The 56501-nt window shown below is 68.9% G+C and carries 50 protein-coding genes, 1 pseudogene and 1 riboswitch (1 of these 52 running past the window's edge); of the genes and pseudogenes, 28 read left to right on the top strand and 23 right to left on the bottom strand.

Translation table 11 applies throughout. The features are described from left to right. The 8 genes from queC to AC3WOH_RS00220 form a co-directional block, all read right to left on the bottom strand. A protein-coding gene (queC, locus tag AC3WOH_RS00255; RefSeq protein WP_492227413.1) for a 7-cyano-7-deazaguanine synthase QueC crosses the window boundary here: on the bottom strand, nt 1-287 show its 5' portion. The gene continues 421 nt to the left of window position 1, outside the view; the window shows 287 of its 708 coding nt (coding positions 1-287); the start codon lies at nt 285-287; the stop codon falls past the left edge of the window. Between the two features lie 97 nt (nt 288-384). Further along, entirely contained in the window at nt 385-531 is a 147-nt protein-coding gene (locus AC3WOH_RS00250) for a hypothetical protein (protein ID WP_184855058.1), read from the bottom strand. 66 nt (nt 532-597) lie between these two features. Continuing rightward, the gene (locus tag AC3WOH_RS00245; protein ID WP_492227412.1) at nt 598-1797 is read right to left on the bottom strand and encodes a threonine ammonia-lyase; all 1200 of its coding nucleotides are present in this window, start codon (nt 1795-1797) and stop codon (nt 598-600) included. An 81-nt stretch (nt 1798-1878) separates the two neighbouring features. Then, nucleotides 1879-3159, bottom strand: a complete 1281-nt coding sequence (locus tag AC3WOH_RS00240) for a TRAP transporter large permease (RefSeq protein ID WP_492227411.1) — start codon at nt 3157-3159, stop codon at nt 1879-1881. A gap of 4 nt (nt 3160-3163) precedes the next feature. Then, on the bottom strand, nt 3164-3670 hold the full coding sequence (locus AC3WOH_RS00235; protein WP_492227410.1) for a TRAP transporter small permease: 507 nt from the start codon (nt 3668-3670) through the stop codon (nt 3164-3166). Between the two features lie 31 nt (nt 3671-3701). Continuing rightward, nucleotides 3702-5090, bottom strand: coding sequence for an FAD-binding oxidoreductase (locus tag AC3WOH_RS00230; RefSeq protein ID WP_492227968.1), 1389 nt, complete (start codon nt 5088-5090; stop codon nt 3702-3704). Nucleotides 5091-5104: 14 nt separating this feature from the next. Next, on the bottom strand, nt 5105-6133 hold the full coding sequence (locus AC3WOH_RS00225; RefSeq protein ID WP_492227409.1) for a TRAP transporter substrate-binding protein: 1029 nt from the start codon (nt 6131-6133) through the stop codon (nt 5105-5107). A 22-nt stretch (nt 6134-6155) separates the two neighbouring features. After that, entirely contained in the window at nt 6156-7055 is a 900-nt protein-coding gene (locus tag AC3WOH_RS00220) for a fumarylacetoacetate hydrolase family protein (RefSeq protein WP_492227408.1), read from the bottom strand. A 113-nt stretch (nt 7056-7168) separates the two neighbouring features. Between AC3WOH_RS00220 and AC3WOH_RS00215 the strand changes: the two genes are divergently transcribed. The 3 genes from AC3WOH_RS00215 to AC3WOH_RS00205 all read left to right on the top strand — a co-directional run bounded on the left by AC3WOH_RS00215 (nt 7169) and on the right by AC3WOH_RS00205 (nt 10078). After that, nucleotides 7169-7849: a GntR family transcriptional regulator gene (locus AC3WOH_RS00215; protein ID WP_492227407.1), complete on the top strand. Its 681-nt coding sequence runs from the start codon at nt 7169-7171 to the stop codon at nt 7847-7849. 83 nt (nt 7850-7932) lie between these two features. Continuing rightward, nucleotides 7933-9072 carry a serine hydrolase gene (locus AC3WOH_RS00210; RefSeq protein ID WP_492227406.1) on the top strand — a complete coding sequence of 380 codons (1140 nt, stop codon included), beginning with the start codon at nt 7933-7935 and terminating at the stop codon, nt 9070-9072. After that, the gene (locus AC3WOH_RS00205) at nt 9011-10078 is read left to right on the top strand and encodes a serine hydrolase (RefSeq protein WP_492227405.1); all 1068 of its coding nucleotides are present in this window, start codon (nt 9011-9013) and stop codon (nt 10076-10078) included. The genes AC3WOH_RS00210 and AC3WOH_RS00205 overlap by 62 nt, the downstream gene beginning before the upstream one ends. Before the next feature lie 10 nt (nt 10079-10088). Here the strand turns inward: AC3WOH_RS00205 and recQ are convergent, their stop codons facing one another. Beyond that, nucleotides 10089-11945 (bottom strand): DNA helicase RecQ, encoded by a 1857-nt coding sequence (gene recQ, locus AC3WOH_RS00200; protein WP_492227967.1) that lies wholly within the window; start codon nt 11943-11945, stop codon nt 10089-10091. A 286-nt stretch (nt 11946-12231) separates the two neighbouring features. On the opposite strand from recQ, the gene AC3WOH_RS00195 reads away from it, so the two are divergent. The 9 genes from AC3WOH_RS00195 to AC3WOH_RS00155 all read left to right on the top strand — a co-directional run bounded on the left by AC3WOH_RS00195 (nt 12232) and on the right by AC3WOH_RS00155 (nt 22074). After that, a complete protein-coding gene (locus tag AC3WOH_RS00195; RefSeq protein ID WP_492227404.1) occupies nt 12232-13212 on the top strand; it encodes a Bug family tripartite tricarboxylate transporter substrate binding protein in 981 nt (326 codons plus the stop codon). A gap of 23 nt (nt 13213-13235) precedes the next feature. Next, entirely contained in the window at nt 13236-14477 is a 1242-nt protein-coding gene (locus tag AC3WOH_RS00190) for a CaiB/BaiF CoA transferase family protein (RefSeq protein ID WP_492227403.1), read from the top strand. Next, nucleotides 14474-14902 (top strand): cupin domain-containing protein, encoded by a 429-nt coding sequence (locus AC3WOH_RS00185; protein ID WP_492227402.1) that lies wholly within the window; start codon nt 14474-14476, stop codon nt 14900-14902. The genes AC3WOH_RS00190 and AC3WOH_RS00185 overlap by 4 nt, the downstream gene beginning before the upstream one ends. Next, nucleotides 14899-16062 carry an acyl-CoA dehydrogenase family protein gene (locus AC3WOH_RS00180; RefSeq protein WP_492227401.1) on the top strand — a complete coding sequence of 388 codons (1164 nt, stop codon included), beginning with the start codon at nt 14899-14901 and terminating at the stop codon, nt 16060-16062. Before AC3WOH_RS00185 ends, AC3WOH_RS00180 begins: the two co-directional genes overlap by 4 nt. A 166-nt stretch (nt 16063-16228) precedes the next feature. Continuing rightward, nucleotides 16229-17113, top strand: coding sequence for a LysR family transcriptional regulator (locus AC3WOH_RS00175; RefSeq protein WP_492227966.1), 885 nt, complete (start codon nt 16229-16231; stop codon nt 17111-17113). A 47-nt stretch (nt 17114-17160) separates the two neighbouring features. Beyond that, nucleotides 17161-18225 carry a homocysteine S-methyltransferase family protein gene (locus AC3WOH_RS00170; RefSeq protein ID WP_492227400.1) on the top strand — a complete coding sequence of 355 codons (1065 nt, stop codon included), beginning with the start codon at nt 17161-17163 and terminating at the stop codon, nt 18223-18225. A gap of 131 nt (nt 18226-18356) precedes the next feature. Beyond that, nucleotides 18357-19274, top strand: coding sequence for a tRNA 2-thiocytidine(32) synthetase TtcA (ttcA, locus tag AC3WOH_RS00165; RefSeq protein ID WP_492227399.1), 918 nt, complete (start codon nt 18357-18359; stop codon nt 19272-19274). 29 nt (nt 19275-19303) lie between these two features. Further along, a complete protein-coding gene (trhP, locus tag AC3WOH_RS00160) occupies nt 19304-20728 on the top strand; it encodes a prephenate-dependent tRNA uridine(34) hydroxylase TrhP (protein WP_492227398.1) in 1425 nt (474 codons plus the stop codon). Next, a complete protein-coding gene (locus tag AC3WOH_RS00155) occupies nt 20728-22074 on the top strand; it encodes an SH3 domain-containing protein (RefSeq protein WP_492227397.1) in 1347 nt (448 codons plus the stop codon). Before trhP ends, AC3WOH_RS00155 begins: the two co-directional genes overlap by 1 nt. A gap of 1 nt (nt 22075) precedes the next feature. On the opposite strand, the gene AC3WOH_RS00150 is transcribed toward AC3WOH_RS00155, so the two are convergent. Then, nucleotides 22076-22666 (bottom strand): hypothetical protein, encoded by a 591-nt coding sequence (locus AC3WOH_RS00150; protein ID WP_492227396.1) that lies wholly within the window; start codon nt 22664-22666, stop codon nt 22076-22078. A gap of 109 nt (nt 22667-22775) precedes the next feature. On the opposite strand from AC3WOH_RS00150, the gene AC3WOH_RS00145 reads away from it, so the two are divergent. Continuing rightward, nucleotides 22776-23873, top strand: a complete 1098-nt coding sequence (locus AC3WOH_RS00145; protein ID WP_492227395.1) for a hypothetical protein — start codon at nt 22776-22778, stop codon at nt 23871-23873. A gap of 3 nt (nt 23874-23876) precedes the next feature. On the opposite strand, the gene AC3WOH_RS00140 is transcribed toward AC3WOH_RS00145, so the two are convergent. The 5 genes from AC3WOH_RS00140 to AC3WOH_RS00120 all read right to left on the bottom strand — a co-directional run bounded on the left by AC3WOH_RS00140 (nt 23877) and on the right by AC3WOH_RS00120 (nt 30677). After that, nucleotides 23877-25277, bottom strand: a complete 1401-nt coding sequence (locus AC3WOH_RS00140; RefSeq protein ID WP_492227394.1) for an MFS transporter — start codon at nt 25275-25277, stop codon at nt 23877-23879. Then, nucleotides 25274-26893, bottom strand: coding sequence for a class I adenylate-forming enzyme family protein (locus tag AC3WOH_RS00135; RefSeq protein WP_492227393.1), 1620 nt, complete (start codon nt 26891-26893; stop codon nt 25274-25276). The genes AC3WOH_RS00140 and AC3WOH_RS00135 overlap by 4 nt, the downstream gene beginning before the upstream one ends. 416 nt (nt 26894-27309) lie before the next feature. After that, entirely contained in the window at nt 27310-28632 is a 1323-nt protein-coding gene (locus AC3WOH_RS00130) for a Glu/Leu/Phe/Val family dehydrogenase (protein WP_492227392.1), read from the bottom strand. A 167-nt stretch (nt 28633-28799) separates the two neighbouring features. Beyond that, on the bottom strand, nt 28800-29666 hold the full coding sequence (locus tag AC3WOH_RS00125) for a PPK2 family polyphosphate kinase (RefSeq protein WP_492227391.1): 867 nt from the start codon (nt 29664-29666) through the stop codon (nt 28800-28802). A gap of 30 nt (nt 29667-29696) precedes the next feature. Beyond that, nucleotides 29697-30677, bottom strand: coding sequence for a GlxA family transcriptional regulator (locus tag AC3WOH_RS00120; RefSeq protein ID WP_492227390.1), 981 nt, complete (start codon nt 30675-30677; stop codon nt 29697-29699). Between the two features lie 82 nt (nt 30678-30759). On the opposite strand from AC3WOH_RS00120, the gene AC3WOH_RS00115 reads away from it, so the two are divergent. Beyond that, a complete protein-coding gene (locus tag AC3WOH_RS00115; protein ID WP_492227389.1) occupies nt 30760-31545 on the top strand; it encodes an MBL fold metallo-hydrolase in 786 nt (261 codons plus the stop codon). Here AC3WOH_RS00115 and AC3WOH_RS00110 read toward each other — a convergent pair. Further along, the gene (locus tag AC3WOH_RS00110; RefSeq protein WP_492227388.1) at nt 31531-32508 is read right to left on the bottom strand and encodes a LysR family transcriptional regulator; all 978 of its coding nucleotides are present in this window, start codon (nt 32506-32508) and stop codon (nt 31531-31533) included. The two genes, AC3WOH_RS00115 and AC3WOH_RS00110, sit on opposite strands and share 15 nt — an antisense overlap. A gap of 109 nt (nt 32509-32617) precedes the next feature. Here AC3WOH_RS00110 and AC3WOH_RS00105 point away from each other — a divergent pair, with 109 nt between their 5' ends. Then, nucleotides 32618-33106 carry a PACE efflux transporter gene (locus tag AC3WOH_RS00105; protein WP_492227387.1) on the top strand — a complete coding sequence of 163 codons (489 nt, stop codon included), beginning with the start codon at nt 32618-32620 and terminating at the stop codon, nt 33104-33106. 21 nt (nt 33107-33127) lie between these two features. Here the strand turns inward: AC3WOH_RS00105 and AC3WOH_RS00100 are convergent, their stop codons facing one another. Continuing rightward, nucleotides 33128-34066 (bottom strand): response regulator, encoded by a 939-nt coding sequence (locus AC3WOH_RS00100; RefSeq protein ID WP_492227386.1) that lies wholly within the window; start codon nt 34064-34066, stop codon nt 33128-33130. Continuing rightward, a complete protein-coding gene (locus AC3WOH_RS00095) occupies nt 34050-37493 on the bottom strand; it encodes a hybrid sensor histidine kinase/response regulator (protein ID WP_492227385.1) in 3444 nt (1147 codons plus the stop codon). Before AC3WOH_RS00095 ends, AC3WOH_RS00100 begins: the two co-directional genes overlap by 17 nt. 174 nt (nt 37494-37667) lie before the next feature. On the opposite strand from AC3WOH_RS00095, the gene urtA reads away from it, so the two are divergent. The 10 genes from urtA (at nt 37668) to metH (ending at nt 49068) form a co-directional block, all read left to right on the top strand. After that, nucleotides 37668-38936, top strand: coding sequence for an urea ABC transporter substrate-binding protein (urtA, locus tag AC3WOH_RS00090; protein WP_492227384.1), 1269 nt, complete (start codon nt 37668-37670; stop codon nt 38934-38936). Between the two features lie 84 nt (nt 38937-39020). Further along, nucleotides 39021-39935, top strand: coding sequence for an urea ABC transporter permease subunit UrtB (urtB, locus tag AC3WOH_RS00085; protein ID WP_492227383.1), 915 nt, complete (start codon nt 39021-39023; stop codon nt 39933-39935). Between the two features lie 40 nt (nt 39936-39975). Next, nucleotides 39976-41172: an urea ABC transporter permease subunit UrtC gene (gene urtC, locus AC3WOH_RS00080; protein WP_492227382.1), complete on the top strand. Its 1197-nt coding sequence runs from the start codon at nt 39976-39978 to the stop codon at nt 41170-41172. A 30-nt stretch (nt 41173-41202) separates the two neighbouring features. Continuing rightward, nucleotides 41203-41946: an urea ABC transporter ATP-binding protein UrtD gene (gene urtD, locus AC3WOH_RS00075; RefSeq protein ID WP_492227381.1), complete on the top strand. Its 744-nt coding sequence runs from the start codon at nt 41203-41205 to the stop codon at nt 41944-41946. A gap of 30 nt (nt 41947-41976) precedes the next feature. Beyond that, nucleotides 41977-42666, top strand: a complete 690-nt coding sequence (urtE, locus tag AC3WOH_RS00070; RefSeq protein ID WP_492227380.1) for an urea ABC transporter ATP-binding subunit UrtE — start codon at nt 41977-41979, stop codon at nt 42664-42666. A 56-nt stretch (nt 42667-42722) separates the two neighbouring features. Continuing rightward, entirely contained in the window at nt 42723-43952 is a 1230-nt protein-coding gene (fmdA, locus tag AC3WOH_RS00065) for a formamidase (protein ID WP_492227379.1), read from the top strand. 15 nt (nt 43953-43967) lie between these two features. Continuing rightward, nucleotides 43968-44330, top strand: coding sequence for a zinc ribbon domain-containing protein (locus AC3WOH_RS00060; protein WP_492227378.1), 363 nt, complete (start codon nt 43968-43970; stop codon nt 44328-44330). 39 nt (nt 44331-44369) lie between these two features. Then, nucleotides 44370-45395, top strand: a complete 1026-nt coding sequence (locus tag AC3WOH_RS00055) for an aliphatic amidase (protein WP_492227377.1) — start codon at nt 44370-44372, stop codon at nt 45393-45395. Nucleotides 45396-45443: 48 nt separating this feature from the next. Further along, on the top strand, nt 45444-46190 hold the full coding sequence (locus tag AC3WOH_RS00050) for a hypothetical protein (RefSeq protein WP_492227376.1): 747 nt from the start codon (nt 45444-45446) through the stop codon (nt 46188-46190). A gap of 8 nt (nt 46191-46198) precedes the next feature. Beyond that, nucleotides 46199-46297: riboswitch (S-adenosyl-L-homocysteine riboswitch) on the top strand. Between the two features lie 26 nt (nt 46298-46323). Further along, nucleotides 46324-49068 (top strand): methionine synthase, encoded by a 2745-nt coding sequence (metH, locus tag AC3WOH_RS00045; protein WP_492227375.1) that lies wholly within the window; start codon nt 46324-46326, stop codon nt 49066-49068. A 39-nt stretch (nt 49069-49107) separates the two neighbouring features. Here metH and fahA read toward each other — a convergent pair whose 3' ends face one another. Together fahA and AC3WOH_RS00035 are read right to left on the bottom strand one after the other, a co-directional pair. Next, complete coding sequence (gene fahA, locus AC3WOH_RS00040) at nt 49108-50379, bottom strand: fumarylacetoacetase (protein ID WP_492227374.1); 1272 nt, start codon at nt 50377-50379, stop codon at nt 49108-49110. Nucleotides 50380-50418: 39 nt separating this feature from the next. Next, entirely contained in the window at nt 50419-51411 is a 993-nt protein-coding gene (locus AC3WOH_RS00035; protein WP_492227373.1) for a Bug family tripartite tricarboxylate transporter substrate binding protein, read from the bottom strand. A gap of 92 nt (nt 51412-51503) precedes the next feature. Between AC3WOH_RS00035 and AC3WOH_RS00030 the strand changes: the two genes are divergently transcribed. Further along, entirely contained in the window at nt 51504-52283 is a 780-nt protein-coding gene (locus AC3WOH_RS00030; RefSeq protein ID WP_492227372.1) for an IclR family transcriptional regulator, read from the top strand. 10 nt (nt 52284-52293) lie between these two features. Here AC3WOH_RS00030 and AC3WOH_RS00025 read toward each other — a convergent pair whose 3' ends face one another. Further along, nucleotides 52294-52833 carry a shikimate kinase gene (locus AC3WOH_RS00025; protein ID WP_492227371.1) on the bottom strand — a complete coding sequence of 180 codons (540 nt, stop codon included), beginning with the start codon at nt 52831-52833 and terminating at the stop codon, nt 52294-52296. Nucleotides 52834-52895: 62 nt separating this feature from the next. Then, nucleotides 52896-54013, bottom strand: a pseudogene (locus AC3WOH_RS00020) (serine hydrolase domain-containing protein). A 136-nt stretch (nt 54014-54149) separates the two neighbouring features. Here AC3WOH_RS00020 and AC3WOH_RS00015 point away from each other — a divergent pair. Further along, the gene (locus AC3WOH_RS00015) at nt 54150-55109 is read left to right on the top strand and encodes a YihY/virulence factor BrkB family protein (RefSeq protein ID WP_492227370.1); all 960 of its coding nucleotides are present in this window, start codon (nt 54150-54152) and stop codon (nt 55107-55109) included. A 234-nt stretch (nt 55110-55343) separates the two neighbouring features. Beyond that, a complete protein-coding gene (locus AC3WOH_RS00010) occupies nt 55344-56120 on the top strand; it encodes an outer membrane lipoprotein (protein ID WP_492227369.1) in 777 nt (258 codons plus the stop codon). Between the two features lie 15 nt (nt 56121-56135). Here AC3WOH_RS00010 and AC3WOH_RS00005 read toward each other — a convergent pair. Next, a partial coding sequence (locus AC3WOH_RS00005; RefSeq protein WP_492227368.1) for an electron transfer flavoprotein subunit alpha/FixB family protein occupies nt 56136-56501 on the bottom strand: 366 nt, incomplete at its 5' end.

Below are 56501 nucleotides of genomic sequence, written 5' to 3'. Positions count from 1 at the left end.
GCCGCGGTCATCTGGATCTCGGTGGCGCTGGTGAGGGCCGTGTCGCTGATGCGGCCCAGCACGGCCAGGTCGAGCATGTGGTCCTCGCCCAGGCGGGCGGCCCACTCGGGAAAGCGCTCGCGCAGGGCCGAGAGCACGGTCTGGCGGGCGGCCAGCTCGATGTGGTGGCGCTGGCCATAGTCGAAGCCCACGGTCTCGACATGGGCGAAATGCCTGAGCGCCCAGGCCAGGCAGGTGGTGGAATCTTGTCCACCGGAGAAAAGAACCAATGCGCTTCCGGGTCTCATGGCGAACTCCTGGCGGTTGAGGGTGATGAAAAAACAGGCAAAAAAAAGCCCCGCTGCGCGGGGCTTGCCAGGGGGCGTGTGGGGCGCTCCGCGGCGATCAGGCCATGTTCACGGCGATGAACGCCAGCAGGAACATCATGATGCCGCCCACGACGGGCAGCACGATGGGCATCAATGGCACCACGTTTTCCACGGCGTCGGCCGAATGTTCTTCAGGGGCGTGCGAGGTGTTGTGGTCGGACATGGCGAGGCTCCAGGTGCTTAAAACTTGGCCAATTCTAGCCGGTGTACGGGGCAGGGCCCAGTGCCGTCAGATCAACACGGCCTCCATGCCGCCTTCGCGCAGGTGCGTGAGCACCTCTTCGATGTGCTCCTTGCCGCGCGTCTGCAGCACCAGTTCGATCTCCACATTCTGTGCGGCCAGCATGGTGAAGGCGCGCTGGTGGTGCACCTCCTCGATGTTGGCGCCCGTGTCGGCCACCATGGCCGTGATGCGGGCGAGCACGCCGGGCACGTCGCGCGCGCTGACCTTGACGCGCGCCAGCCGGCCCGAGCGCACCATGCCGCGCTCGATGATGGCCGCCAGCAGCAGCGGGTCGATGTTGCCGCCGGACAGCACCAGCCCGACCTTCTTGCCCGCGAAGCGCTCGGGGTGGCGCACCAGCGCCGCCAGGCCGGCGGCACCTGCGCCTTCGACCAGGGTCTTCTCGATCTCCAGCAGCATGAGCACGGCCTGCTCGATGTCGCCCTCGTCCACCAGCAGCAGGTCATCGACCAGGCGCTCGATGATCTCCTGCGTGATCTTGCCCGGCGTGCCCACGGCGATGCCCTCGGCGATGGTCGAGGTGCCCTGCGGGTGCTGCGTGCCCTGGATGGCGTTGACCATGGCCGGGAAGCGCCGGGTCTGCACGCCCACGACCTCGATGCCCGGGCGGATCGCCTTGGCCGCCGTGGCCACGCCCGCGATCATGCCCCCGCCGCCCACGGCGATCACCAGGGTCTCCAGGTCGGGCACGGCGGCCAGCATCTCCAGCGCCAGCGTGCCCTGGCCCGCAGCCACGGCCTCGTCGTCATAGGGGTGCACGAAGGTCAGGCTGCGCTCGCCGGCCAGCTGGTAGGCATGGGCGCGCGCTTCCTCCAAGGTGTCGCCGTGCAGCACCACCTCGGCGCCGAAGCCGCGCGTGCGCTGCACCTTCACCCCGGGGGTGAAGCGCGGCATCACGATCACCGCGCGCAGGCCCAGGCGCTGCGCGTGGTAGGCCACGCCCTGGGCATGGTTGCCGGCGCTCATGGCGATCACGCCGCGCGCCTGCTCCTCGGGGCTCAGTTGCACCAGCTTGTTGCAGGCCCCGCGCTCCTTGAAGGAGGCGGTGAACTGCAGGTTCTCGAACTTGAGGAAGACCTGCGCGCCCACGATCTGCGAGAGTGTCTTGGACTCGACGCAGGGCGTGTCGAGCACATGGCCCTGGACGCGGGCGGCGGCGGCATGGATGTCTTGGAGGGTCAGCATGGATGCCATTGTGGCGCCGCCAGGCCCGCTTGTGCGACGGCTGGCGGGCCTTTTCTTGGCCTGTCCGTCCGCGGCGCTCTCTTACCGGGTGAAGAAGCGCAACGGCCCCATCACCAGTTGCGGGAACAGCGTGAGCAGCAGCAGCACCGCCGTCTGCGCCAGCAGGTAGGGCATGACGGCGCGGATCACCGGCTCCATGCGCTCGCGCGCCACGCCGCAGACGACGTTGAGCACCGTGCCCACGGGCGGGGTGATGAGGCCGATGGCGTTGTTCATGATGAACAGCACGCCAAAGTACACCGGGTCGATGCCCGCCATGCGCACCACGGGCATCAGCACGGGCACCAGGATCAGGATGGTGGGCGCGAAGTCCAGCGCCGTGCCCACCGCGAAGACCAGCGCCATGATCACCAGCATCAGCAGCACCGGGGTGCCCACCAGCGGCTGCAGCATGTCGGCCACCACCATGGGGATGTTGGCCGCGGCGATGAGCCAGGCCGAGACCTGGGCCGCCGCCACCAGGAACATCACCACGGCCGAGGTCTTGGCGCTGGCCAGCAGCAGGCCGTAGAGCTGCGACCAGCGCAGCTCGCGGTACACCACGAAACCGATGAAGAGCGCGTAGAACACGGCCACCACGGCCGCTTCGGTGGGCGTGAAGTAGCCCGCCTTGAGCCCGCCCACGATGAGCACCGGCAGCAGCAGGGCCCAGAAGCCGGCGAGGGTGGCCGACAGGCGCCGGCGCAGCGGCATGCGCTCGCCGCGCGGCATGGCGTCGCGGTGGGACTGGTAGATCCAGGTGAACACCAGGGCCAGCGCCATCAGCAGGCCCGGCACGATGCCGGCGATGAACAGCTGGGTGATGGAGATGTTGCCCACCACGCCCAGCATCACGAAGCCGATGGACGGCGGGATCACGGGCGCGATGATGCCGCCCGAGGCGATCAGGCCCGAGGCGCGCGGGATGTCGTAGCCGGCCTTGCGCATCATGGGGATCAGCAGCGCCGCGACGGCGGCCGTGTCGGCGATGGCCGAGCCCGAGAGCGAGGCCATGACCACGCAGGCGAAGATGGCCACGTAGCCCAGGCCGCCCTTGAAGTGCCCGACCCAGGCGCTGGCCACGTCCACGATGCGGCGCGAGATGCCGCCCGCGTTCATGAGCTCGCCCGCGAGCACGAAGAAGGGGATGGCCATGAGCGGGAAGCTGTCGGCCCCGGACAGCATGTTCTGCGCGATGATCTGCGCGTCGAACAGGTCCATGTAGAACATCATGGCCATGCCGCAGGCGATGAGCGAGAAGGCGATGGGCACGCCCAGCGCCATGGCGGCCAGTAGCGAGAGCACGAAGACGGCGACGACCATGGTGTCAGGCCCCTTCTTCGCTCACCGCGACCAGGGCGGCCGGGCTGACGCGGCCGCTGAGCAGCCGCGCGATGTTGGCCACGGTCATGGTCCCGATGGACGCAGCGCACAGGTAGGCCACCGAGTACACCACCCCCAGCGAGATGCCGGTCACCAGGCCGGAGTTGGCCATGTTGAGCGCATGCTGGCGCAGCAGCCCCCACAGCAGCACGCCGCAGCAGGCCAGCGTGATGCACTGTGCCAGCAGCACGGCCACGAACAGGGCCTTGCCCGAGAGGCGGTGCACCAGCATGTCCATGCCCAGGTGGCCGCCTTCGCGCATCGCGAGGATGGCGCCCAGGAAGATCAGCCAGATGAAGAGGAAGCGCGACAGCTCCTCGGAGACGTTGATGCCCGAGTCGAAGAAATGGCGCAAGACGACGTTGCCGAACACCATGACGCACATGGCGGCCAGGCACAGCACGACGACCGCCTCCAGCGCCTTGAAATACCAGTGGATGAGTTGCTTCATGGAAAGTGGGAGAAAGGGCGGGGCGGCCGCGTCAGAACGCGAAGACCTTGCCGGGGTTCATGAGGTTGTGCGGGTCCATGGCGTGCTTGATCTGGCGCATCAGCGCCACCGAGCTGGCGCCCAGCTCGTCGAGCAGAAAGCCCTGCTTGTGCAGGCCCACGCCGTGCTCGCCGGTGCAGGTGCCCTCCATGGCCAGCGCGCGCCGCACCAGGCGGGCGTTGAGTGCCTCGGCCTGCTCCACCTCGTGCGCATCGGCGGCGTCCACCAGCATCTGCACGTGGAAGTTGCCGTCACCGACATGGCCCACGATGGGGGCCAGCATGCCCGACTGCTGCAGGTCCTGCGCGGTCTGGCCCACGCATTCGGCCAGGCGCGAGATCGGCACGCAGACATCGGTGACCACCGAGCGGCAGCCCGGGCGCAACTGCAGCGCGGCGAAGTAGACGTTGTGCCGCGCCTCCCACAGGCGCGTGCGCTCTTCGGGGCTGCTGGCCCACTGGAACTGGGCGCCGCCGCCATCCTGCGCCAGGGCTTGCACGATGGCAACCTGCTCTTTCACGCCAGCCTCGCTGCCGTGGAACTCGAAGAACAGGTGGGGCTGCTCGGGCAGGCCCGTGCGGCTGTAGCCGTTGAGCGCACGGATGGCCGTGGCATCGACGAACTCGCAGCGTGCGATCGGCACGCCGAGCTGGATGGTCTGAACCACCACCTGCACGGCGGCGTCGATGTCGGGGAAGGCGCAGACGGCCGCCATCACGCTCTCGGGCAGGGGGTACAGGCGCACCGTGGCCTCCACCACCACGCCGAGGGTGCCCTCGGAGCCCACGAACAGCCGTGTGAGGTCGTAGCCCGCGGCCGACTTGCGTGCGCGCTGGCCGGTCTTCACCACCTCGCCATCGGCCGTCACCACGGTGAGGTTGAGCACGTTCTCGCGCATGGTGCCGTAGCGCACGGCATTGGTGCCGCTGGCGCGCGTGGCGCACATGCCGCCGATGGTGGCGTCGGCCCCGGGGTCGATGGGAAAGAACAGGCCGCTGTCGCGCAATTCCGCGTTGAGCGCCTTGCGCGTCACGCCGGGCTGCACGGTGGCGGTCTGGTCCTCGGGGTGGATGGCGACCACCCGGTCCATCTGCTGCAGGTTCAGCGTCAGCCCGCCCTGGGTGGCCAGCGTGTGGCCTTCGAGCGACGAGCCCGCGCCATAGGGCACCAGGGGCACGCCATGGTCGCGGCACAGGCGCACGATGGCGACCACCTCGTCTTGCGTGCGTGCATGGGCCACGGCGTCAGGCGGCATGGCCGCAAAGATCGACTCGTCGCGCCCATGGTGCGCACGCACCGCCGGGCTGGTGGACAGGCGCGGGCCGAGCAGCGTCTCCAGCGCTGCGAGGAAGGCGGGTGGCAGGGGCGGGCGCTGGGGCATGTCGTTCACTGCGCTCACTGCGGCTTGCCGGCGGCGCGCGCCTTGGCGATCTCGCCACGCACCAGGGCCATGAACTCGGGGCCGATCTTCTCCAGGTGCGGTGCGATGGCCGGCGGCACCTTGTCGCGGATGGCCTGCAGGTCGGCATCGGAGAACTGCGTGACCTGCATGCCCTTGTCCTTCATGCCCTGCAGCGCGGCACCGGCCTCGGCGGCCGTGGTCTTGCGCTGGTAGGTCGTGGCGCTCTTCGCGGCGGTGGTCATCATCTGCTTCTCGTCGGCCGAGAGGCTGTCCCAGTACTTCTTGGACACGGCAAAGATCAGCGGCGAGTAGACGTGGCCCGAGAGCGTCATGTACTTCTGCACCTCGTAAAAGCGCTGGGTGTACATGAGCACGATGGGGTTTTCCTGCCCGTCGAAGGCCTTGGTCTCCAGCGCCACGAAGAGCTCCGACCAGGGCAGCGGCGAGGCGTTGGCACCGATGGCCTTGAACGCATCGAGCGTGAGGGGGTTGGGCTGGGTGCGCAGCTTCAGTCCCTTGAGGTCGTCGATCTTGTTCACCGGGCGGCGCGAGTTGGTGATGTGGCGAAAGCCGTTCTCCCACCAGCCCAGCACGTGGATGCCCACACCGGCGAGCTTGGTGTTGAGGTACTGCCCCACGGGCCCGTCGAAGACGGCATGGGCTTCGGCCTCGGTGTTGAACAAAAAGGGCACGTCCTGGAAACCCAGTTCCTTGACCTGGCCGAGCAGCGCCAGCGCGCTGCCGGTGTAGAACTCCTGTACGCCGCCCTGCAGGGCGCCCAGCATCTGCGGATCGGGGCCCAGGGCCTGGTTGGCGATCACCGTGATCTTCATCTTGCCGCCGGTGGCCTTGTCCATGTCTGCGGCGAACTGCTTGGCCGCCAGTCCGGCGGGGTGGTTGTCGGCCAGGCCATGGCCGAAGCGCGCGGTGCGCGCCTTGACGTCCTGGGCCTGGACGCCGAGGGCGGCCAGGGCGGTGAGCGTGCCGACGAGGGTGGCGCGCAGCAATCGGTTCAATGGCATGGCAGTCTCCTTGGGGTGTGCGTTATGCGGTGGCGGGCTCGAGGGGGCGGGGCGCCGTGGTGGCTGCGGCCTGCACGGGGTTGCGCAGCAGGCCGATGCGCTCGATCTCCACCTCGCAGGTGTCGCCGGGCTTCATGTACAGGCGCGGCTCGCGCGCATGGCCGATGCCGGCCGGGGTGCCGGCCACGATCAGGTCGCCGGCTTCGAGCGTGATGGCCTCGCTGATGGTCACGATCAGCGATTCGATGTCGAACACCATGTCGTCGGTGTTGGCCGACTGCACGGTCTGGCCGTTCAGCCGGGTTTCCAGCTGCAGGCCGCGCGCTCCCGGGGGCAACTCGTCGGCCGTCACCAGGCAGGGGCCGAAGGCGCCGGTGCCGTCGAAGTTCTTGCCCATGGTCCATTGCGGTGTCTTGAACTGGTATTCGCGCACGCTGGCGTCGTTGAAGACCGAATAGCCCAGCACGTGGGAGAGCGCCTTGTCGCGCGTGATGCGGCTGCCGCCGGTGCCGATCACCGCGACCAGCTCGCCCTCGAAGTCCAGCGAATCCGACAGCGGCGAGTGCAGCAGCGGCGCGCCGTGCGCGATCACGCTGGAGTTGAAGCGCGCGAACAACGTGGGGTAGGCGGGCTGCACGAAGCCGCTCTCGGCCGTGTGGTCGCGGTAGTTCAGGCCCACGCAGATGATCTTGGCCGGCCGGGCCACGGGCGCCAGCAGCTGCACGGTGGCCAGATCCACCACGGGCTGGCGGGCCATGGCGGCGGCCGCAGCGTCCAGGGCGGCGCGGCCCTGGCGCAGCAGGTCGTCCACGTCGCCGGGGTAGCCGGCCGCGCCTTGGGTGGTGCCATGCCATGCGCCGGTGGCGGCGTTGCACACGGCCCAGCCGTTGCGGCCAGACGATTGGAAGCGAAGCAATTTCATCAGTTCTCCTGGTGGCCGGCCGCGGGACCACTGCCCCGACCGCATGGATATATATTTGATCGAATAATCTATTATTCGCGTGTTGGTAGATTCCCGAATACAATGGTCGCGCCATGCTGACCACCCTTCCCAAGCGCACCCAGGCCGAGACGGCGTGCGACCTGATCCGCGCCGAGATCCTCGACGGGCGCCTGCCGCCGGGCACCAAGCTCAACATCAAGGCCATCGAGGAGCGGCTGGAACTGAGCCTGGGCGCCGTGCGCGAGGCGCTGTCGCGCCTGGGGGCCGAGGGCATGGTGATGGGCGAGTCGCACCGCGGCTACCGCGTGAGCCCGGTGAGCCGGGAGGAGCTGCTGGACCTGACCCGCGCGCGGGTGGAGCTGGAATCCCTGTGCCTGGGCCAGGCCATGGACCATGGCGATGTGGAGTGGGAGACGCGCATCGTTGCGGCCGCCCACCGCATGGAGCGCCTGCAGTCCCTGCCCTCGGAGACCGAGGCGCGCTCCACCGCGGCCTGGAACGAGGCGCATGGGGAGTTCCACGAGGCCCTGGTCGGCGCCTGCCCCAACCAGTGGCTGCTGCGCATGCGCGACATGCTGTACCGCCAGAGCGAGCGCTACAGGCGCCTGTCGGTGCCCCTGGGCACGGACCAGCGTGACGTGCGGGGCGAGCACCGCCAGATCATGGAGGCCGCTTTGGCCCGCGACAAGGCGCGCGCCTTTGCCGCCATCGACGCCCACCTGTTCGCCACGGCGCAGCTCATCCTGCGCTCGCCCCTGCTGCAGGAGCCCTGAGCCCGCGCGTGCGGTAACCCTCGGGATCACACAGTGTTACCGGCCGCGCCGGGGCCGGGGTGTACGGTTGCAGGTTTACGGAGGTGTCCGCCATCGCCCGTTCTGTACCGGTCCTTTTTCTTGCGTTGGCCCTGGCCGCGGGCTCTGCGCGCGCCCAGGGCGCCCCGTCGCCGCCTCCGGCCTGGCCCGAGCTGCTGCAGGCCGAACTGGTCCAGGTGGCGGCGCAGAATACCGCCGGCATCGGCGTCTACGTGCGCGACCTGGAGACCGGGATTGCCGTCTCGCACCGCGGCATGGAGCGCTGGTACCTGGCCTCCACCGTCAAGGTGCCGGTGGCGCTGGCGGTACTGCAGGCCGTGGAGCGCGGTGACCTCACGCTCGCCACGCCGCTGCGCGTGCGCGCCTCGGACTATGTGGACGGCGCGGGCCAGACCAATTCGAAGGCTGTGGGCACGGCGTTGAGCGTGCGCTACCTGCTGGAGCAGATGCTCATCTACAGCGACAACACGGCCAGCGACATGCTGATCGGCCTGGTCGGCATCCGCGCGGTGAACGCCCTGGTGGAGCAACAGGTGCCGCGCGGCTTCGAGCGCATCACCAGCCTGGCCGACGTGCGCCGCCATGCCTACGGCCAGCTCACGCCGCAGGCCTCGCACCTCTCGGGCCACGACTTCCTGGTGATCAAGCAGCAGCGCAGCGATGCAGAGCGCCTGCAGGTGCTGTCGCGCCTGCTGCAGGTGCCTGTCGCCTCCTTTCGGCTGCCCAGCGTGGGCGAGGCCTTCGAGGCCTACTACGCGGGCGGCCTGAATTCGGGCCGGCTCGATGCCTATGCCGACCTGCTGGAGCTGCTGGTGGGCGGCAAGATCGTCAACGCCGAACACACGCGCTACCTGCTGGCGGTGATGGAGCGGGTGCAGACGGGGGCCCACCGCGTGCAGGCCGGCCTGCCCAAGGCGGCACGCTTTGCGCACAAAACGGGCACGCAAAGGGCGCGCACCTGCGACTCCGGATTGGTCACTGTCCCACGTCTGGGCCGGGACCGGCGCGTTATCGTGGTCGCCTGCACGCGTGGAGAGCTGTCCAGCGCGCGTTCAGACCGTGCCCTGCGTGATGTGGGGGCGGCCCTGTGCAAGTCTGGCCTGCTGACCGACGGACGAACCCATGACCCAGAGTGTCCCCCCGTGGCGCGCGTGGTGCACCGCGCTGATCCTGGCGAGCGCTAGTCTGGCTGCGCAGGGCGCCGCCTGGAGCGACGCGCTGCGCCAGCAGATCGAACGCATCGACGCGGCCACGCCCGGCCAGCTCGGCGTCTACGTCAAGCGGCTGGACAACGGCGAGGTGCTGTCCTACCAGGCCGACCGGCCGTGGTACCTGGGCTCCTCGGCCAAGCTGCCGGTGGCCATCGCGGTGCTGCAGGAGGTCGAGCAGGGCCGGCACAGCCTGGCCGAGCAGGCCACGCTGCTGGACACGGACAAGGTGGACGGCTCGGGCAACGTGGTCTGGAACAAGACCGGCACGCGCTACCGGGTGGATGCACTGCTCAAGCGCATGCTGATGGAGAGCGACAACACGGCTGCCAACATGTTGATGCGCACCATCGGCGACGAGGCGCTCAATCGCCATGCGCGCGAGCTGCTGGGCGGCAAGGGCTTCGAGCGCATCACCAATTTCGCGCAAGTGCGCTACGACGTGTATGCCGAGCTGCACCCCGATGCGCTCACCCTGGGCAACATGGACCTGGTGCGCCTGGCGGCTGCACCCATGGGGCCGCAGCGCGTGGACGCGCTGGCCCGCACCATCGAGGTGGACAAGGCGGATTTCCGCGTGAAGACCATGGACGAGGCCTACCGGCGCTACTACGCGCGCGGCCTCAATTCCGCGCCGCTCACGTCCTACGGCGGCATGCTGGAGAAGCTGGTCACCGGCAAGCTGCTCTCGCCCGCGCACCAGCAGCGCCTGTTCACCGACCTCAAGTACGCCACCTACGATGCCTACCGGCTCGAAGCCGGCCTGCCACGCAGCGAGCGCTTCATCCACAAGACAGGCACCCAGCTGCACCGCGCCTGCCACATGGGCGTGGTCAATCCGCAGGACGGCGGCCGTGCCGCCATCGTGGTGGCGACCTGCGCGGAGGACCTGGACGAGCATGGCGAGGCGGGCAAGGCCTTCGAGCAGATCGGCCGGGCCATCACCGCGACCCTGCTGCCGGGCAAGAAGCCCGGTCGGTGAGCACCCGTGGTTACTGCGCGCAGACGCGCAGCACCTCGCTGCCGTAGGCCTCGAGCTTCTTGGCACCCATGCCGCTGATGCCCTGCAGGTCCTCCAGCGTGGCCGGGTTGCGCTCGGCGATGGCGGCCAGCGTGGCGTCGTGGAAGATCACGTAGGCCGGCAGATTGTGCTCCTTGGCCACTTCGGCGCGCCAGGCCTTGAGGTTGATGAAGCGCACCTGCGCATCGGGCCCCAGGTTGGCGGCGGCGGCCGGCGGTGCGCTGCCCTTGCGCGTGCGCTTGGCCGGCGCGGACGAGACCGACTCGCGCAGCTGCACCGGCACCTCGCCCTTGAGCACGGCGCGCGAGCCCTCGGTCAGGCACAGGGTGTCGAAGCTGTGGCCGCTGTCGAGCATGACCTTCTGCAGCCCCAGGGCACCGGTGGCGATCAGCTGGCGCAAAACACCGCGCAGCTGGGGCTCGGACAGGTCGGCCCCGATGCCGAAGGTGGAGATCTTCTCGTGCCCGAACTGCACCACCTTCTCGGTCTTCTTGCCGCGCAGGATGTCCATGATGTGGCCCGCGCCAAAGCCGATGCGGCTGGCCTGCTGCACGCGGTAGATGGTGGACAAGAGCTTGCGTGCCGCGTCGGTCGCATCCCAGAGCGCTGGCGGCGTGAGGCAGTTGTCGCAGTTGCCGCAGGGCGTGGATTGCTCGCCGAAGTAGGCCAGCAGGCGCACGCGCCGGCAGTCGGTGGCCTCGGCCAGGGCCAGCAGGGCGTCGAGCTTGCCGCGCAGCGCCTGCTTGAACTCTTCGCCCGCGGGGCTCTCGTCGATCATGCGGCGCTGGTTCACCACGTCGGCCAGGCCATAGGCCATCCAGGCGTCGGCGTTCAGGCCGTCGCGGCCGGCACGGCCGGTCTCCTGGTAGTAGCCCTCGATGTTCTTGGGCATGTCCACATGGCCGACAAAGCGCACGTCGGGCTTGTCGATGCCCATGCCGAAGGCGATGGTCGCCACCATGACGATGCCTTCCTCGCGCAGGAAGCGGTCCTGGTGGTGCTGGCGCACCTTGCTGTCCAGCCCGGCGTGGTAGGGCAGGGCGGTGAGGCCCGCGTCGCTCAGCGTGGCGGCCAGTTCCTCCACGCGCTTGCGCGACTGGCAGTACACCACGCCGGCCTCGCCCGCATGCTCACGCTCGATGAAGCGCAAGAGCTGCGTGGTCGCGTCCTTCTTCTCGACGATGGTGTAGCGGATGTTGGGCCGGTCGAAGCTGCTGATGAACAGCCGCGCGTCTTCGAGTTGCAGGCGCTCGATGATGTCGGCGCGCGTGAGGTCGTCGGCCGTGGCGGTGAGCGCGATGCGCGGCACGCCGGCATAACGCTCGTGCAGCACCGTGAGGGCGCGGTACTCGGGCCGGAAGTCGTGGCCCCACTGGCTCACGCAATGCGCTTCGTCGATGGCGAAGAGCGACAGGTGCCCGCCGGTATAGAGGCTGTCGAGCAGGCCCAGGAAGCGCGGGGTGTTCAGCCGCTCGGGCGCCGCGTAGAGCAGCGTGATGGCGCCGGTCTGCAGGCGGAATTCCACGTCCTGCGCCTCGTCGAAGCTCAGGGTTGAGTTCAGGAAGGCCGCGTCCACCCCGGCCTCGTGCAGGGCGCCCACCTGGTCGTGCATCAGCGCGATCAGCGGCGAGATGACGATGGTCACGCCGCGCCCCTGGCGCTGGCGCACGATGGCCGGCACCTGGTAGCACAGCGACTTGCCGCCGCCCGTGGGCATGAGCACCAGGGCGTCGCTGCCGCCGATCACATGCTCGACGATGTCCTGCTGGGCGCCCCGGAACTGCTCGTAGCCGAACACGTCGTGCAGGACGGTGAGGGCGGGTGACAAACTCAATGACTCTCCTTTTGATAGCTGCATGGCTTGGTCTTTTGTGGGCTGCAGCCTGATCGGGTGGGTGTTCAGGCGCCCCGTGCGGCCCCGGTGGGGCGGCGGGCAAAGGCGCCTATTGTGCGCTGTGTGCACGCGTGGCACGGGCCAACCCGGCACCACGGTCAACGATTCGCGATGCGAATGGATCGGTCCGATTATCCAATTGGACGCAAATGGCTGCCGCCGCCAAGATGCGACCCAGCCCCGGCACAGGGGCGTCGACCAACGATCCAGGAGACAAGACATGCAGTATCCCTTTGGAGCCCGCTGGCTGGCCGCGGCCCTGGTGGCCGCAGCCACCCTGCCGGCCTTCGCGCAGCAGCCTGCCGGCGCCTACCCGAGCGCCCCCATCACCCTGGTGGTGCCGTTCGCGGCCGGCAGCGGCACCGATTCCGTGGCCCGCACCGTGGGCCAGAAGCTGGCCGAGCGGCTCAAGCAGCCCGTGCTGGTGGACAACAAGCCCGGCGCCAATGCCCAGGTGGCCGCGCAGATCGCCGCCAAGGCCAAGCCCGACGGCTACACGCTGTTCATGACCACCAACACCTCGCACTCGGCCAACCCCGCGCTCTACACCGCCCTCAAGTACGACCCGATCAAGGACTTCACGCCCGTGGCGCGCGTGGGCGAGCTGCCGTTCGCGCTGGCCGTGCACCCCTCGGTACCTGCCAAGACCCTGGGCGAGCTGATCGCCCACGCCCGCGCCAACCCCGGCAAGCTCAGCTACGCCACGCCCAACAGCACCTCGCTGGTGGCCATGGAGAGCATCAAGCACATCGCCGGCATCGACCTGCTGAGCGTGCCCTACAAGTCCAGTCCCCAGGCCATGACGGACCTGGTGGGCGGGCAGGTGCAGGTCTACGTGGCCGACCTGGGCTCGGGCATGAGCATGCTCAAGAGCGACAAGGTGCGCACCCTGGGCATCACCACGGCCCAGCCCTCGCCGCTGCTGCCGGGCGTGCCGCCCATCGGCCAGACGGCCAAGGGCTTTGATCTGACCTCCTGGAACGGCATCTTCGGCCCGGTGGGCATGCCGCCCGCCGTGGTGAACCGCCTGAACACCGAGCTGCAGGCCGTGCTGGCCGACAAGGACACGCAGGACAAGCTGGCGCTGATCGGCTTCCAGGTCTGGCCGAGCAAGACGCCCGAGGAGTTCGCCACCTATGTGGCCGACCAGCTGACCCACTGGCGCACCCTGATCCGCCAGGCGGGCATCCAGCCCGAGTGAACCACCGCGAAGGAAGCTTTTTCATGCAGGACACCAGGCCCCAAGCGGCAGCAGGCCCGCTCGCCGGCGTGCGCGTGCTCGACCTCACCAGCGTCATCATGGGCCCGTTCGCCACGCAGATCCTGGCGCAACTGGGCGCCGAGGTCATCAAGGTGGAGACGCCCGAGGGCGACAACATGCGCCATGTGGGCCCCATGGCCAACCCGGGCATGGGCCACATCTTCCTGCACGCCAATGGCGGCAAGCGCAGCATCGTGCTCGACCTCAAGCACCCGGCGGGGCGCGAGGCGGCCCTGCGCCTGGCCGAAGGCTGCGACGTGCTCATCAGCAACGTGCGGCCCCAGGCGCTGGCAAGGCTGGGGCTCGATGCCGCGGCGGTGGCCGCGCGCAACCCGCGCCTCATCCACGTGAGCTGCTGCGGCTTCGACCAGGAGGGGCCCGATGCCGCCCGGCCGGCCTACGACGACCTGATCCAGGGCGCCACGGGCATCCCCTGGCTCATGCAGCAGTACGGCGCGCCCGAGCCCGCCTATGCGCCCACCACCCTGTCGGACCGCGTGACCGGGCTGCACGCGGTGTACGCCGTGACGGCCGCGCTCTATGCGCGCGAGAAGACGGGCCAGGGCCAGGCCATCGTCGTGCCCATGTTCGAGGCCATGGCCCAGTTCGTCCTGGGCGACCACATGGCAGGGCTGAGCTTCGATCCGCCGCAGGGCGATGCGGGCTATGCGCGGCTGCTCACCGCGCACCGCAAGCCCTACGCCACGGCCGACGGCATGCTCTGTGTGCTGATCTACAACGACAAGCACTGGCGCAGCTTTTTCGCCGCCATCGGCGAAGCCGAGGGCCTGGGCCGCGACCCGCGCTTTGCCAGCCACGGCGCACGCGCCGCGCACATCGACGCCGTGTACGCCGAGGTGGCGCGCATCCTGCGCGGCCGCAGCACGGCCGAATGGCGCGCCCTGCTCGACGCGGCCGATGTGCCCAACATGCCCATGAACTCCCCGGCCGACCTGCTGGCCAATGTGCAGCTGCGCGCCACCGGCTTCCTGCAGGACAGCGTGCACCCGAGCGAAGGCCCGCTGCACACCCTGGCCCACCCCACGCGCTGGTCCGGTACGCCGCCAGCGCGGGAACTGGCACCCGCCCCGCGGCTGGGCGAGCACACGCGCGAATTGCTGGCCGAGGCCGGCTACGCCCCCACCGACATCGACGCCCTGTTGGCCCAGGGCGCCTGCCACCTGCCTGCCGGAGACACCGCATGACCACCTCTGCCCCTTCACCCCGCTACCTGGTGCGCAGCGCCGGGGTGCCCGCCTACCAGCCGGCCAACCACCAGCACACGCACAACCAGCGGCTCATCGGCCCCGAGACCGTGGGCGCCAGCCAGATGGAGGTGCTGCTGGGCACCCTGCACGCGGGCGGCGGCGCATTGCCCCATGCCCACCCCGGCGTCGAGCAGGCCTGCTACCTGCTGGAGGGCGCGGCCCGCGCCGAGGTGGCGGGCGAGGTGTTCGACATGCTGCCGGGCGACATGTGCTTCTTCCCGGCCGATGTGGCGCATGTCTTCACCGTGACCAGCGAGACGCCGGTGAAGCTGCTGGTCATCTACAGCCCGCCTTACCTCGAATCGCCCGAGCGGGTGGTCCGCTTCCCTGTTGCTTCTTCTTCCGCCGCCGCGTCCGCATGAACTTCGCCCTCTCCCCCGAACACGAACAGATCCGCGATGCCATCGAGCGCGTCTGCGCCCCTTTCGATGCCGACTACTGGCTCCGCAAGGACCGCGAAGGCGGCTTTCCGGAGGATTTCCACCGCGCGCTCGCCGATGCGGGCTGGCTCGGCATCGCCATGCCCGAAGCCTACGGCGGCGCGGGCCTGGGCATCAGCGAAGCCGCGCTGATGATGCACACCATCGCGGCCACGGGCGCGGGCCTGTCGGGCGCCTCGGCGGTGCACATGAACATCTTCGGCCTGCACCCGGTGGTGGTCTTCGGCACCGAGGAACAGAAGGCGCGCTGGCTGCCGCCGCTGATCGCGGGCCGCGACCGGGCCTGCTTCGGCGTGACCGAACCCAACACCGGCCTGAACACCCTGAAGCTCAAGACCCGCGCCGTGCGCCAGGGCGACCACTACGTGGTGCACGGCCAGAAGGTCTGGATCAGCACGGCCCAGGTGGCCAACAAGATATTGCTGCTGGCACGCACCACGCCGGTGGAGGAATGCTCGGGCACCGAGGGCCTGAGCCTGTTCTACACCGACCTGGACCGCAGCACGGTCGAGGTGCGCGAGATCGACAAGCTCGGGCGCAAGTGCGTGGACTCCAACCAGGTCTTCATCGACGGCCTGCGCATCCCCGTGGAAGACCGGGTGGGGGAAGAAGGCAAGGGCTTCAGCTACATCCTGCACGGCCTGAACCCCGAGCGCATCCTGATCGCCAGCGAGGCCGTGGGCCTGGGCCGCGCCGCGCTGGCGCGCGCCGCCGGCTATGCCAACGAGCGCGAGGTGTTCGGCCGCCCCATCGGCCAGAACCAGGGCGTGCAGCACCCGCTGGCCCTGTCGTGGATAGAGCTGGAAGCCGCGCACCTCATGGTGCACAAGGCCGCCTGGCTCTACGACCAGCACCTGCCCTGCGCGGCCGAGGCCAACAGCGCCAAGTACCTCGCGGCCGAGGCCTGCTACCACGCCTGCGAGCGCGCCATCTTCACCCATGGCGGCATGGGCTACGCCAAGGAATACCATGTGGAGCGCTACCTGCGCGAATCCTGGATACCGCGCCTGGCGCCCGTGAGCCCGCAGCTCATCCTGTGCTTCATAGCCGAGAAGGTCTTGGGCCTGCCCAAGTCGTACTGAGCGACTCAAAAAGCTCTTCTGGCGTCGTTGCCGCGTCTTGTCGTACTACTCGTACTGCCTGCGACGCAGCGCCTAGCCAGAACCGCTGCGCTGAGCTTTGTGAGCCGCTTTGACCATCGCGCAAGAAGACCGTCCCATGCCCCTTCACGTGGGGCATGATGCGCGCATGAAGCTGTACCTGCTGCGCTATTTTGCCGTGCTGGCCGAAGAGCTGCACTTCGGCCGTGCGGCCGAGCGCCTGGCCATCACGCAGCCGCCGCTGAGCTCGGGCATCAAGGCGCTGGAGGACGAACTGGGCGTGAAGCTGTTTGAGCGCAGCAGCAAGCACGTGGCGCTCACCCCTGCGGGCCACGCCTACCTGGCCGAGGTGCGCGTGGTGCTGGACCGCGTGGCGCGTGCGGGCGAGACGGCGCGCGCCGTGGCCGCGGGGCTGCGCGGGCGGCTCGACATCGGCTTCACCGGCTCCATGGTCTACCGCGACATGCCGGCCATCGTGCGCGCCTTTAGTGCGCAGGCCCCGGGCATCGAGGTGCAGCTGCGCGAGATGTCCACCGGCGAGCAGCTCGAAGCGCTGCTGCACCGCCAGCTGCACGCCGGCTTCATCAACAGCAGCGTGGTGCCAGAACCGCTGGCCAGCCTGCCGCTGGCCGAGGACCATTTCGTCTGCTGCCTGCCCGAAGGCCATGCGATGGCGCAGGCGGCGGCCCTGGACCTGCAGGCGCTGGCTGCCGAGACCTTCGTGATGTTCTCGCGCGACGTGGCGCCCGCCAACCACGACAACGTGATCGCGCTGTTCCACCGCGCCGGCATCCACCCCCACACGCGCCATGCGGCGCGCCAGTGGCTCACGGTGGTGGCGCTGGTGGCCCTGGGCATGGGCGTGGCCCTGGTGCCGGCCGCCATGGCGCGCGCGGGGGCGCAGGGGGTGCGCTTTGTGCCCATTGCCGGCCTGCACCACCCGACGGTGGGGGTGCTGGCCTGGCACCGGGATGCGGTGAGCCCGGCGCTGCGCAGCTTCCTCGACGTGGCGGCTTCAGGCCAGGAGGGGTAACTGGCTCGGGCGAGCAGGGGGCAAGCCGCACTTTCTACAATAGCGGGATGCAAGCCCTCCACTACACCCGCGCGCAACAGCTGCCCGACATCCTCGCCCAACGCATCGCCATCCTCGACGGCGCCATGGGCACCATGATCCAGCGCTTCAAGCTGGGCGAGGCGCAGTACCGGGGCGAGGGCTACACCGGCCCCGGCGGCGCGGGCGAGCGTTTCAAGGACTTCGCCTACGACGTCAAGGGCAACAACGAGCTCCTGAGCTTGACCCGGCCCGACGTGATCAGCGACATCCACGAGCGCTACCTGGCCGCGGGCGCCGACCTGATCGAGACCAACACCTTCGGTGCGACCACCATCGCGCAGGAGGACTACCACATGGCTGACCTGGCGCGCGAGATGAACCTCAAATCCGCCCAACTGGCCCGCGCCGCCTGCGACAAGTACAGCACGCCCGACAAGCCGCGCTTCGTGGCCGGCGCCCTGGGCCCCACGCCCAAGACGGCCAGCATCAGCCCCGACGTGAACGACCCGGGCGCGCGCAACATCGATTTCGAGCAACTGCGCGCCGCCTACTACGAGCAGACCCAGGCCCTGGTCGAGGGCGGCAGCGACGTGCTGCTGGTCGAGACCATCTTCGACACCCTGAACGCCAAGGCCGCGCTGTTCGCCATCGACGAGTACTTCGAGCACAGCGGCGAGCGCCTGCCCATCATCATCAGCGGCACGGTGACCGACGCCTCGGGCCGCATCCTCTCGGGCCAGACCGTCACGGCCTTCTGGAACAGCGTGCGCCATGCGCGGCCGCTGGCCATCGGCCTGAACTGCGCCCTGGGCGCCACGCTGATGCGCCCCTACATCCAGGAGCTCAACCGCGTCGCGGAAGACACCTTCATCAGCTGCTACCCCAACGCCGGCCTGCCCAACCCCATGAGCGACACCGGCTTCGACGAGACCCCCGAGGTCACGAGCCGGCTGGTGCACGAATTCGCGGCCGAGGGCCTGGTGAACATCGTGGGCGGCTGCTGCGGCACCACGCCGGACCACATCGGCGCCATTGCGCGCGCCGTGGAGACGGTGCCCGCGCGCAAGATGTTCTACCCCGCCGAAGCCTGATTCCCCGGGCCGCAGGGCCCGTCTGTACGAAAATCGAACCTGGCGATGGCTTGGCCATCGCCGGATGCTATGCATACCATAGCAAACTTGGGCCGCAGCATTGGCTGCGGTCGTGATTCCCCCTGCCTGCCATGCTGACCGACACCCCTACCTTGCCCGCCGACACCGCACCACCCGTCCCCGTGGCGGGCAGCACGGACCGCGAGGCCATCAAGCTCGAAAAGCGCCTGGTGCGCCAGGTCAGCCAGGCGATCGCCGACTTCGGCCTGATCGCCGATGGCGACAAGGTGATGGTCTGCGTCTCGGGCGGCAAGGACAGCTACGGCATGCTCGACGTGCTGCGCATGCTGCAGCAGCGCAACGGGAACCGCTTCGAACTCATCGCCGTCAACCTCGACCAGAAGCAGCCGGGTTTTCCGGCCCAGGTGCTGCCCGACTACCTGGCGGGGCTGGGCGTGCCCTTCCACATCGAGACGCGCGACACCTACAGTGTGGTCAAGCAGCATGTGCCCGAGGGCAAGACCATGTGCAGTCTGTGCAGCCGCCTGCGCCGGGGCATCCTGTACCGCGTGGCCGACGAGCTCGGTTGCACCAAGATCGCGCTGGGCCACCACCGCGACGACATGCTGCAGACCTTTTTCCTCAACATGTTCTTCGGCGGCAAGCTCAAGGGCATGCCGCCCAAGGTGCAAAGCGACCGCGGTGACCACCTCGTCATCCGCCCACTGGCCTATGTGGCCGAGGACGACCTCGCGCGCTGGGCCGAACTGCGCGCCTTCCCCATCATCCCCTGCACCCTGTGCGGCAGCCAGGAGAACCTGCAGCGCAAGCAGATCGGGCAGATGCTGCGCGACTGGCAGCAGCTGTACCCCGGCCGCATCGAGAACATGGCCGTGGCGCTGCGCAACCTGGTGCCCTCGCACTTCATGGACCCGCGCCACTTCGACTTCCAGGGCCTGGTGGCCAATGGCGTGGCCGATGCCGAGGGCGACAAGGCCTTCGATGGCGAGGAATTCCCGCAGGCCATCGCCATGCCGGTGCTGCGCTGAACAACACACAACGAGATTGGATGGCCCCGATGAGCACCCTCAAAGCCCCTGAACTGCTGCTGCCCGCCGGCTCGCTCGACAAGATGCGCGCGGCCTACGATTTCGGCGCCGATGCGGTGTACGCGGGCCAGCCGCGCTACTCGCTGCGCGCGCGCAACAACGAGTTCCGCCTGGAGCAGATCCGCCAGGGTATCGAGGAGGCGCATGCGCGCGGCAAGAAGTTCTTCGTGACCAGCAACCTGATCGCGCACAACGACAAGATCCGCACCTATCTGCGCGATATCGAGCCCGTGATCGACCTGCAACCCGACGCCCTCATCATGGCCGACGCCGGCCTGATCATGATGGTCAAGGAAAAGTGGCCCGAGGTGCCCGTGCACCTCTCGGTGCAGGCCAACACCACCAATTGGGCGGCCGTGAAGTTCTGGCAGAAGATGGGGGTGGAACGCATCATCCTCTCGCGCGAGCTGAGCCTGGACGAGATCGAGAAGATCCGCCAGGAATGCCCCGACATCGAGCTCGAGGTCTTCGTGCACGGCGCGCTGTGCATCGCCTATTCGGGCCGCTGCCTGCTCAGCGGCTATTTCAACCACCGCGACCCCAACCAGGGCACCTGCACCAACGCCTGCCGCTGGAGCTACGCCACGCACGATGCCGAGGTCGACCCCACCACGGGTGAAGCCATTGCGCAGAAGATGGAAGGCGACTTCAACTTCGAGGCCGCGCAGCAGAAGGCCGAACAGTCGTTTTCCACCACCGGCAACGGCCAGCGCCACCCCAAGGCCGACAAGGTCTACCTGATCGAGGAACTGGGTCGCCCCGGCCAGCTCATGCCCATCATGGAGGACGAGCACGGCACCTACATCATGAACAGCAAGGACCTGCGCGCCGTGGAGCATGTGGCGCGGCTGGCGCAGATCGGCGTGGACTCGCTCAAGATCGAGGGCCGCACCAAGAGCCTGTACTACGTGGCGCGCACCGCCCAGGTCTACCGCCGCGCCATCGACGATGCCGTGGCCGGCCGGCCGTTCAACCCCGAGCTGCTGCTGGAGCTCGAAGGCCTGTCCAACCGCGGCTACACCGGCGGCCTGCTGGAACGCCGCCCGAGCCAGGACTACCAGAACTACATCAGCGGCCATTCGGCCACCCAGCGCAGCCAGTTCGCAGGGGAGGTGCTGGGCGCCGAAGGCCAGGAGGCCGTGGGCCTGGCGGGCGACTGGGTGCAGGTGGAGACCAAGAACCACTTCGCCGTGGGCGACCTGCTGGAGGTGCTGCACCCCAGCGGCAACATCCAGCTGCGCCTCGAGCGCATGCACGACGTGCACGGCCAGCCCGTGGCCGTGGCCCAGGGCAATCCGGTGCGCGTGTGGATCCCGCTGCCTGCGCGCTACGCGGGTGCGCTGCTGGCGCGCGTGGTGGAACAGCCGGCAGCGGCTCCCGAGCTGGTGGCGTGATGCGGCGGCGGGCAGGACTTTTCTCCCTGGCCGCCCTTGCGGTCGCCGCCCTGTGGGTGCCGGGTGCCGGCGCCCAGCTGGGGCCCGAGCCCCCGGTGCGCCATGTGCAGGGCTCCTGGGTCAACCTGCGCGAACGGCCCCGGCCCGATGCCCGCGTGGAGGCGCAGTTGCCGGCCAACACCCAGGTGCGCCTGCTGGCCGAGCAGGACGGCTGGTGCGAGGTGTTCTATACCGGGGACAGCCGGCTCAACCCCGATGGCAAGGGCGAGGTGATCCGCTTCATCCCCTTCCAGTCGCACATGGCCTGCAACCTGCTGGCGGCGCAGCCGCTCACGCTGGCCCAGGCCGCCAAGGACCCGGCCCGCGCCTTCTGGGTGGCACCATCGCCCAACCGCCTGCGTGCCTATGGCAATGCCTTGCCCCGCCCGGCGGCGCTGCAGTTGCCGGCGCTGGCGAAGACCCATGCGGAAGGGGCCGAGGTGCGCTACCCGGCCCGGCCGGAGTTCGACGCCGCCAAGCGCCTGTTGCGTGCCGGCGTGCTGCTCGACACGGCCCATGAGATCGCGCGCGGCAAGCCCGTGCCCAACCCTGTCGCCGACCTCCAGTTGCCTGGCCTGCGCATGGCCCTGCAACCCATTGCGCCCTCGCGCTTCAAGCGCCATGGCGAGGTCGCCCTGCTGCACGAGACCGAAGCCGACGGCCTGGCCGCCGTGGCCGGCAGCCGCATTGCCGTGGTGCCCACAGCGGCGCCCATGGGCCGCTACAACCGCCACAGCGGGCCGGAGATCGAGTTCGTCACCGGCTTCTGGGATGTGGGGGCGGCCGACCTGGTCTTCGATCCGCCGCTCACCATCTATGCCGTCACGCAGCGGGGCCTCGTGGGTGCACAGGCCCTGCGCAAGCGCAGCTGGCAGATCGACAATGCGGACTTCTACTGCGGCGGCAACTACACCGGCCCGGCGTTCGAGGACCCAGGGGCCGAGGGGGACGAGGTCGTCCCCGTCAAGCGCTATGCGCGCCTGCCGGAAACGGCGCAGGTGCTCACCCGTCTGGTCAGCACGAACGAGCTGCCCGCCAGCGCCGCGGCGGTGAAGGCCCAGCGCCACCCCACGGGCTGGACCCTCCCGGCGGCCCCGCCCGAGGTTCCGAAGCCGGTGCGCATCCAGACCGCCGTGGTGGCCTACGAAATCGACCTCGACCGCGACGGCATCACCGACATCCTGCGCTTCGAGGTACCGACCAAGGGCGAAATGTCGGGCCACCCGGTCTTTGCCCACCACTGGTACCTCAACGTCGGCGGCCAGTGGTTTCCCGCCGGCCGCTGGATCGACCAGGAATGCACCTGAACTAGGGCGCTGGCTGGCGCAGCAGTGCCGCCAGCACCAGGGCCTCGGCGAATACCTCGAACACTTCCTCGAAGGTTTCCAGCGCGGGCGGAACGCCGGGCCACTGGTCCACCACAATTGCCCACAGGCCCACCAGCAGCCCGGCCCACATCAGCGCCTGCGTGCTGCGGTGGCTGAGCGCCCGGTGCAGCCAGGCCAGCGTGGCCACGCCGACCACGCCCACGGCGAGCAGGGGCGCCTCGCGCACCCAGCCCGATTGGCAGGCGGCAGTCCATTCGATGCAGCGGATTTTCCACAGCTCGTGCAGCATGAACTGTTCGTCGAGCGCCAGCACGCCGAAGGAGAGCACCAGCCAGGCACCGAGCCGCCAGGGCAGGGCGCGCTCGGCCGTGAGCCGCAGCGCAGTGGCGGCCAGGGTGAGCAGCAGCGCGCTTGAGAGCCAGGCGGCGGGCGAGGCGTCGGAACGGAAGGCGCGCTCCCAGCTGGGCGCAAACAGCGCGGCACTCAGCAGCAGGAAACCGGCCACCGCCGTGAGCAGGAGCGAAGCCACCCAGGGATGGGGCGCAGGGGAAGGCGGGGAGGGTGGTGGCATGGCGGGCGGGCAAGCCGGATTCTGACGCAGGCCGGGCGGTCGGGGGCCGCGCGCCGCTGTTCAGCGGCGCTGAATCGCTCCAGAATCGGGCCTTCACCCCACCGCCCGCATGGCCTCACCCATCGACCCCTCCCGCCCTGGCGCACTGCCGCCCGTGGCCCAGTTCCTGGCCGAGGCGGCGCTGCAGCGCCAGGCCGCGCTGCTCGGAACCGACAAGGCGGCTCCGGCGCGTGCACCGTTTCCGTTGGGCGATGCCGCGCCCCCGGCGCCCGCAGTGGCGCCCGTGCCCGGCGCGGCCCCGGCACCGACTCCCGCACCGGCCGACAAGGCCAGTATTTCACCGCAGGCGCGGGGCCCCCTGGGTGCGGGCTTTGACCCGCGCGGCAATGCGGCAGCCGCAACGGCGGGCGCAGCGGCACGCAGCCCGCTGCCGGCTGCGTTGGCACCGGGCAGCCCCGTGGCAGCGCCGCCTGCCGCAGCAGCAGCACCGCTTGCGGCGGCTGCCTGGCCAGCCGAAGGGCTGGATCCCCCGGCGCTGCGCATGGTGGGCGCCATGGTGGCGCAGCTCACCGAGGGCAGCGGCATGCCCCAGCGCGTGCTTGCAGCCCAGCCCTGGCCCGTGGGTCTGGCCCATGCGCTGGAGAAGGGCGAGGCCGAACCCGGGCAGCCGCCGTTGCAGACCTGGCTGGTGCGCCAGGGCACGGTGCAGACCCCCGAGGGGCCGCGCGGCTTTGCGCTGACCCTGCGCGTGCCGGTTCCCTGGATGGCGTCGCAGCCGGCACCCCCAGCGGCCGTAGCCACGACGCCGCCCGCGCCGTTGCAGATACCGTTTTCCGGCAATGCCCCAACCCTGCAATCGGGGGTGTTTGCCCTGGTGCTGCAGGGGCTGGAACCGGCGGGGGCAGCGGCGGCCGTGCGCACCAGTGCGCTGCTGGTGCTGGACTTCCAGGCCCAGCTGCCCGCCTCGGTCTATGGGCGCGAGATGCTGCTCTCGCCAGGCCAGCGCCTGGACCCCTGGACGCAGATGGCCGTGCTCCAGGCCAGCGGCCACCTGCCGGTCGATGAAGACCGCGAGCGCGACCGGCCGCTGTGCGAGGTGGCCGGCTGCCCTTACGCCGGCCGTTCGCCCTGTGCGCAGCCGTTCTGCCTGGCGCTGCGCTGGGTGGACCCGGTGGTTCCCACCCTGCCGGCAGGGCCGGCCGCCTGAACCTCAGCTGGCGAACTGGCTGTCGCGCACATCGCCCACGCTGCGGCGGATTTCGCCGTGGCGCTCGCGCGTGATCGGGTAGGCCAGCAGCAGCGGAATCGCCAGGGCCAGGCACAGGGCGGGCAGCAGCCCGGTCATGGTGCGTATGCCCTGCAGCGCCAATGGGCTCTGCGCGACGTTGGGCACGTAGTGCGTCCAGTCCAGCACGGCGGCCACGACCACGGTGGCCAGGGTGCGCGCGATCTTGTCGACCAGGCCGTACAGGCCGTAGTACATGCCCGTGGTGCGCTCGCCGGCCAGCATGTGGCCATGGTCGATGGTGTCGGGCACCATGGCGTAGGGCACGATCCAGTGTGCCCCCATGCCGATGCCAATCAGCGCCAGCACGGCGGCCAGCATGCCCTGCTGCCCCGGTTGGATCCAGTAGAGCACGACCAGGCCTGCGGCGCTGAACACCAGGCCCAGGATGTAGGCACGGTTCTTTTCCCAGCGGTCGACCACGCGCTTCCAGGCGAACAGCGAAACCCCCACCACCCCGAGCAGGATGGCCATGAGTCGCGGCAGGTCCCCCTGCGTGCCCTGCAGCTGGTAGATCACGAAGTAGGCCAGTGCGCCCTGCACCAGCGTGAGGCCCAGGCGCACCAGACCGGCCGCGCTCACCAGCAGCAAAAAGGGCCGGTTGTGCAGCGTGCTCCGCAGGGTGCGGCGCACGGAATCCCAGGCGGGTGCCGGGTCGGCCGGGGGGGCGGCTTCGTCGGCTACGGGCTCGCGCACGCGCCAGGCCACCACGGCCACGGCCATGCCGGCGGCCAGGCCAAAGCAGGCCCCGGCCAGCGCATAGCCCGTGCGCGCATCGGGCGTGGCGCGCACCAGCACCGGCATGAGCACGCTGCCCGCGAAAAAGCCGATCAACGCGCCCAGCGAGGCAAAGGCCGTGAGGCTGGTGCGCTCGTCGTAGTCGCGCGTGAGGTTGGCGGCCATGGCCTGGTAGGGCAGCTGCACCAGCGTCATCAGCGTATCGAACAGCGTGTAGGTGATGGCGATCCACAGGAAGGCCGCCACGGGGGACAGCCCGGGTGGCACCATCCACACCGCGGCGGCCACCACGGCCAGCGGAATGGCGCCGTAGATGAGGTACACGCGGTGGCGGCCCCAGCGCGAGCGCGTGCGGTCCGTCACCCAGCCAAAGAGCGGGTCGTTGATGGTGTCCCACACCTTGCCCACCAGCAGCGCGGCGCCCGCCACGGCCGGCGGCACCAGGGCCACGTCGGTGTAGAAGATCATGAGCAGAAAGCCCATGGCCGCGATCAGCATCTGCAAGCCCACATTGCCCACGGCGTAGCTGAGCTTGGTGCCCAGCGTCAGCATCGGTGGGGTGGCCTGGGGGGTGGCGTGCCCGCTCACAGCGCGTGCGCCGGTTCGGCCACCGGCTCCTCGGCATCGAGCATGGCGCGCACTTCACGGCGCAGCATCTTGTTGAGGAAGCTGCGCGGGATCTCGGGAACGATGCGCACGCGGTCGGGTTGCAGTTCTGCGCGCAGGTTTTCGGCCAGGTACTCGGTGATGTCGTGCTCCAGCGCATGCCAGTTGTGCTCGGCGCGCCAGCTCTGGCGCAGGCTGGCCACCAGCACGGCCTGCTCGCCATGCTGCACCAGGCAGCATTCCTTGACGGCGGGGTGCTGGTGCGTGACCTCTTCCACCTCGCGCGGGTTGAGCAGCTGGCCGCCCTTGCGCACGCGGTCGGCGCTGCGGCCCAGCACATGCAGGTAGCCAGCCTCGTCGAAGTAGCCCATGTCGCCCATCACCACCCAGCCATCGCGCAGGGTTTCGGCGGTCTTCTCGGGGTCGTGCCAGTAGCGGTCGAAGCGCACCGGTGTCTGCACCGTGACCAGGCCCATCTGGCCTTGGGGCAGGGGCTCGAAATCGTCGCTGCGGATCACCACCTGCACGCCCGGCATCACGCGGCCCACGGACGACAGGATGTCCAGGCCCAGCGGCGCGCCGCTCGCGTCCACATGCTCGTGCGGCAGCAGCCAGGTGATGGGTGGCAGTGCCTCCAGGCAGCCATAGCCCTGCTGGAAGATGGGCCCGAAGCGGCGAATCGCCTCGGCGATCTTGGGCGCGGGCATCATCTCCGAGCCGTAGGGCACGTGGCTGAGCGAGGAAAGGCGGTAACGCGGCAGGTCCGGGTCGTCCAGCAGGTCGATGATGGCCGAGGGCGAGAGAAAAGCGCGTGAGACCTTGTGGCGCTCGATCAGCCCGGCCAGCGTGGCCGAGCGGAAGTTCTCGGGCATCACCAGCACCGCGCCCGACAGCAGCGTGGGCAGCACCAGGCCCGAGCCCGGGCCGGTGATCGGCAGGCCCAGCATGTTGATGTCCTGGCCGCTCGCCGGGGGCGTGAAGTTGATGGACTGGGCGATGAAGCGCACGCTGTCCAGGTACTTGCGGTGGGTGTAGCCGATGGCCTTGGGCAGGCCCGTGGTGCCCGAGGTCATGTGCAGCGCGAACACCTCGTCCTCGTGCACCCTGGCCGTGCCGCGCGTGGGCGTGGCCTGGGCCAGCGCCTCCTCGTAGGGCTTGCCGATGGCCAGGATGTGCAGGCCGGGCATGCGCTCGCGCACGGTGGCCAGGATGGGCTCGCTGAGCGCCGGGTCGTGGATGAACACGGCGGGCTTCACGCGCAGCAGGGTGTCGAGCGCGGCCTGTGCCGACAGGTGCTTGTGAAAGCTTGCGAAGATGGTGCCGTTCTCGAACGTGGCCAGACGCGTCTCGTATTGCTCGCCGGTCTCGGGCAACCAGGTGAAGACGATGTCGCCCTGCTTGACGCCCTGGGCCTGCATCCAGCCGTGCAGGCGCAGCACGCGCTCATGCAGTTGCTGGTAGGTCAGGGTGCCGCGCCGGTCGATGAGCGCCGGCTTCTTGCCATGCAGGCGGTAGGCCAGGCGGGCCACCGAACGGGCGGTGCGAAGCCGGTTCAGCATGAAGCGCGCCACGGCGCTGCGCAGGGAAGGGAGGGCCACCGTTGTCTCCTGGAGGGCAAAGAGGCAGGCAGTCAGTCTCCCACGCAGCTTTGGGGACAAACGTCTCCATTTGTGTGGTCGCGTATCTGCCTGTTTCCAGGGCGGCCAGGCGGTTGTTTCTGGCCGACAACAGGCGCGGACACCCCCATTCGGGCGTCGCCCGGGCGCAACAGCACACCCCACCCAAGAAAAAAACCGCCAGGGCCTGGTGGGCCGCTGGCGGTTGCTTTTGGAGCAGAGCAGCTCGTTGCTGCTCCGCTCCGTTCCTTTTCACTTGACCATAGCGCTACGCGCCACCCGCGATGCATGAGACGGGCGCGGCCCATGCCAGCGCCCCCGCGCAAGGGCCGCCCCGCCGCGCTGGGGGCGTCCCCCCTCTGGGGGGAAGGCGCGAAGCGACTCAGGGGGGCTTCAGGTCAGGGGTACAGACCACGCATCTCGCGGGCGTGCAGGATGCGCTGGCAGGCCACGATGAAGGTGGCCGTGCGCAGGCTGACCTTGTGCTCCTGGGCGATCTGCCAGACGCCGGCGAAGGCCTCCTGCATGATGCGCACCAGGCGGGCATTGATCTCGTCCTCGCTCCAGAAGAAGCTGGAGAAGTCCTGCACCCATTCGAAATAGCTCACCGTCACGCCGCCGGCGTTGGCGATCACGTCGGGCAGCACCAGCACGCCCTTGTCGTTGAGGATGTCGTCGGCCTCGGGGGTGGTGGGGCCGTTGGCGCCTTCGATCACCAGCTTGGCCCTGATCTTGCCGGCGTTGTCCTTGGTGATCTGGCCTTCCAGCGCGGCAGGGATCAGGATCTCGCAGTCCACGCTCCAGAACTCTTCGGGTTGCATGGTCTCGGCGCCGGCAAAGCCGCCCACGCCGCCGCGGATCTTCACGTGGGCCAGCAGGGCGGGCACATCCAGGCCATTGCTGTTGAAGATGGTGCCGGTGTGGTCCTGCACGGCCACGACCTTGGCGCCGGCCTCGGCGAACAGCTTGCCGGCGATGCCGCCCACATTGCCGAAGCCCTGCACGGCCACGCGGGCACCGTCGAGGGCCAGGCCGGTCAGCTTGGCGGCCTCCACGCCCACGGTGAACACGCCACGGCCGGTGGCTTCCACGCGGCCCAGCGAGCCTCCCAGGTCCACGGGCTTGCCCGTCACCACGCCGGTGGCCGTGGAACCCACGTTCATGGAGTAGGTGTCCATCATCCAGGCCATGATCTGGCCGTTGGTGTTGACGTCCGGAGCGGGGATGTCCTTGGAGGGGCCGATGATGATGCCGATCTCGCTGGTGTAGCGGCGCGTCAGGCGCTCCAGTTCACCGAGCGAGAGTTTCTTGGGGTCCACGCGGATGCCGCCCTTGGCGCCGCCGTAGGGCACGTTCACCGCCGCGTTCTTGATCGACATCCAGGCCGACAGGGCCATCACTTCCGACAGCGTCACATCCTGGTGGAAGCGCACGCCGCCCTTGCCCGGGCCGCGCGAGGTGTTGTGCTGCACGCGGTAGCCCTCGAAGTGGGCGATGGTGCCGTTGTCCAGCTCGATCGGCACGTCCACGATCAGCGCGCGCTTGGGGCGCTTCAAGGTCTCTACCCAGCGGGCCAGGTGGCCCAGGTAGGGGGTGACGCGATCGACCTGCTGCAGGTAGATGCCCCAGGGACCGAGGTTGTCCGCTTGGAGGTAGGAAGGCAGGGTGTGCACGGCGCCCGGAGAAGAGGCGGTGGCCGGAGCGCCGGAGGACTTGGACATGGTGATTTCCTTGTGGGATCAGTTCAAGCCGCGAAGCTTATGCCTGCCTCCGAAACCTGTCCAAGGCCATAGTGTTACAGGGTTATGCGTCTCATGCATAACATGGCGATCCCCCGTTGGGACCCCCACGAACCCTGTCTCTAGGGGGTTGCGGCGGGGTTGCGGACTCACTCCACCTTGAAGCCCGCGAGCTGCGGGTCGCCGGGCGGGTAGCGCAGCTCCAGGTTCTGCAGCACCTGGCGCAGCACGGTGGCGATCATCAGGTTGCGGTGGGTCTTGGAGTCGGCGGGCACGATGGTCCAGGGCGCCCAGGGCGTGTGCGTCGCGGCGAGCAGCGTGTCGTAGGCCCGGCGGTAGTCCTTCCACTGCTTGCGCACCTCGATGTCGCCCATGCTGAACTTCCAGTGCTTGGCCGGGTCGTCCAGCCGCTCCTGCAGGCGCAGGCGCTGCTCCTCGGGGCTGATGTGCAGCAGGAACTTGAGCACGATGGTGCCCGTCTCGCTGAGCATGCGCTCGAAGTCGTTGATGTGCGCCAGGCGCTGCTGCTGCTGATCGGGCGTGATCCAGCCGTTGACCACGGGCACCAGCACGTCCTCGTACTGGCTGCGGTTGAACACCGTGATCTCGCCGTCCTGCGGCACCTGCTGGTGGATGCGCCAGAGGTAGTCGTGCGCGCGCTCGGTCTCGGTCGGCGCCTTCCAGCCCACGGTGCGCACACCCAGGGCGCTCATGCGCCCGAACACGCCGCGGATGGTGCCGTCCTTGCCCGAGGTGTCGGTGCCCTGCAGTACCACCAGCAGCTTGTAGCGCCTGTCGGCATAGAACAGGTTCTGCAGCGCATCGAGCTCCAGCGCCAGGGCCTCCACGGCGGCCTTGTCCTCGGCCTTGCTGCCGCCGGAAAACGGCTTGGCGCCCGGGTCCCAGTCGGCCAGGGAGGCGGCCTTGCCTTTCTTGCTGCCCGCCTTGGGCTGCCAGGCCGCCCAGCGCTCGCCCAAGGCCTTGCTGCTGCTCTGGAAGGGGTTCATGGTGTGCATCTCCGGTGAATAGGGCGATCGAAGGGGACGTCAGTGGTTGCCATGGGCCATGCGGTAGGCCAGGGGCGTCTGGCCGGTGGCATGGGTGAAGGCCCGGTGCAGGCCCGCCTCGCTGGCAAAGCCCAGGTCCTGGGCGATGCGCTTGAGCGGGTGGCGGGTCTGGCACAGGGCGTCCGCGGCCTGCCGCAATTTGATGCGGCGCATCCAGTGTGCCGCAGACAGGCCGGTGTGCGCGCGCACCCGGCGTGCCAGGGTGCGGGTGGACAGGTGCATGGCCGCCGCCAGATCGCCCAGGCTGAGGCCCTGGGCGGGGCTGCGCTGCACCCAGAGCATGGCCTTGCGCAGCGCGGGCTCCGCCTGGGCCACCAGGTCGAGCCCGGCAAACACCGGGTGCGTGGCGCGCGGGCGGGGCAGCACCAGCACCTCCTGCAGGTCCTGCAGGGCCTGGGGCGGCAGCCGGGCCGCCAGCGCGTGCAGCATCAGCGGCAGGTAGCCGCTGGCCCCTGCGGCCGTGGTGGCCGATGTGGTGGTCACCAGCGGCTCGTCCAGGCGCCAGTGCACGGCCGAAAACTCCTGTTCCAGCGCCGCCTGCAGCCACCAGGTGGCGGTGGCCGGTTGGCCATCGAGCCGCCCGCTGGCCGCCAGCAGCAGCACGCCGGCGCAGTAGCTCCACAGCTGCGTGCGCTGGGGCAGGGCGCGCAGTGCACGCACCAGGGGCTGCAGCGGGTGCAGCTGGGCCTGCACCTGGCTGGGTGCCGACAGCCACAGGCCCGGCACCAGTACGGCATCGGCCTGCACCTGGGCCAGGGTGGCGGTGGGCGAAAGCGCCGGCCCCTGCCAGGTGGGCACGGGTTGCAGGCCCAGCCCCACCCACTGCACGTCGAACAGCGGCCGGCCCGCGCGCAGGTTGGCCGCGCGCGCCATGTCGGCCGCGGCAAACAGGCCCGCCGGCATGCAGCCCTCGTAGAGCAACAAGGCCAGGTGCAGGGGGCGTGTGGCAGAGATTGGCAATGAATTGTCCATTCCAGCCATTTTCACCAAGCCAGCGCTTTCGAACAATGGGGCTTCATCCCTTGCCTCCTGCATCCACCCCATGAAGATCACCCAACTGCGCAACGCCACCATCGTGCTCGAATTCACCGCCGGGGACGCACCCGTGGCCCTGCTCGTCGACCCCATGCTGTCGCCCCGGGGCGGCCTGCCCACGCTGCGCTACCTGGGCGGCACGCGCCGCCGCAACCCGGTGGTGGAACTGCCGGGCGGCAGCGAGACCGTGCTCTCCCGCGTGACCCACGCCCTCATCACCCACTGCCAGCGCGGCCACTTCGACCACCTGGACCGGGCGGGCAAGCAGTTCCTGCGCGGGCGCGGCACGCCCGTCCTGTGCATGCCCCGCGATGCCGACCACCTGGCCACGCGCGGCCTGGCGGTGCAGCCCCTGTCGGGCGCCGGCCGCCAGCCCTTTCTGGGCCGCGGGCACATCACGCCCATCGCCTGCCTGCATGGGCGCGGCTGGGTCGGCCGCCTGATGGAGCACGGCCATGGCTACCTGATCGAGATGCCGGGCGAACCCAGTGCCTACATCGCCGGCGACACGGTGCTGACCCCCGAGGTGCGCGACTGCCTCACGCGGCTGCGCCCCGACGTGGCGGTGTTGCCGGCGGGCGGCGCACGCTTCGACCTGGGAGGCGAGATCCTGATGGACGGGCGCGACGTGATCGAGGCCTGTGCGCTGGCGCCCGGCATGGTGGTGGCCAACCACCTGGAGGCACTCGACCATTGCCCCACGACCCGGGCCGGGTTGGCTGCGATGGCGGCAGAGGCCGGCCTGCAGCACCGGCTGTGGATCCCGCAGGACGGGGAGTCACGCGTGTTCTGAGGCGGGCGTGGAGCAGGCCTGCTCGGGCGGATGCCCGGCTCGGTGCGCATCGTGCGACATCAGCTCCACGAAGCGCCGGGCGCCCAGGCCCAGGGGCCGTTCCTTGGACCAGACCACGTCCACCCAGAGCGCCGTGCCGTTGCTCAGGTTCTCGAACGGCATCTCCACCAGCGTGCCCGCGTCGATGCGCGGCTGCACCAGCGCGCGCGGCTGCCAGCCCCAGCCCAGGCCGGCCTCGATCAGGCCCAGGGCGGCCAGGTGGTTGTCGGTGCGCCAGTGGTGGCGCGCAAAAACGAAGCGCCGGTCGATCTGCGCCAGGTCACGGCTGGCCACCACGATCTGCCGTGTGCTCGTGAGGTGCTCTTCGCGCAGCTGTGCTTGCGTGGCCTGCTCGCCGCGCGCCGTGGCGGCTGCGCGGGCGGCCTGCAGCACCGGGTGGTCGGGGGCCATCACCGCCACCAGGGTTTCGCTGCCGACCTCCTGGAAGCCCTCGCGCCCGTCGATGCTGGGCCGCTCGAACACCAGGGCCAGCTGCGCGCGCCCGGTGTGCAGCAGCTCCAGCGCATCGACCTGGGGTGCGGCCAGCACCTCCACCTGCAAGAGCGGGTACTCGCGCGCCAGGGCGGCGATGGGCTCGGTCCAGCGCGAGGCCAGCAGCTCGGGCGCGATGGCCACCGTGAGCCGTTCCTCCAGCCCCTGCGTGAGCGACAGGGCCTGGGCATTGAGCTGCTGCAGCTGCCCGGCCAGCAGCCGCGCCTGGGGCTCCAGCGCCCGCGCGGCGGGTGTGGGCCGGGGCTCGCGGCCGCTGCGGTCGAACAGCGGCATGTCCAGCTCCGCCTCCAGATGGGCAATCGCCATGCTCACGGCCGAGGGCACGCGCGACAGGCTGCGTGCGGCCGCAGAGAACGAGCCCTGGTCGAGCACGGACAGGAAGACCTGGATGTTGTCCGAGGAAAAAGCCATGGCTTAGGGCCTTCGCGACCCCGAAATCAGGGTGAAAAGGCCCAATCTATCAGAAAAACTGACACAAGCTAACTTTTAATATCAGCCAAGGGCACATAAAGTCCGGTCCATGGAAATGCAGAACACCACCACTTCTCTGGCAGTGCCGCAGGCTGCCGCCGGCCTGCAGGGCGTCAAGCGCCGGGTCGTCTATGTCACGCTGTACGAGCTCATCGCCATCTTTGCCGCCACGGCGGGGCTGGCCTTTCTTACCGGCCAAGGCGCCGCGCATGCCGGCGTGATCGCGGCCGTCGCGGCCCTGATCGCCGTGGTCTGGAACCTGCTGTTCAACTGGGCCTTCGAGCGCTGGGAGTCGCGCCAGGAAGTGCGCGGGCGCAGCACCAGGCGCCGGGTGGTGCATGCCATCAGCTTCGAGATGGGCCTGGTGGTCACCCTGGTGCCGATCTTTGCCTGGTGGTTCCACATCAGCTTGTGGCAGGCGCTGGTGATGGACATCGGCATGATCGTCTTTTTCCTGTGCTACACCTTTGTCTTCAACTGGGTGTTCGACCATGTGTTCGGCCTGCCAGCCAGCGCCCAAAGCGCCACGCAATCCTGATACCGCACCTCTGGTGCCGAGTCAGCCCTGTAGCAACTGCCCTGCGATGGCCGCAGCGGCGGTGCGCGTCTCGACCCCCAGCTTCTCGAAGATGTGCTCCAGGTGCTTGTTCACCGTGCGCGGGCTCATGCCCAGGATGTCGGCGATGTCGCGGTTGGTCTTGCCCTTGGTGAGCCACGAGAGCACCTCGGTCTCGCGCGGGGTCAGCGCCACCTGCTGCAGGTGGCGCGGCGCGGCGGCCTCGGCCGCTGCGTGGCTGAGCAGCAGCATGGATTCGGCCAGGCCGCTGGCCCCCATGTGGCGCGCCAGCAGCTGGCGGCCATCGGCCAGGGGCAGGGTCTGGCTGCCCTCCTGGAGCGCGCGCACCAGCCAGGCGGCTGCGTGCTCGGCAGCGTCCTCGGCGTGGGCAAAGGCCGCTTCCAGCCATTGTGTGGCCTGGGGCGAGCGCCAGGCCACGCGGCCCTGGCCATCGAGCACCACCACCCCCAGCCCGGCCACGTCCACCGCCTCGCGCGCCAGGCGCGTGGCCTGGGCATTGCGCACATGGGTGGCCAGGCGCGCCAGCACCTCGGGGATGCGCAGCGGCTTGACCACGTAGTCCACGCCGCCGCTGGCAAAGCCCTGCAGGATCTGCGCCGTGTCCGACAGTCCGGTCATGAACACGATGGGCACATGCGACCAGGGCGGTGTGGCCTTGAGTTGGCGGCACAGCGCAAAGCCGTCGATGCCGGGCATTACCGCGTCGAGCAGCACGCCGTCGGGCACCACCATGTCGAAGCGCTGCAGCGCCTCTTCGGCATCGCGTGCGACCAGTACCGCGTAGCCCTCGGCGGCCAGCGCGTCGCAAAGCATGCGCAGGGTGTCCAGGGCATCGTCCACCACCAAGATGACGCGCTGGCCAGGGGGCGGTGCGGCAGCGTGGGGGGCCGCAGGGGGGGCGTCTTCAAGAGATGGCGTCATGGTCGGGTTCCCGCAGGTGCAGGGCCAGGGCTTCGAAGTCGAATCGGTCCGCGCAGGCCTGCAGCAGGGCCAGCGCCTGGGTATGGTGCGGCGGCAGTTCGGCGCGCGCCCGGCGCAGCAGCTCGCGCACGGCGGCGGCCTGGCCCTGGCGCGCCAGGCGGGTCAGGTCATCGCGCAGCGCCTGGGGCAGGGCGATGGGGGCGGCCGGGCTGGCACCGGCCAGGGCCGTGGGGGCCAGCGCAGGCTGCGGGGTGTTGTCGTGCAGCCATTCGAGCTGCAGCGCCGCCTGCAGCGCGCGCAGCAGCTCGGATTCGACCACCGGCTTGCCCACGAAGCCCTGCACCTGCACGGCGGCCAGGCGCCCGGGTTCGTGGTCGAACTGGTTGGCCGAGACGAAGACGATGGGCAACTGCTCGGCCGGGGCCAGCGTGCGCAGAAGCGCGGCGGTCTGCCAGCCATCGAGGTCGTCCATGGAGATGTCGAGCAGCACCAGGTCGGGCGGCGCCTGGCGCACGATCTCCACGCATTCCAGGCCGCTGGCGGCCTCGCGCACGATGAAGCCCAGCGGCACCAGCAGGCCGGCCAGCAGCTGGCGCTGCAGGGGCTGGTCGTCCACCACCAGCAGCGTGCGCCGTGGCCCGATGTGGCCGATCACCGGGCGCAGCACCGCCATGTGCGCGGGGCGCCAGGCCGGGTCGGGCGAGATGCCGGGCAGGTACAGGCGCACGGTGAAGGTGCTGCCCTGGCCCGGCGTGCTGGCCACCGTGAGCTCGCCGCCCATGAGCTGGGTCAGCAGGTGCGTGATGGTCAGGCCCAGGCCGGTGCCAGCCTCGCGCGCGCGCCGGCCGGCGCTGCCGCGCTCGAAGGGCAGAAAGATGCGCTCGCGGTCCTGCGGCTCGATGCCGATGCCCGTGTCGATGACCTCGATGCGCGAGACGTGCGGGCGAAAATCCATGCGCAGCCGCACCTCGCCGCGCTCGGTGAAGCGCACGGCGTTGGACAGCAGGTTGATGAGGATCTGGCGCAGCCGCTTCGCGTCGGCCCGTATCCAGCCGGGCATCGTGCCCTCGGTCTGCACCACGAAGCGCAGGCCCTTGGCCTCGGCCTGCGGTCGCAGCATGCCCTCGACGTTCTGCACCAGCTCGGGCAGGGGCAGGGGGGCCAGGTCCAGGCGCAGGCGGCCGGCCTCGATGCGCGCCAGCTCCAGCGAGCCGTCGATCAGCGCATGCATGTGCTGGCCGCTGTGCTGGATGGTGGACAGGCTTTCGCGCAGCCAGCCCTCGGTCTGCGGGTTCTTGAGCAGGATCTGTGTGTACCCGAGGATGCTGTTGAGCGGCGAGCGCAGCTCGTGCGTCATGCCGGCCACATAGCGCGTCTTGGCCAGGCTGGCCGACTCGGCCTGGTCCTTGGCGGCCTGCAGCTCGGCATCGGTGCGCTTGTGCGCCTCGATTTCCTGCAGCAGGAGCTGGGTCTGCCGTTCCGATTCGTCCTGCGCCATGCGCCGGCTGTCGGTGCTCAGCACCACCCACCAGGCGCACACGGCAGCCAGCAGCGCGAGCAGCGCGAACACCTTGAGGAAGGGCATGCGAAGGAATTGCGCGGGCGTCTCCAGGCTCTCCTGTACGTACACCACGCCGAGCAGGAAGGCCATCACCGCGCACAGCACCACGGTGACCATGAGGTACTGGCCCATGCGGAAGTTGACCTTGGCGGCCCAGTGGCGCGGCAGCAGCAGCGCGGCCACGGCGCGCAGCTGGTCGGTGGCGCGCGAGCCGGTCTTGCAGCGGTCGTGGCAGCGCGATTCGAGCGAGCAGCACAGCGAGCAGATCGCCGCGCCGTAGGCCGGGCAGCGCGCCATGTCTTCGGCCTCGAACTGGTTCTCGCACACAGTGCAGCGCACGGCCTCGCCGGGCTGCCAGGTGGTGTCGGGCTGGCGCGCGAGGTAGTAGCGCCCTTGGGTGGCCCAGGCCAGCAGCGGGGCCAGCGCCATCGACAGCACCAGCGCAATGAAGGGTGAGAACGCGGCCGCCATCTCGCCGAACAGGCCCGCATAGGCGCAGCAGGCCACCGCGGCCGCCAGCACCATGGCGCCCAGGCCCACGGGGTTGAAGTCGAACAGGTGGGCGCGCCGGAACTCGATGCCCGGCGGCGACAGCCCGAGCGGCTTGTTGATCACCAGATCGGCCACCAGCGCCCCGACCCAGGCGATGGCCACATTGCTGTAGACCGCCAGCACCTTCTCGAGCGCGCCGAACACCCCGAGCGTCATGAGCAGTGTGGCGATGCCCACGTTGAACACCAGCCACACCACGCGCCCCGGGTGGCTGCGCGTGATGCGCGCGAAGAAGTTGGACCAGGCGAGCGAGCCCGCATAGGCATTGGTCAGGTTGATCTTGATCTGCGAGACCACGACGAACAGCACCGTGACCGCCACGGCCATGCCCGGCAGGCCCAGCGCCTGCATGACCTGGTGGAAGCCGGCCAGGAACATCTGCGTGGGCTCGGCCGCGCGACTGGCGCCCACTTCGAACTGCAGCGCCGCAAACGCCAGGAAGGCGCCTCCCGCCATCTTGAGCATGCCCATCACGATCCAGCCCGGCCCGGCCACCAGCACCGCGCCCCACCAGCGCCAGCGGTTGGCGGCCGTGCGCTCGGGCAGAAAGCGCAGAAAGTCCACCTGTTCGCCGATCTGCACCACCAGCGAGAAGATCACCGTGCCCGCAGCGCCGAACATCAGGGCATTGAACTGGCTGCTGCCGCTCTTGAGGCCCGACAGGCCTGCGAAGTCGCGGTACAGCTGCGGCTGCGTGAGCGCGATCCACACGAACGGCAGCAGCAGCAGGAACAGCCACAGCGGCTGCGTCCAGGCCTGCAGGCGCGAGATCAGCGTGATGCCGCGCATGGCCATGGGCAGGATCACCAGGGACGAAAGCACATAGCACCACTCCAGTGGCCAGTCCACCACCATCTGCAGCGCCAGTGCCATGATGGCCGCCTCCAGCGCAAAGAAGATGAAGGTGAACACCGCGTAGATCAGCGAGGTGATGGTCGAGCCCAGGTAGCCGAAGCCCGCACCGCGCGTGAGCAGGTCCATGTCGAGGCCGTAGCGCGCCGCGCAGTAGGCAATGGGCAGCCCCGTGAGGAAGATCAGCACCCCCACCGCGAGGATGGCCCACATGGCGTTGGAAAAGCCGTAGTTGAGCGCGATGGCGCCGCCAATGGCCTCCAGCGCCAGAAAGGACAGCGAGCCGAACGCGGTATTGGCCACGCGGAACTCGCTCCAGCGCCGAAAGGCCTTGGGCGTGTAGCGCAGCGCGTAGTCCTCCATGGTCTCGTCGGCCACCCAGGCGTTGTACTCGCGCCGGAAGCGAAAGATCGTCTGCGGTGCAGGCTGCGGGGCGCTGGACGGGGTGGCGGTGGAGGGCATGCACCGGCCCATGCAAGAAACGTTCTAGCCGCAGCGGGTGGTGCGTACGCACCAGCTACGTTAATTGACGTATGGGCGCACACCAGGGTTCTCCCTAATCTTCACCCCAGCGCGGCACCTCCGACACGCCGCACTGAACCACCCCAACCGCCAGTTGCAAGGAGCGTAGTCACCATGAAGCACCTCACCGATCCGCATGCCCAGGGCATCAACCCCTCCACGGATGCCGGCCGCCGCCGCCTGCTGCAGGCCATGGGCGCCGCGTCCATGGCCGGGCTGCCCGCCTGGTCCTTCGCGCAGGCCACGGCCCAGGTCAACACCACCAAGCTGGCCGTGACGGACACCGAGGTCACCGTGGGCCAGCTGCACTCGGCCACCGGCACCATGGCGATCTCCGAGACCGGCTCCATCCAGGCCGAGCAGTTGGCCATCGACCAGATCAACGCCATGGGCGGCGTGCTGGGCCGCAAGATCAAGGTCATCAAGGAAGACGGCGCCTCCGACTGGCCCACCTTCGCCGAGAAATCCAAGAAGCTGCTCATCAACGACCACTGCGCCGCGGTCTTCGGCTGCTGGACCAGCGCCTCGCGCAAGGCCGTGCTGCCAGTGTTCGAGAAGGAAAACGGCCTGCTCTACTACCCCACCTTCTACGAAGGCCTGGAGCAGTCCAAGAACGTGATCTACACCGGCCAGGAGGCCACGCAGCAGATCCTGTACAGCCTGGACTGGGCCAAGACCGAGAAGAAGGCCAAGACCTTCTTCCTGATCGGTTCGGACTACATCTGGCCGCGCACCTCGATGAAGATCGCACGCAAGCATGTGGAGAACTTCCAGAAGGGCAAGATCGTCGGCGAGGAGTACTACCCGCTGGGCAGCACCAACTTCGGCTCGCTGATGAACAAGATCAAGGTGCAAAAGCCCGACTGCCTGTTCGTCGCCGTGGTCGGGGGCTCCAACGTGGCCTTCTACAAGGCGCTCAAGGCCGCCGGCATCACGGGCGACAAGCAGCTGCTGGTCACGCTCTCGGTCACCGAAGACGAGATGACCGGTGTGGGCGGCGAGAACTTCGCGGGTTTCTTCTCGTCGATGAAGTACTTCCAGTCGCTGGACAACGAGAACAACAAGAAATTCGTGGCCGCCTTCAAGGGCAAGTACGGCAAGGACGCCGTGATCGGCGACGTGACGCAGGCCGGCTACCTGGGCCCGTGGCTCTGGAAGGCCGCGGTCGAGAAGGCCAAGAGCTTCGATGTGGACAAGGTGGTGGCCGCCTCGCCGGGCATCGAGCTCAAGACCGCACCCGAAGGCTACGTCAAGCTCGACGCCAACCACCACCTGTGGAGCAAGTCGCGCATCGCCATGGGCATGCCGGACGCGAGCTTCAAGGTGGTCTCCGAATCGCCCGAGCTGATCAAGCCCGACCCGTTCCCCAAGGGTTACCAGTAAGCCCTTCCATTGCGGCGCTCGGCCCACGGGCCGGGCCGCCGCATGGCCGCCCCTTTCTTCTCGTCCCACCGGAGCCTGGCACCCATGACCTTCTCTGAAATGCTCAACATCGGCCTCATGCAGGGCTTTGCCGGGCTGAGCCTGTTCGCCGTGCTGCTGCTTATGGGCCTGGGACTGGCCATCATCTTCGGGCAGATGGGCGTGATCAACATGGCGCATGGCGAGTTCATGACCATCGGCGCCTACACCATCTACCTGGGCTCCACGCTGGCCTCCACGCATGCGCCGGGCTTCATGGACTACTACTTTCCCCTGGCCATCGTGGCGGCCTTCGGCATTGCCTTCGCCGCGGGCTGGCTGGTGGAGTGGGGGCTCATCCGCCACCTGTACAAGCGCCCGCTCGACACGCTCTTGGCCACCTGGGGCATCAGCCTGGCGCTGCAGCAGTGCTTTCGCACCTTCATCGGCCCCAAGGAAGTCAGCCCCACCTTGCCCGACTGGCTGCTCGGCTCGTGGACGCCGGTGGAGGGCCTCGATATCCCCATCAACGGCATGTTCGTGCTGGGGCTCACGGTGGTGGTGACGGGCGGCGTGCTGCTGGCCCTGCACAAGAGCCGCTGGGGCCTGCGTGTGCGCGCCACGGTGAGCAACCGCGTGATGGCCAACGCCACCGGCATCGACACGAGGAAGACCGACCGCCTGACCTTTGCCATCGGCTGCGGCATTGCCGGCGTGGCGGGCGCGGCCTTCACCACCATCGGCTCCACCGGGCCAACCTCGGGCTCGCTCTACATCGTCGATGCCTTCCTGGTCGTCACCTTTGGCGGTGCGGCGAGCCTGCTGGGCACCGTGGTCTCGGCCTTCGGCATTGCGCAGACGCAGTCGATTACCGAGTTCTTCCTGGCCGGCTCCATGGCCAAGGTGATCACGCTGTCGCTGATCGTGCTGATCCTGATGGTGCGGCCGCAGGGCCTGTTCGCCTCCAAGGTGCGCCGCTGAGCGCTGGCCGACCTTTCTCTGAGTTCACCGGAGTCCTTTCATGAATGCCCTCAAAGCCTGGATCCAGCGCTACCAGCTCGCCAGCCTGGTGCTGCTCACCGTGCTGCTGGCCGTGGTGCTGCCGCTCACGCTCGACATCTTCCGCCTGAACCTGGTGGGCAAATACCTCACCTACGCCTTCGTGGCCATCGGCCTGGTCATGGTCTGGGGCTACGGCGGCGTGCTCAGCCTGGGGCAGGGCGTGTTCTTCGGCCTGGGTGGCTATGCCATGGCCATGTTCCTCAAGCTCGAAGCCTCGGACCCCGTGAGCACCAAGATCCAGTCCACCCCCGGCATCCCCGACTTCATGGACTGGAACCAGATCACCGAGCTGCCCGCGTTCTGGGTACCGTTCAAGAGCCTGCCGTTCGCGCTGGCCGCCGTGATCGTGGTGCCCACGCTGCTGGCCTGGATCGTGAGTTTTGCCATGTTCAAGCGCCGCGTGGGCGGCGTGTATTTCGCCATCATCACCCAGGCCGTGGCGCTGATCTGCACGGTGCTCATCATCGGCCAGCAGGGCTACACGGGCGGCGTCAACGGCATGACCGATCTCAAGACCCTGTGGGGCTGGGACACGCGCACCGACAGCGCCAAATACATCCTGTACTACGTGTGCGTGGCGCTGCTGGTGCTGGCCATCGTGCTGTGCCGCTTCGTGCAGACCAGCAAGCTTGGCACCCTGCTCCTGGCCATGCGCGACAAGGAAGACCGCGTGCGTTTCTCGGGCTACGACGTGGCCAACTTCAAGGTCTTCACCTTCTGCCTGGCGGCCGCGCTCTCGGGCATCGGCGGCGCGCTGTTCTCGCTGCAGGTGGGCTTCATGTCGCCGAGCTTCGTGGGCATCGTGCCCTCCATCGAGATGGTGATCTACGCCGCCATCGGCGGGCGCATGAGCCTGGTGGGCGCGGTCTACGGCGCGCTGCTGGTCAATGCCGGCAAGACCTATTTCTCCGAGAGCTTCCCGGACCTGTGGCTGTTCCTCATGGCGGGCCTGTTCATCGGCGTGACCATGGCCTTCCCCATGGGCCTGGCCGGCCTGTGGGAGAGCCACGTCGTGCCCTGGTGGAAAGGCCGCCGCGAGGCGCTGCGCCAGGCCGCCGTGCGGCCCCCGGTGGCCCCGCCAAGCCGCCCGGCGGTCGCCGATGTGCAGGCCGCCGCCCCGAGCCTGCCCGAAGGCACCAGCAGCCAGCGCGCCTGACGGAACGCACCCGCACCCGGAGCACATCCCATGAGCAACACCGACTTCGCCCTGGCCGTGGAAGACCTCACGGTCTCGTTCGACGGCTTCAAGGCCATCGACGCCCTCACGCTGTACGTGGACAAGAACGAGCTGCGCGTGATCATCGGCCCCAACGGCGCGGGCAAGACCACGCTGCTGGACCTGATCTGCGGCAAGACGCGTGCCACTGGCGGCAGCATCAAGTTCAAGAACGAGGAGCTCACGCGCATGGCCGAGCACAAGCGCGTGCGCCTGGGGATAGGCCGCAAGTTCCAGACGCCCTCGATCTACGAAAACCTCTCGGTGTTCCAGAACCTGGAGGTCTCCTACCCCTCGGGCCGCACGGTGTTCGGTGCGCTGGCCTTTCGCTGCACCGATGCGGTGAAGGAGCGCGTGCAGGCCGTGGCCGACGACATCGGCCTGGGCGACAAGCTCGATACCGAGGCTGGCCTGCTCTCGCACGGCCAGAAGCAGTGGCTGGAGATCGGCATGCTGCTGATGCAGGAGCCCGAGCTCCTGATGCTGGACGAGCCCATCGCCGGCATGAGTGCGCGCGAGCGTGAGCTCACGGCCGAGCTGCTGCAGCGCATCTGCAAGAACCGCGCGGTGATCGTGATCGAACACGACATGGACTTCGTCAAGCGCATTGCGCACAAGGTCACCGTGATGCACCAGGGAAAGATCCTGGCCGAGGGCTCGATGGACAAGGTCCAGAACGACCCCAAGGTGATCGACGTCTACCTCGGCCACTGAACAACGCCATCCCCGCACTGGAGCACCCGCATGTTGGAAGTCAAGGACCTGTTCGTGGCCTACGGCCAGAGCGAAGCGCTGCACGGTATCTCCTTCGAGGGCCGGGCCAACGAGACCGTGGCCATCATGGGCCGCAACGGCATGGGCAAGACCACGCTGTTCAAGAGCCTCATGGGCGTGATGCCCGTCAAGGGCGGCAGCATCACCGTGGGCGGCCAGGATGTGACGCGCGACGAGAGCTTTCGCCGCGTGGCCAAGGGCATTGCCTATGTGCCCCAGGGCCGCATGATTTTCCCCACGCTCACGGTGGAAGAGAACATCCAGACGGGCCTCGAAAACTCCAGGACGCGCGAGATCCCCGAGGAGATCTACGCCCTGTTCCCCGTGCTCTGGGACATGCGCCGGCGCAAGGGCGGCAACCTCTCGGGCGGGCAGCAGCAGCAGCTGGCGATTGCGCGCGCCCTGGTGACCGACCCCAAGGTGCTGCTGCTCGACGAGCCCACCGAAGGCATCCAGCCTTCGATCATCAAGGACATTGCGAAGGCACTCAACGAGATCCGCAAGCTGCGCCAGATCACCATCGTGGTGAGCGAGCAGGTGCTCTCGTTCGCCATGGACGTGGCCGACCGCCTGTTCGTCATCGAAGGCGGCCGCCTGGTGCATGAGACCGCACGCGCCGACACGGACCAGCAGCGCATCAAGGCCTACCTCTCGGTCTGAGCCTCTCCTGTCTTTCTTTCACTTTCCCTCCACAACCATCCAAGGAGCAACAAGCCATGGCCGATACCCTGATCAAGGTGGACCTCAAGCAGTCGCCGTACGACAACCCCCAGGTGCACAACCGCTGGCACCCGGACATCCCCATGGCCGTGTGGGTGGAGCCCGGGGCGGAGTTCAAGCTGGAGACCTACGACTGGACCGGCGGCGCCATCCAAAACAACGACAGCGCAGACGACGTGCGCGACGTGGACCTGTCCACCGTGCACTTTCTCTCGGGCCCCGTGGGCGTGAAGGGCGCCGAGCCCGGCGACCTGCTGGTGGTGGACCTGCTCGACATCGGCGCGCGCGACGACAGCCTGTGGGGCTTCAACGGCTTCTTCTCCAAGAAAAATGGCGGCGGCTTCCTGACCGAGCACTACCCGCTGGCGCAAAAATCCATCTGGGACTTCCACGGCATGTTCACCAGCAGCCGCCACATCCCGGGCGTGAACTTCGCAGGGCTGATCCACCCCGGACTTATCGGCTGCCTGCCCGACCAGAAGATGCTCGATGCCTGGAACGCCCGCGAGGCCGAGCTGATCGCCACCGACCCGCACCGCATCCCCGGCCTGGCCAACCCGCCCAACGCCACCACGGCCCACATGGGCACCTTGCAGGGCGGGGCCCGGGCCAAGGCCGCTGCCGAGGGCGCGCGCACCGTGCCGCCGCGCGAGCATGGCGGCAACTGCGACATCAAGGACCTGTCGCGCGGCTCCAAGGTGTACTTCCCAGTCTACGTCGAGGGCGCGGGCCTGTCGGTGGGCGACCTGCACTTCAGCCAGGGCGACGGCGAGATCACCTTCTGCGGTGCCATCGAGATGGCCGGCTGGGTGCACATGAAGGTCAGCCTGATCAAGGGCGGCATGGCCAAGTACGGCATCAAGAGCCCGATCTTCAAGCCCAGCCCCATCACGCCCAACTACAAGGACTACCTGATCTTCGAGGGCATCTCGGTCGATGAGGCTGGCCAGCAGCACTACCTCGATGTCACGGTGGCCTACCGCCAGGCCTGCCTGAACGCCATCGAGTACCTCAAGAAGTTCGGCTACAGCGGCGCGCAGGCCTATTCCATCCTGGGCACCGCCCCGGTGCAAGGCCACATCAGCGGCGTGGTTGACGTGCCCAATGCCTGCGCCACGCTGTGGCTGCCCACCGAGATCTTCGACTTCGACATCAACCCCACGGCGGCCGGCCCGGTGAAGGTGCTCGACGGCAGCGTGGACATGCCTATCTCGCAGGACAAATAGCAAGGAAAGCCCGCCATGCCCACCTACGACTACGACTGCCCCGGCTGCGGGCCCTTCGATGCGCTGCGCAGCGTGGCGGCGCGCAACGAGCCCTGCGCCTGCCCGGCCTGCGGGGCGCCTGCAGAGCGGGTGTTCGCCCACGCGCCGCACCTGGCCTGCGTGAGCCCGGAGCAGCGCCGCGCGCACGAGACCAACGAGCGTGCCCGGCACGCCCCGCGTTCATCGCGCGATGGCGATGCGGGCAGCTATGGGCGGCTGCGCCATCCCTCGGGGTGCGGCTGTTGCAGCGGCAGCGGCGGCAAGCGCAGTTCCACCGTGACAGCGCCGAACGGCGCGAAGACCTTTCCCTCCAAAAGGCCCTGGATGATCAGCCATTGATCCAGGCCGCCCTGTACCGATTCCCAAGGAGACCACGCCATGATCCACGGCGATATTTCAAGCAGCAAGGACACCGTGGGCGTCGCGGTCGTCAACTACAAGATGCCGCGCCTGCACACCCAGGCCGACGTGCTGGACAACGCCCGCAAGATCGCCGAGATGCTGGTTGGCATGAAGGCCGGCCTGCCAGGCATGGACCTGGTGATCTTCCCCGAGTACAGCACCCACGGCATCATGTACGACCGCCAGGAGATGCTGGACACGGCCGCCGCCATCCCGGGCGAGGAGACCACGATCTTCGCGGACGCCTGCCGCAGGGCCAAGGTCTGGGGGGTCTTCTCGCTCACGGGCGAGCGGCACGAAGAGCACCCGCACAAGATGCCGTACAACACGCTCATCCTGATGAACGACCAGGGCGAGATCGTGCAGAAGTACCGCAAGATCATGCCCTGGACGCCCATCGAGGGCTGGTACCCGGGCGACCAGACCTATGTGAGCGAGGGGCCCAAGGGCCTCAAGATCAGCCTCATCATCTGCGACGACGGCAACTACCCCGAGATCTGGCGCGACTGCGCCATGAAGGGCGCCGAGCTCATCGTGCGCTGCCAGGGCTACATGTACCCGGCCAAGGAGCAGCAGATCCTCATCAGCAAGGCCATGGCCTTTGCCAACAACACCTATGTGGCAGTGGCCAATGCGGCCGGCTTCGACGGGGTGTACAGCTATTTCGGCCACTCGGCGCTGATCGGCTTTGACGGCCGCACCCTGGGCGAGTGCGGCGAAGAGGAATACGGCGTGCAGTATGCGGCGCTGTCCACGAGCCTGATCCGCGACTTCCGCAAGCATGGCCAGTCAGAGAACCATTTGTTCAAGCTGCTGCACCGCGGCTACACCGGCGTGATCAACTCGGGCGAGGGCGACCAGGGCGTGGCGGCCTGCCCCTATGGCTTCTACCAGCGCTGGGTGACCGACCCCGAGGGCACGCGCAAGGCCGTGGAGGCGATCACGCGCAGCACCGTGGGCACGGCGGAGTGCCCCATCGAGGGCATCCCGCACGGCGGGTGACGCACGGTTACCCGCACGGGCCCGGCAGTTGCCGATAATGCGGCGCACATGGTGGCGCCCGCATTCCTTCATTTCCCCTTGGCCTTTCTGGCCCTGTCGTCCCTGGTCTTTCTGGCCGGCTGCGCATCCCCTGCTCCCACCCAGCGGGGCGAGGTGAAGGGCGCGCCCACCAGCACGGGCGAACTGGCCCAGTCCGACGCGAACCGCATGGCCACGCTGGCCATGCGCGACAACCTGGCCAGCCTGACCCTGCTGATGGACAAGCTCTACCGCCGCAACCCGGCCGAGTGGCGCAAGGGCGGGGCGGCCAGCCGCGAGCAGGCCATGGAGCGGGCGCGTGCCGCCATCGAGCAGCGCCAGCCCTGGGCGCCGCTGCAGGGCCGGCGTGACGTCGCAGCGCTGGCCTTCGCCCTGGCCCCCGAGTTCACGGGCGACCGGGTGGCCGCCTTCACGGTGGCCACGGCCGACATGCTGGTCACCGCCCATGGCGGCAAGACCGAGTTCTATCTGCTCGACTCGCTCGACGCCCAGCACCTGTACAACGCCGCGCGCAATGTGGAATCGGCCGTGTGGCTGCTCGCGCAGCGCCGCAATGCCGCCGGCCAGCCGCTGCTGCTGGCCGACGAGATCGGGCCCGAGGGGCGCAACCTGAGCTTCGAGCGCGAATTCGGCAAGCTCATCGCCCGCCTGGACCTGGTGGCCGTGGTGGTCACCGAGAAATACCGGCGCGCAGCCATCAGCTATGTGCAGGGCATTGTCGGGGGCACGTTCCTGCAGTTCCTGCCAGTTCGGTAAAATCAGCCTCCCCCGAGGAGCGTTGCAGCGGACAACCTGGCCCCCAAGCGCCAGGCGGCCATCCGTCAGGCTCGGGGCCGACCACCCCGCAACGACGCTCACCTGTGTCCGATACCCCTTGCAGGTGAGCCTGATGTCCGCCCTTTCCTCGATTCCTCCACTGAAGCTGTCCGGCCTGGAGCCCGTCTCCATTGGCGAAGGCACGCTGTTCGTCAACATCGGCGAGCGCACCAACGTCACCGGCTCCAAGGCCTTTGCCCGCATGATCCTCAACGGGCAGTACGAGGAGGCCCTGGCCGTGGCCCGCCAGCAGGTGGAAAACGGCGCCCAGGTGATCGACATCAACATGGACGAGGCCATGCTCGACAGCAAGGCGGCCATGGTGCGCTTTCTGCAGCTCATCGCCTCCGAGCCCGACATCGCGCGCGTGCCCATCATGGTGGACAGCTCCAAGTGGGAGGTGATCGAGGCCGGCCTGCGCTGCATCCAGGGCAAGGGCATCGTCAACTCCATCTCCATGAAGGAGGGGGTCGAGAAATTCAAGCACGAGGCGCGCCTCGTCAAGCGCTATGGCGCCGCCGCCGTGGTCATGGCCTTCGACGAGACGGGCCAGGCCGATACCTTTGCGCGCAAGATCGAGATCTGCGAGCGCGCCTACCGCGTGCTGGTCGACGAGGTGGGTTTCCCGCCCGAGGACATCATCTTCGACCCCAACATCTTCGCGGTGGCCACCGGCATCGAGGAGCACAACAACTACGCGGTCGATTTCATCGAGGCGGTGCGCTGGATCAAGCAGAACCTGCCCGGCGCCAAGGTCTCGGGCGGTGTCTCCAACGTGAGCTTCAGCTTCCGCGGCAACGACCCGGTGCGCGAGGCCATCCACACCGTGTTCCTGTACCACGCCATCCAGGCGGGCATGGACATGGGCATCGTCAACGCCGGCATGGTCGGCGTCTACGATGACCTGGAGCCCGCGCTGCGCGAGCGCGTGGAGGACGTGGTGCTGAACCGCCGCCCCGACGCGGGCGAGCGCCTGGTGGAAGTGGCCGAGACCGCCAAGAGCGGCGCCAAGGACGAGAGCAAGAAGCTCGAATGGCGCGGCACGCCCGAGGCCCCACGCACCGTGGGCGAGCGCCTGTCGCACGCGCTGGTGCACGGCATCACCGACTTCATCGTGGAAGACACCGAGGAGGCCTACCGCGCCATCCTCGCCAAGGGCGGGCGCCCGCTGCACGTGATCGAAGGCCCGCTCATGGACGGCATGAACGTGGTGGGCGACCTGTTCGGCGCGGGCAAGATGTTTTTGCCCCAGGTGGTCAAGAGCGCGCGCGTGATGAAGTCGGCCGTGGCCCACCTGATTCCCTACATCGAGGAGGAAAAACGCCAGGACGAACTGGCCGGCCGCGATGTGCGCAGCAAGGGCAAGATCATCATCGCCACCGTCAAGGGCGACGTGCACGACATCGGCAAGAACATCGTCACCGTCGTGCTCCAGTGCAACAACTTCGAGGTGGTGAACATGGGCGTGATGGTGCCCTGCCACGAGATCCTGGCGCGCGCCAAGGTCGAAGGGGCCGACATCGTGGGCCTGTCGGGCCTGATCACCCCCAGCCTGGAAGAAATGCAGTACGTGGCCGGCGAGATGCAGAAAGACGACCACTTCCGCATCAAGAAGATCCCGCTGCTCATCGGCGGTGCCACCACCAGCCGCGTGCACACCGCCGTGAAGATCGCGCCGCACTACGAAGGCCCTGTGGTCTACGTGCCCGACGCCTCGCGCAGCGTGAGCGTGGCCCAGAGCCTGCTGGGCGAGGGGGTGGACAGCTACGTGCAGGAGCTCAACGCCGACTACGACAAGGTGCGCACCCAGCACGCCAACAAGAAGCAGACCCCGCTGTGGCCCCTGGCCAAGGCGCGCGCCAACAGCACGCCGGTGGACTGGGCCACCTTCAAGCCCACCGTGCCGCGCGCACTGGGCCGCCGGGTGTTCAAGAACTTCGACCTGGCCGAGTTGGCCCGTTATATCGACTGGGGCCCGTTCTTCCAGACCTGGGACCTGGCCGGCCCCTACCCCGCCATCCTGACCGACGAAGTGGTCGGCGTGGAGGCCACGCGCGTGTTTGCCGATGCGCAGGCCATGCTCAAGAAGATCATCGAAGGCCGCTGGCTCACCGCCAGTGGCGTGATGGCCCTGTACCCGGCCAACAGCGTGAACGGCGGCGACGACATCGAGTTCTACACCGACGAATCGCGCACCGAGGTCGCCATGACCTGGTACGGCCTGCGCCAGCAGGCCGAAAAGCAGGTCATCGACGGCGTGACCCGCCCCAGCCGCTGCCTGGCCGACTTCGTCGCCCCCAAGGAAAGTGGCATCGCCGACTACGCCGGCCTGTTCGCCGTGACGGCGGGCCTCGGGATCGAGAAGAAGGAAAAGGCCTTCATCGATGCGCTGGACGACTACTCCGCCATCATGTTCAAGAGCCTGGCCGACCGCCTGGCCGAGGCCTTTGCCGAATGCCTGCACCAGCGCGTGCGCACCGACCTGTGGGGCTATGCCGCGGGCGAGCAATTGAGCAATGACGAGATGATCGCCGAGAAGTACCGCGGCATCCGCCCCGCGCCCGGCTACCCTGCCTGCCCCGACCACAGCGCCAAGACGGAGCTGTTCCGCGTGCTGCAGTGCGAAGAGGTCGGCATGACCCTCACCGAAAGCCTGGCCATGATGCCCGCCGCCAGCGTGAGCGGCTTCTACCTGGGCCACCCCGAGAGCGTGTACTTCAACGTCGGCAAGATCGGCGAGGACCAGTTGCACGACATGGCCCAGCGCCGCGGCATGGACGAGGCGGTGCTGGGGCGGCTGCTGGCGCCGAACCTGTAAAGGCAACAGCCCCTCCTTCGAGGGGCTGCCTGCGGTGCGTCAGGCGACGATGGTTCCGCTCACCTCACCCAGCCCGATGCGCACCGCGCCCTCGCGCTCGCACCAGCCCTTGAGGATCAGCGTGTCGCCGTCTTCCAGGAAGCTGCGCTGCTCGCCGTTGGGCAGTGTGATGGGCTGTTTGCCGCCGCTGGCCAGTTCCAGCAGGGAGCCGGCCTCGGTCACCTCGGGGCCGGAGAGCGTGCCCGAGCCCATCAGATCACCGGGCTGCAGGTTGCAGCCGTTCACCGTGTGGTGCGCCACGAGCTGGGCGGGTGTCCAGTAGGCAGCGCGGCGGCTGTTGGTGGCCGACAGGCGCACGGGGGCCTCGCCGGCCTCGCGCATGCGGGCGGTCTGCAGCAGCACTTCGAGCGTGATGTCGAACGCGCCCTCGCTGCGGTTGTCCGCCGAGTCCAGGTAGGGCAGGGGCTGCGGGTCGGCGGCATCGCGCTCGAAGGCGGCGCGGAAAGGCGCCAGTGCCTCCATGGTCACCACCCAGGGCGAGAGGGTGCTGGCGAAGTTCTTGGACAGGAAGGGGCCGAGCGGCTGGTACTCCCAGCCCTGGATGTCGCGCGCGCTCCAGTCGTTGAACAGGGACACGCCGAACAGGTGCTGCTCGGCCTGGCCGATGGCGATGGGCTCGCCCTGGGCGTTGCCCTGGCCGATGAACCAGCCCAGCTCCAGTTCGTAGTCCAGGCGCTTGCAGGGGCCGAGCGTGGGCACGGTGGCGTCGGGCGCCTTGGTCTGGCCCTGCGGGCGCTTGATGCGCTGGCCGCTGATGCCGATGGACGAGGCGCGGCCGTGGTAGCCGATGGGCACCCACTTGTAGTTGGGCAAGAGCGGGTTGTCCGGGCGGAACTGCTTGCCCACGGTGGTGGCGTGGTGCACGCTGGTGTAGAAGTCGGTGTAGTCGCCGATCTGGCAGGGCACGGCCATCTCCACGGTGGCCTGGCGCACCAGGGCCTGTGCCCAGGCGGCCTGCTGGCTGCTGCCCTCGCGCAGGCCTTCGGACAGCTGTTGGCGCAGGGCCTGGCGTTCGGCCGGGGTGGCGGCCATCAACGCGTTCATGTCGTTGTGGGCCACCAGGCCGGCGGCCTGCAGGTCCAGGATCTGGTCGCCGATGGCCACGCCGATGCGCAGGGCCTCGCGGCTGCCTGCGGTGCGGAAGCGGCCGAAAGGCAGGTTCTGGATGGGAAAGTCGCAGCCCGCCACGTTGGCGGAGGCGACCCAGCTGCGCAGCTGGGTGCCATGGGTGGCGTCGAGGGTGGTGCTCATGGTCAGGAAGTGTGAAGGAAGGAGAAGGAAACGGGGGGATCAGTCGGCGCTCATCTGCGCGCTGTGGGCGACCTTGCCCAGGCGCTCGTACTCGCGCTTGGTCAGGGCATCGAACTCGGCCACGCTGGCGCTGCGCGGGGTGAAGCCCGCGGCCAGCAGCTTGTCCTTGACGGCCGGGTCGGCCAGGGCGTCGGCCAGCGCCTTGTTCAGGCGCTGGGCCACGGCGGCGGGCAGGCCGGCCGGGCCGTAGACGCCGAACCAGGGCTCGACCACGGCATCGGGCAGGCCGGATTCGGCCAGGGTGGGCACATCGGGCAGGGCGGGCGAGCGCTGGGCGCCGGCCACCGCCAGGGCGCGCAGCTTGCCGGCCTGGATGTGGGGCAGGGAGGCGGGCAGGTTGTCAAAGGCAACCGGCACCTGGCCGCCGATCAGGTCGGTGATCAGCGGCGCGCTGCCTTTGTAGGGCACATGCACCAGATCCGTCTTGCTGGTCTGGGCGAAGAGCACGCCGGTCAGGTGCATGGAGGTGCCGGCGCCGGCCGTGGCGTAGGGCAGGCCAGGGCTCTTCTTCGCGTGAGTGATCAGCTCGGCCACGCTCTTCACAGGCAGGGCGGGGCCGGCTTCGAGCACGATGGTGGAGTTGCCCAGCAGGCCCACGGCAGTGAAGTCCTTGCGCGGGTCGAAGGGCATCTTCTTGTAGATGTGCGGGTTGAGCGCATTCGTGGAGATGGCGCCCATGCCCACGGTGTAGCCGTCGGGCGCGGCCTTGGCCACGGCGTCCATGCCGATGTTGCCGCCTGCGCCTGCGCGGTTGTCGATGATGACCGGCTGGCCCAGGGTCTGCGCCATGTGGGCGCCCACGGTGCGCGCCACCAGGTCGGTGGTGCCGCCGGGGGCGTAGGGCACGACGAAGCGGATGGGCTTGGACGGGAAGTCCTGCGCGGCGAGCGGGCCGGCTGCCAGGCCGAGCACGGTGGCGGCGGCAGCCAGCAGGGTGCGGCGGGTGAGCGGGGGGCGGGCGAAAGCGGCCATGGGAAGTGTCTCCGGAGGTGGTTGTTCGAATCTGCGCATTCTTGGCCGGCCTGCGGTTTCCTACAATCGTTCTTTCCACTGCATGGACAAACATGGCCACCCTGGTGCTCGACCGCGTGCTGCGCATCCTCGACCAGCTCTCGCGTTACGACGCGCGCGGGCTCTCGCTGTCGGACATCGCGCGCCAGTCCGGCATACCGCACCCCACCGTGCACCGCCTGCTGCAGGACATGATGGCCGCCCGCCTGGTGGCCGCGCTGCCCGAGGGCAAGGGCTATGTGCTGGGCCGCCGCCCGTTCGAGCACGGCCTGGCCGCGCGCGGCCGGCACGATGTGGCGCCGCTGTTTGGCGCCAATCTGCAGCGCCTGGCCGATGCCACGGGCTATGCGGCCTACCTGTTCGTGCTCAGCGGCCATGAGGCCGTCTGCTATGCCCACACCAACGTGCAGCGGCTGGAGCCACCGCTCTCGGTCACGGTGGGCGGGCGCCGCCCCCTGGGCGTGGGCGCGGCCGGCCTGGCGCTGATGGCCGCGCAGGATGAGACGTTGATCGAGGCCGCCCTGGCCGCCAATGCACCCACGCTGGGCCGCTACGGCGGGCTGGACGAGGCCACGCTGCGCACCCTGCTCACCCAGACCCAGGCCCTGGGCTATGCGCGCAGCGGCGGCTGCCTGAACACGAATACCGCCGCCGTGGGCCATGCGGTGGTGGATGCGGGGGGGCGGGCGTTTGCGGCCGTGAGCCTGTCGACCACCGTGGCGCGGCTCACGCAGCGCGAGGCAGCGCGTCTGGCGGCCCTGTTGCGCGCCGAGATCGCGGAGATCCAGCCGCGCGTACATTTCCACTGGAGCGATGCGTCGCCCCTGCGCTGAGGCCTGTTGCCTACTGGGGTGCCTGCTCGGTGCCGGCGGCCATTTCGAGCTGCATCATGATCATGTTGACCAGCATGTGCACCGTGGGGCGGCCGGTCTCGATCACGTAGTGCGCGCTTTCGCGGTAAAAGCCGTCGCGCTGGGCGTAGAGCGTGCGCAGCTTGTCCATGGGGTTGCCGCCCTGCAGCAGGGGGCGGGTGCGGTCGTGTTTGACGCGCTTGTAGATCTCTTCGGGCGAGGCGCGCAGGTAGAGCACCGGGCCCATGGCGCGCAGCACCGCGCAGTTTTCGGCGCGCAGTACCGCGCCGCCGCCGGTGGAAAGCACCATGCCGCCGGGCTGGGCCGCTGCCTTGGCGAGTTCTTCGGCCTCCAGATCGCGAAAGCGCGCCTCGCCATGTTCCTCGAAGAACTGGCGGATGCTGGTGCCCAGCACTTCCTCCAGCCGGTGGTCCAGGTCGATGAAGGGCACGCCTGCGCGGTGCGCCAGCTGCCTGCCGATGGTGGATTTGCCCGAGCCGGGCATGCCGACCAGTGCGCAGCGAATCTGCATATTCTTTTCTTGCCCCTTGGGGCGATTTTAGGGCAGGTGCCTGGCCGACCTTTTACGGCCGCTCAGAGCGCCGCGTAGACCAGTGCAGGGTACAGCTCGCACAGGTAGCGCAACTGGCCCGGCGCCTGGGTGAGCAAGATGGCCACCAGGTCCTCGGCCGGGTCCACCAGGAAGAAGGTGCCGCCCATTCCGCTCCAGCCGTACTGGCCCACGGAGGCGGCGTGGGGCGCCAGGCCGGCGCTGCGGCGCACGGCCACGCCCAGGCCGAAGCCATAGCCCTCGGGCAGGATGTCTCCGGCCGCCGGGATGCGGTCGCCCAGGTGGTCGGCCGCCATGAAGGCCACCGTGGCGCGGCTGGCCAGGCGCACCCCGTCCAGCGTGCCGCCGGCGAGCAGCAGGCGCGCAAAGCGCGCGTAGTCGCCGGCCGTGGACACCAGCCCGCCGCCGCCCGATTCGAAGGTGGCCGGGCGCGACACGTCGTTGAGCGCCACCTCGGCGCCGGTTGCCGGGTCGCGCGCGAAGGGCTCGGCCAGGCGGTGCAGCCGGTCTGCCGGCACATGGAAGCCGGTGTCGTGCATCTGCAGCGGGCCGAACACCCGGCGCTGCAGGATGGCGCCCAGGGGCTCGCCCTCCACCACCTCCAGCAGGGCGCCCAGCACATCGGTGGCGCGGCTGTATTCCCAGCAGCTGCCGGGCTGGTGCAGCAGGGGCAGGGGCCCGAGGGCCTTGGCCAGCGCCGCGTTGCCGTCGCGGCGCGAGCCGATGCGTGCCGCTTGATAGGCCTGGGCCACCGGACCGGTGTCCCAGGCATAGCCCAGGCCCGCCGTGTGGCGCAGCAGGTCGTGCACCGTGGCCTCGCGCCGCACGGGGCGGGGTCGAACACGCCCTGGCCGGCAAACGCGGGCAGGTAGCGTGCCACGGGGTGGGACAGGGGCAGCCGGCCTTCCTCCATGAGCATCAGCGTGACCAGCGAGACGATGGGCTTGGTCATGGAGTAGATGCGGAAGATCGAATCCGGTGCCATGGCCGGGGCGTCCGCTCCGGGCGCCTGCACGCCCAGGGCCTCGTGCAGCACCGTCTGGCCCTGGCGGTGCACCAGCGCCACCGCGCCGGGCAGGATGCCGCGGTCGATGTGGTCCTGCAGGACGCTGCGCAGTCGGGTCAGGCTGGGGGCATGCATGGGCGGGGCTCCTGGAGAAGATGGCAAGAGCCTGCCACAAGTGGCAGATGGACCCAGCCGCCTGTGGGACAGCGCCTACAGTGGCTTCCGTGCCCGGCCGGTGGAGATACGCAGCCCCGCCTCCTATGCTCCGTGCATGACCGTCTCCGACCGCATCCAGCGCGCCACCGAGCGCCTCCAACCCCTGGTGCAGCCCGTGATGCCCCTGTGGCGCGCGGTGCAGCTGTGGCTCGACGCCGATGGCCTGCGCATGAGCGCCGCCATGTCCTTCTACGGCATGCTCAGCCTGGCGCCGCTGCTGCTCCTGCTGGTGGGGGTGCTCGGCTGGTGGCTGGACCGCAGCTACCTGGAAAGCAGCCTGCTGCACCAGGTGCAGTCGGTGATGGGCGAGCGCGTGGCCGACGTCATGCGCCAGGCCCTGGCCAGCGCCCAGGAGCCCTCCGAGGGGCGCCTGGCCTCGCTGATCGGCTTCATCGTGCTGCTCTCGGGCGCCACCGGGGTGTTTGTGGAACTGCAATCGGCGCTGGCACGGCTGTGGCAGGGCGCGGAGCCGGACTCCTCGCGTGCGGCCTGGTGGCACATGGCTTCGCTGCGCCTGCGCGGCCTGGCCTATGTGCTGGCCATCGGCTTTTTGCTGCTGGTGTCGCTCACCATGTCCACCCTCATCAACCTGTTTGCCGGCTGGGCGGGGGCGCGGCTGTCCATCGCGCCGCTCGGCCCCATCCTGCAGGTGCTCAACGAGGTGGTGGCCTTCGGCTTTGCGGTGGCGCTGTTCGTCGGGTTGATGCGTATCGGCACCGGGCGCAAGCCGCCCTTGCGCTGCCTGCTGGCGGGCGCGGTGTTGGGGGCCACCCTGTTCACGGTCGGCAAGCAACTGCTGGCCTGGTACCTGTCGACGGCGGCCGTGGTGTCGGCCTATGGGGCCGCCGGCTCGCTGGTGGTGCTGCTCATGTGGATCTATTTCTCGTCGGCGGTGTTGCTGTTTGCCGCCAGCTGTGCGCGGGCCCTGGACGAAGCGGGGCTGCAGGTGCGCAGGAGCCGTACCCCGGCGCATCCCGTGCCCCAAGCCAGCGCGGACGTGGCTCCCGTGCCTTGACCTTGGGCCTTGTCGCTTTGCGCTGTAAGCAACCGCAAATGTGTGCTGCCGGACCTTGCATCTTGCGGGGCGTCCGCAGCATTTCTTACCGACCCTTACAAAGCAGACAAGGGCAGGCATCGTGGCCTGTATACCGTCTGTCCATGGGCCGCGTTGTGCACTCATTGAGTGGCGACCCCGACCCAGATCGAACAAACGAATGGCGCGCATGCGCGCGGAAGGAAAAGAAACACCATGAACAGCCCCATCACCCTGCAGCCGTCCGACGTACGCACCGTGCCTTCGACCCCATCGTCCATGAAATGGATGTGGATCGCCATTGCCTCCCTTGGGGCCTGTGTGGTGGCCCTGGGTACCACGCTGGTGGTACAGCACCGCCCCGCTGAAGTTCCCGCAGCCGCTGCAACGACGGCCAGCCCTGCCGTGGTGGCCCAAGCGCTGCAAGGCACTCCCGCCCAGTCGCCGCTGGGTCTGGTGCAGCCCCAGGCCGGTGCCCAGACCCAGTTTGCACCTGCACCCACGCCCGAGCCATTCCAGCCCCAGCGTGCGAACCTGGCCGGTGGCACGACACCGATGGCGCAGCGTGCCCCGGTGTGCAGCACCTGCGGCCGCGTTGAGTCGGTGCAGGCCATCCAGCAGGCCGAGCCCGCCACCGGCGTGGGCGCGGTCGCGGGCGGTGTGCTGGGCGCCGTGGTGGGCAACCAGATCGGCAAGGGCAATGGCCGCACCGCAGCCACGGTACTGGGTGCCGTGGGGGGGGGCTACGTGGGCCACCAGGTGGAGCAGCGCACGCGCACCCGCACGGTCTACCAGGTGGCGGTGCGCATGGACGATGGCTCGCTGCGCCGCTTCACGCGCGCCGAGCCGCCGGCCGTGGGCACGCCCGTGGCGCTGCAGGGCAAGGGCTACCGCATCGACCACGAGCGCGACAGCCGCCCGAGCAACAACAACGGCGGCGGCGCGTACACCAACGCCCCGGCGGGCGCAGTGCGCGTGGCCAACGGCTACTGATCAGCGGCAGGCGCCTTACAGCGCCTTGACCAGCTCCGGCACCGCCGCGAACAGATCCGCCTCCAGCCCATAATCGGCCACACTGAAGATCGGCGCCTCCGCATCCTTGTTGATCGCCACGATCACCTTGGAGTCCTTCATGCCCGCCAAGTGCTGGATGGCCCCCGAGATCCCGGCGGCGACGTAGAGCTGCGGCGCCACGATCTTGCCCGTCTGGCCCACCTGCAGGTCGTTCGGTGCATAGCCCGCATCGACTGCCGCACGGCTGGCGCCAATGGCCGCCCCCAGCTTGTCGGCCAGCGGGGTCATCACTTCGTCGAACTTCTCCTTGCTGCCCAGGGCCCGGCCACCGGAGACGATGATCTTGGCGGCGGTCAGCTC

This window comes from Acidovorax sp. FW305-C-20-28 (assembly GCF_058783375.1).
The sequence above is the reverse complement of the archived record's forward strand: the minus strand, read 5'-3'. Positions and strand labels throughout refer to the sequence as shown.

Bases quoted from the DNA above. Each gene is read 5' to 3' on its own strand.
- AC3WOH_RS00250 (WP_184855058.1), bottom strand. From the start codon at position 531: ATGTCCGACCACAACACCTCGCACGCCCCTGAAGAACATTCGGCCGAC.
- AC3WOH_RS00245 (WP_492227412.1), bottom strand. From the start codon at position 1,797: ATGCTGACCCTCCAAGACATCCATGCCGCCGCCGCCCGCGTCCAGGGC.
- AC3WOH_RS00240 (WP_492227411.1), bottom strand. From the start codon at position 3,159: ATGGTCGTCGCCGTCTTCGTGCTCTCGCTACTGGCCGCCATGGCGCTG.
- AC3WOH_RS00235 (WP_492227410.1), bottom strand. From the start codon at position 3,670: ATGAAGCAACTCATCCACTGGTATTTCAAGGCGCTGGAGGCGGTCGTC.
- AC3WOH_RS00230 (WP_492227968.1), bottom strand. From the start codon at position 5,090: ATGCCCCAGCGCCCGCCCCTGCCACCCGCCTTCCTCGCAGCGCTGGAG.
- AC3WOH_RS00225 (WP_492227409.1), bottom strand. From the start codon at position 6,133: ATGCCATTGAACCGATTGCTGCGCGCCACCCTCGTCGGCACGCTCACC.
- AC3WOH_RS00220 (WP_492227408.1), bottom strand. From the start codon at position 7,055: ATGAAATTGCTTCGCTTCCAATCGTCTGGCCGCAACGGCTGGGCCGTG.
- AC3WOH_RS00215 (WP_492227407.1), top strand. From the start codon at position 7,169: ATGCTGACCACCCTTCCCAAGCGCACCCAGGCCGAGACGGCGTGCGAC.
- AC3WOH_RS00205 (WP_492227405.1), top strand. From the start codon at position 9,011: ATGACCCAGAGTGTCCCCCCGTGGCGCGCGTGGTGCACCGCGCTGATC.
- AC3WOH_RS00195 (WP_492227404.1), top strand. From the start codon at position 12,232: ATGCAGTATCCCTTTGGAGCCCGCTGGCTGGCCGCGGCCCTGGTGGCC.
- AC3WOH_RS00190 (WP_492227403.1), top strand. From the start codon at position 13,236: ATGCAGGACACCAGGCCCCAAGCGGCAGCAGGCCCGCTCGCCGGCGTG.
- AC3WOH_RS00185 (WP_492227402.1), top strand. From the start codon at position 14,474: ATGACCACCTCTGCCCCTTCACCCCGCTACCTGGTGCGCAGCGCCGGG.
- AC3WOH_RS00180 (WP_492227401.1), top strand. From the start codon at position 14,899: ATGAACTTCGCCCTCTCCCCCGAACACGAACAGATCCGCGATGCCATC.
- AC3WOH_RS00175 (WP_492227966.1), top strand. From the start codon at position 16,229: ATGAAGCTGTACCTGCTGCGCTATTTTGCCGTGCTGGCCGAAGAGCTG.
- AC3WOH_RS00170 (WP_492227400.1), top strand. From the start codon at position 17,161: ATGCAAGCCCTCCACTACACCCGCGCGCAACAGCTGCCCGACATCCTC.
- ttcA (WP_492227399.1), top strand. From the start codon at position 18,357: ATGCTGACCGACACCCCTACCTTGCCCGCCGACACCGCACCACCCGTC.
- trhP (WP_492227398.1), top strand. From the start codon at position 19,304: ATGAGCACCCTCAAAGCCCCTGAACTGCTGCTGCCCGCCGGCTCGCTC.
- AC3WOH_RS00155 (WP_492227397.1), top strand. From the start codon at position 20,728: ATGCGGCGGCGGGCAGGACTTTTCTCCCTGGCCGCCCTTGCGGTCGCC.
- AC3WOH_RS00150 (WP_492227396.1), bottom strand. From the start codon at position 22,666: ATGCCACCACCCTCCCCGCCTTCCCCTGCGCCCCATCCCTGGGTGGCT.
- AC3WOH_RS00145 (WP_492227395.1), top strand. From the start codon at position 22,776: ATGGCCTCACCCATCGACCCCTCCCGCCCTGGCGCACTGCCGCCCGTG.
- AC3WOH_RS00130 (WP_492227392.1), bottom strand. From the start codon at position 28,632: ATGTCCAAGTCCTCCGGCGCTCCGGCCACCGCCTCTTCTCCGGGCGCC.
- AC3WOH_RS00125 (WP_492227391.1), bottom strand. From the start codon at position 29,666: ATGCACACCATGAACCCCTTCCAGAGCAGCAGCAAGGCCTTGGGCGAG.
- AC3WOH_RS00115 (WP_492227389.1), top strand. From the start codon at position 30,760: ATGAAGATCACCCAACTGCGCAACGCCACCATCGTGCTCGAATTCACC.
- AC3WOH_RS00110 (WP_492227388.1), bottom strand. From the start codon at position 32,508: ATGGCTTTTTCCTCGGACAACATCCAGGTCTTCCTGTCCGTGCTCGAC.
- AC3WOH_RS00105 (WP_492227387.1), top strand. From the start codon at position 32,618: ATGGAAATGCAGAACACCACCACTTCTCTGGCAGTGCCGCAGGCTGCC.
- AC3WOH_RS00100 (WP_492227386.1), bottom strand. From the start codon at position 34,066: ATGACGCCATCTCTTGAAGACGCCCCCCCTGCGGCCCCCCACGCTGCC.
- AC3WOH_RS00095 (WP_492227385.1), bottom strand. From the start codon at position 37,493: ATGCCCTCCACCGCCACCCCGTCCAGCGCCCCGCAGCCTGCACCGCAG.
- urtA (WP_492227384.1), top strand. From the start codon at position 37,668: ATGAAGCACCTCACCGATCCGCATGCCCAGGGCATCAACCCCTCCACG.
- urtB (WP_492227383.1), top strand. From the start codon at position 39,021: ATGACCTTCTCTGAAATGCTCAACATCGGCCTCATGCAGGGCTTTGCC.
- urtC (WP_492227382.1), top strand. From the start codon at position 39,976: ATGAATGCCCTCAAAGCCTGGATCCAGCGCTACCAGCTCGCCAGCCTG.
- urtD (WP_492227381.1), top strand. From the start codon at position 41,203: ATGAGCAACACCGACTTCGCCCTGGCCGTGGAAGACCTCACGGTCTCG.
- urtE (WP_492227380.1), top strand. From the start codon at position 41,977: ATGTTGGAAGTCAAGGACCTGTTCGTGGCCTACGGCCAGAGCGAAGCG.
- fmdA (WP_492227379.1), top strand. From the start codon at position 42,723: ATGGCCGATACCCTGATCAAGGTGGACCTCAAGCAGTCGCCGTACGAC.
- AC3WOH_RS00060 (WP_492227378.1), top strand. From the start codon at position 43,968: ATGCCCACCTACGACTACGACTGCCCCGGCTGCGGGCCCTTCGATGCG.
- AC3WOH_RS00055 (WP_492227377.1), top strand. From the start codon at position 44,370: ATGATCCACGGCGATATTTCAAGCAGCAAGGACACCGTGGGCGTCGCG.
- AC3WOH_RS00050 (WP_492227376.1), top strand. From the start codon at position 45,444: ATGGTGGCGCCCGCATTCCTTCATTTCCCCTTGGCCTTTCTGGCCCTG.
- metH (WP_492227375.1), top strand. From the start codon at position 46,324: ATGTCCGCCCTTTCCTCGATTCCTCCACTGAAGCTGTCCGGCCTGGAG.
- fahA (WP_492227374.1), bottom strand. From the start codon at position 50,379: ATGAGCACCACCCTCGACGCCACCCATGGCACCCAGCTGCGCAGCTGG.
- AC3WOH_RS00035 (WP_492227373.1), bottom strand. From the start codon at position 51,411: ATGGCCGCTTTCGCCCGCCCCCCGCTCACCCGCCGCACCCTGCTGGCT.
- AC3WOH_RS00030 (WP_492227372.1), top strand. From the start codon at position 51,504: ATGGCCACCCTGGTGCTCGACCGCGTGCTGCGCATCCTCGACCAGCTC.
- AC3WOH_RS00025 (WP_492227371.1), bottom strand. From the start codon at position 52,833: ATGCAGATTCGCTGCGCACTGGTCGGCATGCCCGGCTCGGGCAAATCC.
- AC3WOH_RS00015 (WP_492227370.1), top strand. From the start codon at position 54,150: ATGACCGTCTCCGACCGCATCCAGCGCGCCACCGAGCGCCTCCAACCC.
- AC3WOH_RS00010 (WP_492227369.1), top strand. From the start codon at position 55,344: ATGAACAGCCCCATCACCCTGCAGCCGTCCGACGTACGCACCGTGCCT.